Annotated in this window: 26 protein-coding genes, 2 tRNA genes and 1 pseudogene; 17 read left to right on the top strand and 12 right to left on the bottom strand. The window is 50.1% G+C overall.

Annotation, left to right across the window (positions count from 1 at the left end; genetic code table 11):
- Positions 1-714 precede the first annotated feature (714 nt).
- The 4 genes and pseudogenes from AC2215_RS14250 (at position 715) to AC2215_RS14235 (ending at position 7,380) form a co-directional block, all read left to right on the top strand.
- Entirely contained in the window at positions 715-3,762 is a 3,048-nt protein-coding gene (locus AC2215_RS14250) for an ExeM/NucH family extracellular endonuclease (protein WP_486810675.1), read from the top strand.
- A gap of 1,840 nt (positions 3,763-5,602) precedes the next feature.
- Positions 5,603-5,749: pseudogene (locus AC2215_RS14245) on the top strand (hypothetical protein); the annotation flags it as partial.
- An 81-nt stretch (positions 5,750-5,830) separates the two neighbouring features.
- A complete protein-coding gene (locus AC2215_RS14240) occupies positions 5,831-6,031 on the top strand; it encodes a hypothetical protein (protein ID WP_486810674.1) in 201 nt (66 codons plus the stop codon).
- A 1,031-nt stretch (positions 6,032-7,062) separates the two neighbouring features.
- The gene (locus tag AC2215_RS14235; protein ID WP_486810673.1) at positions 7,063-7,380 is read left to right on the top strand and encodes a hypothetical protein; all 318 of its coding nucleotides are present in this window, start codon (positions 7,063-7,065) and stop codon (positions 7,378-7,380) included.
- A 174-nt stretch (positions 7,381-7,554) separates the two neighbouring features.
- On the opposite strand, the gene AC2215_RS14230 is transcribed toward AC2215_RS14235, so the two are convergent.
- Positions 7,555-8,301, bottom strand: a complete 747-nt coding sequence (locus AC2215_RS14230) for a ComF family protein (protein ID WP_486810672.1) — start codon at positions 8,299-8,301, stop codon at positions 7,555-7,557.
- A 591-nt stretch (positions 8,302-8,892) separates the two neighbouring features.
- On the opposite strand from AC2215_RS14230, the gene AC2215_RS14225 reads away from it, so the two are divergent.
- Positions 8,893-11,262, top strand: coding sequence for a putative PEP-binding protein (locus AC2215_RS14225; protein WP_486810671.1), 2,370 nt, complete (start codon positions 8,893-8,895; stop codon positions 11,260-11,262).
- On the opposite strand, the gene AC2215_RS14220 is transcribed toward AC2215_RS14225, so the two are convergent.
- Positions 11,226-11,675: a (2Fe-2S) ferredoxin domain-containing protein gene (locus AC2215_RS14220; RefSeq protein ID WP_486810676.1), complete on the bottom strand. Its 450-nt coding sequence runs from the start codon at positions 11,673-11,675 to the stop codon at positions 11,226-11,228. The two genes, AC2215_RS14225 and AC2215_RS14220, sit on opposite strands and share 37 nt — an antisense overlap.
- Before the next feature lie 654 nt (positions 11,676-12,329).
- On the opposite strand from AC2215_RS14220, the gene groES reads away from it, so the two are divergent.
- Positions 12,330-12,641, top strand: a complete 312-nt coding sequence (groES, locus tag AC2215_RS14215; protein ID WP_486810670.1) for a co-chaperone GroES — start codon at positions 12,330-12,332, stop codon at positions 12,639-12,641.
- Between the two features lie 124 nt (positions 12,642-12,765).
- On the top strand, positions 12,766-14,400 hold the full coding sequence (gene groL, locus AC2215_RS14210; protein ID WP_486810669.1) for a chaperonin GroEL: 1,635 nt from the start codon (positions 12,766-12,768) through the stop codon (positions 14,398-14,400).
- Between the two features lie 266 nt (positions 14,401-14,666).
- On the opposite strand, the gene AC2215_RS14205 is transcribed toward groL, so the two are convergent.
- A complete protein-coding gene (locus tag AC2215_RS14205) occupies positions 14,667-20,084 on the bottom strand; it encodes a trifunctional serine/threonine-protein kinase/ATP-binding protein/sensor histidine kinase (protein WP_486810668.1) in 5,418 nt (1,805 codons plus the stop codon).
- Positions 20,085-20,228: 144 nt separating this feature from the next.
- Here AC2215_RS14205 and AC2215_RS14200 point away from each other — a divergent pair, with 144 nt between their 5' ends.
- The 3 genes from AC2215_RS14200 (at position 20,229) to AC2215_RS14190 (ending at position 23,727) form a co-directional block, all read left to right on the top strand.
- Positions 20,229-20,432, top strand: a complete 204-nt coding sequence (locus AC2215_RS14200; RefSeq protein ID WP_486810667.1) for a hypothetical protein — start codon at positions 20,229-20,231, stop codon at positions 20,430-20,432.
- A 129-nt stretch (positions 20,433-20,561) separates the two neighbouring features.
- Positions 20,562-23,078, top strand: a complete 2,517-nt coding sequence (locus tag AC2215_RS14195; RefSeq protein ID WP_486810666.1) for a PAS domain-containing protein — start codon at positions 20,562-20,564, stop codon at positions 23,076-23,078.
- On the top strand, positions 23,056-23,727 hold the full coding sequence (locus tag AC2215_RS14190; protein ID WP_486810665.1) for an ATP-binding response regulator: 672 nt from the start codon (positions 23,056-23,058) through the stop codon (positions 23,725-23,727). Before AC2215_RS14195 ends, AC2215_RS14190 begins: the two co-directional genes overlap by 23 nt.
- Before the next feature lie 123 nt (positions 23,728-23,850).
- Here AC2215_RS14190 and menD read toward each other — a convergent pair whose 3' ends face one another.
- The gene (gene menD / locus AC2215_RS14185) at positions 23,851-25,596 is read right to left on the bottom strand and encodes a 2-succinyl-5-enolpyruvyl-6-hydroxy-3-cyclohexene-1-carboxylic-acid synthase (RefSeq protein ID WP_486810664.1); all 1,746 of its coding nucleotides are present in this window, start codon (positions 25,594-25,596) and stop codon (positions 23,851-23,853) included.
- Positions 25,597-25,650: 54 nt separating this feature from the next.
- Between menD and rsmG the strand changes: the two genes are divergently transcribed.
- Positions 25,651-26,325 (top strand): 16S rRNA (guanine(527)-N(7))-methyltransferase RsmG, encoded by a 675-nt coding sequence (rsmG, locus tag AC2215_RS14180; RefSeq protein ID WP_486810663.1) that lies wholly within the window; start codon positions 25,651-25,653, stop codon positions 26,323-26,325.
- A gap of 715 nt (positions 26,326-27,040) precedes the next feature.
- Here rsmG and AC2215_RS14175 read toward each other — a convergent pair.
- On the bottom strand, positions 27,041-27,190 hold the full coding sequence (locus AC2215_RS14175; protein ID WP_486810662.1) for a hypothetical protein: 150 nt from the start codon (positions 27,188-27,190) through the stop codon (positions 27,041-27,043).
- Positions 27,191-27,743: 553 nt separating this feature from the next.
- Positions 27,744-28,532 carry an HAD hydrolase family protein gene (locus AC2215_RS14170; protein WP_486810661.1) on the bottom strand — a complete coding sequence of 263 codons (789 nt, stop codon included), beginning with the start codon at positions 28,530-28,532 and terminating at the stop codon, positions 27,744-27,746.
- Positions 28,533-29,131: 599 nt separating this feature from the next.
- Here AC2215_RS14170 and AC2215_RS14165 point away from each other — a divergent pair.
- From AC2215_RS14165 to AC2215_RS14150, 4 genes are all read left to right on the top strand, one after another.
- A complete protein-coding gene (locus AC2215_RS14165) occupies positions 29,132-30,019 on the top strand; it encodes a hypothetical protein (protein ID WP_486810660.1) in 888 nt (295 codons plus the stop codon).
- A gap of 292 nt (positions 30,020-30,311) precedes the next feature.
- Positions 30,312-30,396 (top strand) — tRNA-Tyr (locus AC2215_RS14160).
- A gap of 28 nt (positions 30,397-30,424) precedes the next feature.
- Positions 30,425-30,496: transfer RNA gene (locus AC2215_RS14155), tRNA-Thr, on the top strand.
- 508 nt (positions 30,497-31,004) lie between these two features.
- Positions 31,005-32,582, top strand: a complete 1,578-nt coding sequence (locus AC2215_RS14150; protein WP_486810659.1) for a B12-binding domain-containing radical SAM protein — start codon at positions 31,005-31,007, stop codon at positions 32,580-32,582.
- A gap of 124 nt (positions 32,583-32,706) precedes the next feature.
- Here the strand turns inward: AC2215_RS14150 and AC2215_RS14145 are convergent, their stop codons facing one another.
- From AC2215_RS14145 to argF, 3 genes are all read right to left on the bottom strand, one after another.
- The gene (locus AC2215_RS14145; RefSeq protein ID WP_486810658.1) at positions 32,707-33,123 is read right to left on the bottom strand and encodes a hypothetical protein; all 417 of its coding nucleotides are present in this window, start codon (positions 33,121-33,123) and stop codon (positions 32,707-32,709) included.
- Between the two features lie 106 nt (positions 33,124-33,229).
- A complete protein-coding gene (locus AC2215_RS14140; RefSeq protein ID WP_486810657.1) occupies positions 33,230-35,371 on the bottom strand; it encodes a choice-of-anchor Q domain-containing protein in 2,142 nt (713 codons plus the stop codon).
- 279 nt (positions 35,372-35,650) lie between these two features.
- Positions 35,651-36,571: an ornithine carbamoyltransferase gene (gene argF, locus AC2215_RS14135; protein WP_486810656.1), complete on the bottom strand. Its 921-nt coding sequence runs from the start codon at positions 36,569-36,571 to the stop codon at positions 35,651-35,653.
- A gap of 304 nt (positions 36,572-36,875) precedes the next feature.
- Between argF and AC2215_RS14130 the strand changes: the two genes are divergently transcribed.
- Positions 36,876-42,245 (top strand): trifunctional serine/threonine-protein kinase/ATP-binding protein/sensor histidine kinase, encoded by a 5,370-nt coding sequence (locus tag AC2215_RS14130; protein WP_486810655.1) that lies wholly within the window; start codon positions 36,876-36,878, stop codon positions 42,243-42,245.
- A 211-nt stretch (positions 42,246-42,456) separates the two neighbouring features.
- Here AC2215_RS14130 and AC2215_RS14125 read toward each other — a convergent pair whose 3' ends face one another.
- The gene (locus AC2215_RS14125; RefSeq protein WP_486810654.1) at positions 42,457-43,257 is read right to left on the bottom strand and encodes an RNA-guided endonuclease InsQ/TnpB family protein; all 801 of its coding nucleotides are present in this window, start codon (positions 43,255-43,257) and stop codon (positions 42,457-42,459) included.
- A gap of 316 nt (positions 43,258-43,573) precedes the next feature.
- Here AC2215_RS14125 and clpB point away from each other — a divergent pair, with 316 nt between their 5' ends.
- Entirely contained in the window at positions 43,574-46,738 is a 3,165-nt protein-coding gene (gene clpB, locus AC2215_RS14120; protein ID WP_486810653.1) for an ATP-dependent chaperone ClpB, read from the top strand.
- Between the two features lie 73 nt (positions 46,739-46,811).
- Here the strand turns inward: clpB and AC2215_RS14115 are convergent, their stop codons facing one another.
- Entirely contained in the window at positions 46,812-46,961 is a 150-nt protein-coding gene (locus AC2215_RS14115; RefSeq protein WP_486810652.1) for a hypothetical protein, read from the bottom strand.
- A gap of 60 nt (positions 46,962-47,021) precedes the next feature.
- Positions 47,022-49,595: CHAT domain-containing protein (locus tag AC2215_RS14110; RefSeq protein WP_486810651.1), on the bottom strand; the 2,574-nt coding region annotated here is incomplete at its 5' end.

The raw sequence follows: 49,595 nt of genomic DNA, 5'->3' as shown, positions 1-49,595 counted from the left end.
ATTTTTTGATTTAATTTTATTTTTAAATTATTGAATATAAATCCTCAAATTAAAATCTGTATCGATCTAATAATAAAATACAAATTGGATAAAAAAAAACGAATTAAAAATTTCGCTGTTTTCTAAAGTAAAAAATTAATATAAACATAATCTAGACTTAACCAAAACACTGTTTTTTTTATGAAAAATATTCAAAGGGAAGTCTTAAAAAACTCGATTATCTCTAAGAGAGTAGTTAAGACCTTGACTTGCCAGCTTTTCCCTCGACACCCATTCATGTTTAATTTTGACTGAAGCCCCGACACCGACGATCGAGTTAGAAAAGAGATAAGCATTCAGGTATCAGCCGTTAGTCATCAGAGAAGAACTCTGATGCAGCTTATAACTGTAACCTGGATAATTCACCAAACGCTAAACCCCCAATCTCTCTCGAACCTCAAAAACAGACTGTTGTTCGGGTAACTTGCCAGCTTGCTTTTTGGGCAAGGCTTTGAGGGATTGTCGTCGAACCTCATGAATAATGCAGGTTAACCTGTTCCAATCTAAAACTCCAGAAGTTTTTGCTTTACCGAAGAGTCTACAGCCGTTGGCGCGCGCGACTCCTTTGGAGTATCGCCGAGCGCTGACCGCACGCATGCTTACAAAAAGAGATAAAAACCCACTCGCAAAATTCACCTTAGATCTCGATCGCCAAAGTCGCAACTAGGAGAAAAAATGATGAATCCGATCGCATCTCAAAATTTCAACAGTCTAGCAGATGGTAATGCCTTGACCTCCGATCGGCTTGCCAGTGGCGCACCATTAACCAACCTCGGTTCTTTGAATACGGACAGTAGCAACGGACTGACCTTTTCTACCTTTTGGTTCGATACCCGTGGAGAAGGAGCAGGTCCGACGACATCTGGTGAAAGTAGCGATTCGATCGGGGTGAATTCCTTTTCTGGAGGCAATGCCCCTGATGTTGCCGCCGATGGCACATCCGTATCTTCGGGAGTCGAACACAACTTTGAATTCAACGACGGCGATGGTCGATTGGATTTAGTCTTTGAACCGGTGGATGTCACTGGCGAAATCGATCGCATTCTCAGCTTCGACTATTGGATTGCCGATACGAGTTATGAAAGCGATGATGCATTTTTCTTCACTCTCAGCGATGGTACCAATTCCCAAACCTTCCTCAATTTCGGCGAAACGGAACTCGAAACCAAGGCCTCTGCCGACGACGGAAGTGCGAATTGGAATAGCGTCACCGTCGATTTAGACGACCTCATCGATAACCAAGGTTTCGGCGAAACCCTTACCCTCACCGTTAGCGTCGATACGAATGCCACCGCCGAGAATATTTTCGTCGATAATATCCTGTTTGCGGGCGATGCCGATGGCGGCGGCGATGACGGTGGTGGCGGCGAGATCGCCAAAATTCACGAGATTCAAGGAACCACCGATACTTCCAATACGGGAACCTATACCATCGAAGCCATTGTCACGGAAGTATTTCCGGGACTGAGTGGGTTCTACGTTCAAGAAGAAGATGCCGATACTGACGCGAACCCCCTCACCTCTGAGGGGTTGTTCGTTTTCTCCTCCGAGAGTGTCAATGTCGGCGACAAAGTAGAGATTGCCGGGAACGTCGTCGAACAGTTCGGGCAAACCCAGATGAATCCCACCTCCGTTACCGTGGTGGGAACCGATGCCCTACCGACGGCAACCACGGTTAGCTTCCCCATTGCCGATGTGGCAGATTTGGAACAGTACGAGGGGATGTTGGTGGATGTGCAAGCGGCATCTGGCGACTTAACGGTGACGGAACATTTTAATTTCGATCGCTTCGGGGAAATTCTCCTCTCCTCTGGCGGACGCTTGGAACAGTTCACCCAAAATAATACCCCCAGCGTCTCCGGCTTTGCGGCACATTTAGAAGATATTGCAGGGCGCAGCATCCTCATCGACGACGGACGCAACGGGCAAAACAACTTCCCCATCCCCAACGCCCGAGGCGGCAACAACCTCACCCCCACCAATACCCTGCGCGGCGGCGATACCGTTTCTTCGGTTACGGGTATTCTCGGCTTCGGCTTCGGGAACTATCGCGTCCAACCCACCGAACCCATCAATTACCAAGCCACCAATCCCCGTCCCACAGATGCCCCCGATGTGGGCGGCAACGTTAAAATTGCCAGTTTCAACCTCCTCAACTACTTCAACGGCGACGGCATGGGTAGCGGCTTCCCCACGGCGCGGGGGGCGGAAACATTTAGCGATTTCCAGCGGCAAACCGAGAAATTGGTGACGGCGTTGGATAAACTCGATGCGGATATTATTGCAGTTCAGGAAGTCGAAAACGACTACGGCGATGGTGAAAATAGCGCCATCCAAGACTTGCTGGATGCGCTGAACGCCGAAACCAGTCGCAACTATACCTATGTCGATCCCGGTGTTGCCCAGTTGGGTTCAGATGCGATCGCCGTGGGGATTATCTACGATGCCGATGTGGTGCAGGAGTCGGGAACGGCGGCATTTTTAAATACTCCCGACACGTTCGACGGCATCAACACCAACCGCACTCCTCTCGCCCAAAGCTTTGAAGTCATCGACGGGGCGAATGGCGACTTCGGAGAAGAGTTTACCGTGGCAGTCAACCACTTCAAATCCAAAGGCGGTACGGGAACCGGGGCAAATGCCGATGCGGGCGACGGTCAGGGAAATTGGAACCAGCGTCGGGTAGATGGGGCGAATGCCGTTACCGCCTGGCTGGCCGCAGACCCCACCGGCAGCAGCGATGATGATGTTTTAATTGTGGGAGATTTGAATGCCTACACCCAAGAAGATCCGATCGCCGCGATCGAAAATGCTGGATATACCAACATTGTCACTGGGGACTACTCCTTCGTGTTTAGCGGTCAGTGGGGTTCCCTCGACCACGCTTTAGCCAACGGCAGCCTCGCATCCCAAGTCACGGGTGGCGCGAAATGGCATATCAACGCCGACGAACCCGATGCCCTCAACTACAGCACCGAATTTAACGACCCCAGCCTCTTCAACCCCAACGACGAGTTCCGCAACTCCGACCACGATCCGTTGGTGTTGGGGTTGGATTTATCTTCTGGTGTCAGTTGCGATCCGACCTCTGGTAACGACGATTTGACCGGATGTGCGACTCCCGGTGACGACCTGGTACGCGCCCTCGCTGGAGATGATACGGTTCGCGGGGGGGAAGGAAACGACACCCTACGGGGAAATCGCGGAAACGACAGCCTCGACGGGGGTGCGGGAGATGACACCCTGGGCGGTGGTGTGGGTGATGACACGGTAACGGGGGGTTCGGGCATCGATCGCGTCTTGGGTTGGCGTGGAAACGACTCGCTGATGGGTGGTTCCGATAGCGACACGGTACGCGGTGGCGACGGCGACGATACCCTCATCGGCGTTGATGATACCCTGGGAACTCCCGGTATTGGAGAACGGGATATCCTCATTGGAGATGCGGGCGCGGATTTATTCGTCCTTGGCGATGAAGATGGTGCGTTCTACGACGATGGGGCGACAGTGGTTTCGGAAGGTTGGGTCGGTCGTGCTGTCGTGCGCGATTTTGATGTTACCACCGATACGATTCAACTATTTGCTGGAGGTAGCTACGAGTTGCGCGAACGGAACGGCAACACCCAAATTTGGGAAGTCAGCGATCCGGTTCGGGAACTGATTGCGATCGTCCGAGATGCGATCGATCTGGATTTGAACGGGTCTCCGTTTACGTTTGTATAACCACACGAGTACAGTGCAGTAGAAATAACTGACCGGTCTTCAATCCCTAAAAGCCATGCGTACTAAAAATTTTGAATTTAGATCGCGGTTTTCGCAAATATAGACCCTAGTGCTGCTATGCAGAATTAAAAATGCATACTATATATAGCTTTCAGCAGTTTAGAGCTAGGTAATTATTTCTGCCGTGCTGCACTAGTGCAAGGAAGCTTCAATACCTGCCCTCGGTAGACACGACCGAGGGCTTCCTAAAATTGCGTTCTAACAATATTGAATATAACGATATAGCGTTTCTCGAATGGATGAGGTCCGGAAGATCCCCCGCGCATCCACGGCAGTCGTTCTACTTGGGGAAACCCCTCTGGCGACGCTGCCTCCCTTTCATAAGGGGGAGTTGAGATTCACGATCGAGCCTCACTGATTTGAGAACCGCTATATTTACGATCGGCGAATTCATGTGAATTTCGATCGCATTTTTTTGAATTCTATTAAATCTTAAAATGTGAAGATTTTGTAGAAATAAAATATATTTTTGTTTCCGAGATTGTAAGTTAACCTAGATAATTCACAAAGCGCTAAAATTCCAATCGAGATCGAACCCAAAAATCACCCCGTTTGGGTACTATCAAATTTTTGTCTCAAAATCTATACTTTCAATCAACCAACGATTGCATTTTTCGCTTGAACTGTCGTTATCCTGATATGAGTGACAGTCCAATATCTTAGGCAAATGGCTTCCACTAATAGCGTTTAAGGCTAAGATAGCTGAGATTAAGAGAAGATTCAAAAATATGATGGCTAAATTAAAAATGAAACGAGTCTGGAAAGACTTTATAACTTATTTGCCTCCTATTTATGGGAAGCTTTTGCTGATTAACTTTCCCAATGTTCTCGTTATTCTTCTCTATCTTTTAGTCAAAATAATTCTCCTATTACTATGGCCTCGCCTGATTGTATTAACTCCGATTTTTAATTTTGTTTTTAGTTTTCTCTACTATTGGCTTCTGCTTCCATATTTACAAGGAGTGTTAGTTTTATACATATATAATTATTTGCAGCGAGGCAATCGATCGAGTTTAAATATTTTTAAACTTGCCCTTGACAAGAGATGGGAATTAAGATCGCTGAATATGTTTTGCAATTTTCAATCATTTTTTTATTTTATGCTGTTCCCAATTAGCTTGGGATTGGCTTTTTTTACGATATATATGATTGCTAAATTTTTAGGAATTTATATTTTTTGGAGTGGATATTTTATGCGAAATTTAATGTTTTTTTTAATTCCAGCCTGTGGCTATATAATAATTTACTATTATATGGTCTTTGTTTTTACATCTATTTTAGTTTTAACAGAAAACAAAAGTGTAAAAGACAGCTTTAAAATGTCAGACAGATTAACAAAAAATAATAAAAACAGAATTGTTTTAGGTTCTTTTATTATAGTAATTTTATCTTTATTTTTAACGCTAATTGCATCAATGATTTCTGGATGGGCTAGATTAATTGTCGTTTATTTATCTTATCCTTTATTCTGGGTCTATTCGACGATCGTCTACAAGCATTTAAAATTGCAAACGACCAAGCGATCGTCTAAAACAATAATCTAAGCTATTTTGCTGATGGAGAGCGAGTTTCATCTCTGACCACTTCTAGAAGTTACGCCCAAGGCGGTCAAATCGTTCTCGCGTTACCTGCCGAGGTCATTTCCGGTAGCGGCGAGATTGTTGGTGGCGATACTAGCGAAATTGTTCAAGGTCGTTCTGTTAACGATACCGTAAATGGTGGTAATAGTGACGCTCGCCTTGATGGTGGCTTCAGCAAAGATTAAGTTTATGGCAGCACCGGTAACGACCTGGCTAAGGGTGGTCGCAATGACGACTACCTCAATGGTGGTGACGGTGACGACTGCCTATTCGGACAAGGGGGAAATGATATCTTAACCGCTGGCAAAGGAGACGATAAACTCTGGGGTGAAGCGGGCTACGACTGACTCAATGGCCGTGCTGGTAATGATGTTATCTGAGGTTGGACTAGTGACGATACACTCCTTGGTGGCAAAGGAGCTGACACATTGGTTCTCGAAAACTTGCGCGGAACCAATACGATCGCTGACTTTACTGTCGGTGAAGATGCGATCGACCTGCGGGGTCTAGTGCTTGCAGACTTGTCGATCGAATCCGACGGAATCAATACCTCGATCGCCTTTGGGGATTCTACCCTACCCGTTCTCGAAGGTGTCACCGAACCTCTGACGAAAGCATCTTTCGTATAATCGAGGATTACCTGAGTTCACGAGTCAATCTGCATTCATGAATTCAATCCCCTCAAATTAACATCACTCGAACACCTCAGTTTCTTCGGGAAATCGGGGTGTTCGCGCGATCGACCGATTGTTAAGTGGTTTCGAGACGGCTCGGGTAAATTAACAGGAATGCTCGCAAATGTTTGCTTTTAAGAGACCCCAGACAAAACTTTTTCGATCGCATTTTTGAGGCAATGCTATTCGTAATTAACTCAAAATCATTAGACTGTCTTATTTTTGTCAATGAGTAAAATTACTGATTTTTTTTGCCTGTGACATACTGGGTCGCTAACGGGCGATCGCGTGTTTTCCTCAAATGGCTTCTGGTTTTCAGGGTGAATTTAGACAAAATTCGATCGCCTAACTGAATAAAATTCTCTCGACTCAACCGATTACAATGCTGTCGACCGAGGGTAAGGTTGCGATCTTGATAAAAAATAAATTCAATGTATTCTACAAAACAAACTGGTTAAACAGATAGGTTTATACTACCTACCCAACAGGACTAAACTCAATCAAACTCAGAGATAAAAATCTAGATTTTTTCTCGATATTAAACTGAGTTTGAGACGTTTGCATAACATCAATTTGAGATCGTGCCGAAGTTGTTGCGAGTTCAGAAATAAACTCGATCCAGAGAATCAAGACTCTCTGAAAAAATACGGAAGTATTCTTCTTTAACTCACCCAGTCAAACTCCTATCGGTCAATACAGATCGGTTTTCACGGGTTTTGAATCACAGTCAAGATGGGGGCAAACATCCCCATACTCCGTAAAAACACACAAATTAAGATCGCGAAAGCAACTTCGTCGCGAGAATTTTTCCAAAAAATCAGCCATTGTGCGGATGACAAGTGGATGGTGCCGAGTTCTAAATTAAGAAGAATCAACGAGCGTCAAACTTTAAAGGTTATCTAGCTTAAAAATTTTGCTGTCTCGATATGCAACTGGGTGATTAAGCAGTAGAGTTTGACGTAATTTTGGGTACGTAGAGGTTTGCTATGAATCATTCAACCCTGGGAAAATCACCTCGCGCTCGGGTTATTTCTCAGTCGCTTAATTATCATCTCAATGTTCGCGGGATATCAGCTCAGGTTGTGATTTGGGAACATTGCTGTTATGTGATTTTGATTGCTCAACAGGTTTCTAACCCGATCGACGCTGTCAGTTGGGTACGACAGAAGTTACCGGAGTTTCAACTCTCATCGGTCAATCGCTGCAAAATCTACGGTCGTCGGCTCGGTCGCAAGCTCCCACTTTGGTGCCATGAATTTACGACAGATATGAATGTTAGTGAAGATGAGTGCGTTGCCTGCTAGACATCTGGAGTTACCAGAGAAAAGGGGTTTGGGATTGGGGAAAGATGTTACGAATCGAGAAGTTGGGTCTCAAAACCGATCGGTGTTTTGGATTTCTACTAGAGGTCTGCTAGATGGAGACCTTCTCTGGCGTTCGGTTCCGTTCGTGAAATTCGCCACAGCCATATCGCTCCACTAATCTCGATCCACCCTGGAATTGCGACCCTTTGAGGTGGCGATCGCGACCAGTCCAACAACGCGAATCCCCCGACTCTCAAGTACCGTAACCGCAGATCGTGCGGTTGCTCCGGTGGTATAAATATCGTCGAGTAATAATACTGCTTTGGGGAGACAGCGTTTGGGGAGACGGTGAAACGGCGCCCCCAATGCAAAAGCATCGCTGACTTCACGCACTCGAGCATCTGGAGATAAACCGAACAGCGCTTCCGTTTGCCGCACCCGTTCCAAACCCCGACTCTGCAGCGGTAACCCCGTCACCTGACAAAAAGAGCGGGCAATCAGTTCGGCTTGATCGAAACCGCGCTGTCGGCGTTTGTGAGGATGCATGGGAATCGGCACCACGGCCAGTTTTGTCGAACGGGCGATCGCCGCTTCGTTCCATGCTTGCCCCAGCCACTGCCCCAATGGTTGCGACAACTGGGGGTTATTTTCGTATTTGAGGGCGGCAATCGCTCTTTTGAGAGACTCCCCGTAGTGTCCCCAAACAAAAACAGGCATCTTCCCCCGCCAGTGTTGGCGAGGATTTGCGAATCGACAGCGCTGGAGTTGTCGCTGACAGTAGGCACAAGTCACGGCCTCAGCGGCGCGATCGCACAAGGGACAATTGGGTTTGAGAAATAAATTCAGAATGTGGCGATACACCATACAGCGATAGTCAGTGGAGTTGCGGATATCACGATCGAGGGCAGCACGGGAAAACACACTCCCCTTTCCCCTTTATGGCACGACAAAATCGCTCTGTGGTACTTTCGCGCTCGATCGAAGCATCAGAGTTCTGACAAACAGTACACAAGCCTAACCTGGCTCGTTCACCAAACGCGCTCGCTCCCAATCTCGAGCTAACCTCAAAACACAGTCTGTTTTTTGGGTAAATTGCTCGCTTGCTTGGTACGGGCAAGGCTTTGAGGGATTTTCATCGAACTTGATGAATCATGCAGCCTAAGCGGTGACGAAAGGTCTACAGCGCACCATTCGGGAGATTGCTTTATCGAAAATTCACACACAGCGGCAATTAAGGCAAATTACGTAAAAGTTGTGTAAACTCCGTGGAATTCCCTCGATCGCCTCAGTGAAATCCCATACAATGCAGACAAGCGCAATCGAGGAGACCACTCCAAAAAAGCGCGATAAAAGCAAAACTTTCAACTTGCTATAAATTCTAATATTGAATTGATTATCTTGGGGTTAGCTCACCTTTCTCAATCATTGGGAAAGGTGATTTTTGTATCCAAAACCTTGCTCTCGACCCCATAATATCGATAATAGAGTTTACAGCCAACGTGCCAAGACGCAGTGGATAACCTACTCTGGCTCGGTCAGATTCACCCCTCAGATCGCTCTGAGGTTGGGGATAAAGCATTTTACTTGAATGAGGTGGCTCGCAGGGGATATCCGACTGCACCGGGATTTATTGTCTCGGCTGAGACATTATCAACATGGTTGCAGGGTGGTGATTGGCAAGAACCGTTACTCGTCGATTTGCTTGATACGTCCCGATACCTGAACATCGACGATGCCGATGAACTCCAAGCGATCGCCCAAAAAATTCGCCATGAAATTTTCATGGCCAAACTCCCTTCGCCATGGACGAGGGCCCTACAATCTGCCGTAGAATCTTGGGATGCCACGACCCTGATTTTTCGACCCTCCCTCTCGATTTCGACGGATTCTGCCCGTGCGGGATATTCCCGACGAAATCACCCCAACCTATCCCAATTGCTCGAATCCCATCTGAGTGGGAATCAACCCGACGAGCTAACCCAAGCCCTCAAACAGACCTGGGCAGAATTATTTCGAGCCCGCAGTCTATTTTGCCTTCAGCGTTACGGTATTTCCCTTAAACAGGTGTGCCTCGCAGTTTTAGTGCAACCCATTGAGGGGGCGATCGCCTCGGGGTATCTGCACGCTGGTCCGATCGATTTTGAGATTCGAGCGACTGTCGGTGCGAGTATGGCGATCGCCTGCGGTGATGTCATTCCAGATTTCTATCGAGTCGATCGAACCACTCGACAAGTGCAACACCGACAACTCGGGCGTAAGGTTTGTACCTACCAAGCCACTGAAATCGGTTGGAAAACCGCTCTTCTCGACCAAGAGCGGCAACAGCAGTATGCCCTACCCGAATCAGATCTCGACACCCTGATCGAACTCGCCCAAAAATTGGCAGGGGATTTGGCTCCCAATTTTCAGCTGAAATGGACGCTCCTTCCTCTCGAAGAAACGGAGTGCGAATCGGCATCGGAACGCTCGTCATCACTGTTACTGACTCAGGTTTCTCCTCGAGAACCCCCTCCTGGGGGTCTTGACCCAAATCTCGAGGGTTTGCAGCTATCCCCATCAACCGCAGAGCGCACTTCGATTCAAGGCATTGCCGTCTCTGGCGGTGTCGTCATCGCTCGTGCTGTCGCGGTCGATCGTGCGGAGGGCTTTCCGGAAAATATTCCCCCCGGTCAAATTTTAGTCGCGTCTGCTATTTCCGCCGATTGGTTGCCCCAAATCCAACAAGCAGCGGGTTTCGTGACGGAACGGGGAGGCACTACCAGCCACGGCGCAATTCTAGCCCGAGAATTGGGGATTCCGGCCGTGGTGGGAGTTGCTAATGCCATCGAACTCTTGCCCACGGGGGAATGGATTCAAATTGATGGCGATCGCGGAGAGGTTCGTCGGATGCCCGAAGCCGCAAATCTCGAGGATCCCCAGAGGGAAGATCGAACGCCCCCAATCCCCTCCAGACCGAAAATTCCCTCGGAAGATATCCCCATTGCCACTCAACTGTGGGTGAATCTCTCCCAGCCGAGCCTCATTGATGAGGTTGCCAAGTTCCCGGTGGATGGCGTGGGTTTGATTCGAGGGGAACGGATCGCGATCGAGGGGCTGGAAAATCCCAACGAACAAAATATCGAGCGGTGGCAGGATAAAACGCAGCAAACTGAAATCGTCGAGCGACTCGTCGAATGCCTCAGCGACTTTGCTCGCAGCTTTGCCCCGCGCCCGATCTACTATCGCGCGTTCAATGTTTGCGACAATCGCCAAACCAATCCAGTCCTGGGCATTCAGGGCACGTTTCGCATCCAGCTCGAGCCGAGTCTTTTCGATTTAGAACTGAGCGCGCTCGCCCGAGTCCGCAAAGCCGGTTACACCAATCTCCACGTCATGCTGCCCTTTGTCCGCACCGTGGAAGAGTTTCAGTTTTGTCGCCAGCGCGCCGAACGGTCTGGACTCTTGCAAGATACGTCTTTCGAGCTTTGGATCATGGCAGAAGTGCCCTCCGTGGTGTTCTTGCTGCCGGATTTCGTCCGTGCCGGAGTGGGAGGAATTGCCATCGGCAGTAACGATCTCACTCAGCTCATCCTGGGGGCCGATCGCGACAGTTCCCAAATGACCCAAGTCTTTGAAGCCCGTCACCCGGCGGTTCTGGCAGCCATACGGCAACTGATCGAAACCGCCAGGGCCTTGAACATTCCCTGTTCCATTTGCGGTGACGCGCCGGTGCAATATCCCGAATCGATCGATTCCCTGGTCGAGTGGGGGATTACGGCAATTTCCGTGCCTCCGAAGGCCGTGGAGTCCACCTACTCGGCGATCGCCCGCGCCGAACGCCGTTTACTGCTCGAAGCCGCGCGTCGTCAGCTTGCCGATGAAGAGCGATCGGGTAAGGGGTGAGTCGCAAAGGCATATTCTTCTACGATGCGATCGCCGAGCAGGTGTTCTTGGACGATCCGCTCGATGACCGTTGGAGTCACACTGTGATACCACACCCCATCGGGATAGACGACCAAAATCGGACCCTGGAAACAAACCCGCAAACAGTCAGCTTTGGTGCGGAACACGCAGGGCGTTTCATCTTCTGTCGGGCGATCGAGTCCCAATTCTTTCAAGCGCTTTTTCAGGTAATCCCACGCTTCCAAACTGACTTCGGGCGAACAGCATTTGGGCTTTGTTGGGTCGGTACACAATAGGAGATGTCGATCGAGGCAGTTAATCCCCAGTTGTTGGACGCAAGATGCGAGGGGTTTCTCGATTTGAGTTCGATCGACCTCTGGATTCTCTGCCGTTTCTGAAAGCTGAGGTGACATCGCAGGTTCCTCAGCTTCTACTTCAACCCCAGGCTGGGGGGCACAATTTTTACTCATCTTCGGGATCGCAAAATTTCACCATACCCCAAATTTAGCTCCTACCCCTTGGATTTCTGGAAGAGAGTGATGGGGAGGAGAGGACGCGGTGACGCGGAGAGAGGGTAACCGGGACAATTCATCTCCCTTGTCTGGTGAAAAGGGCGTTAGCGAAGCCATGCCGAAGGCTATAGCATTTGGATTTATTAGATGTCGTTTCATTCATACTCGATCGCCCAAATGCTTTGCCCCTACAACCCCTGTCCCCTTGTCCCCTTGCCTCCAACAGCTCCCCCAAGCCCCTAAATCCGTAACGGTTCGGAAACCCGTACAGGGGAGCGAGTTGCCTTTGTCAAAGGGACTCCGCTAAATTAGCACTCAGGAGTTGAGAGTGCTAATTCGATGGATTTGCGCGAGTATCCAAAGCAGGTGTCGATCGAGTTTGGACTTGCATATCGAACCGAGCCGCAGATAGCGAGCGAGACGCGATCGAAGTTTGTGCTGGTGCGGTTTGATGTCGATTCGCGATGCCGAGCGACAAACAAAACCATCGACGTTTTCACTCACTTAACTCTTTAGTCGAGTATCAGTTTACCCTGTAGTCTGGAGTATTTATATATGGCAGCCGTATCTCTGAGTGTTTCCACTGTTCAGCCCTTGGCCGATCGCGTATTTGTCAAAGTGAGTGCCTCGGAGGAGAAAACAGCCGGTGGGATTCTTCTCCCCGATGCCGCCAAGGAGAAGCCCCAAGTGGGAGAAATCGTTCAAGTCGGTCCTGGCAAGCGCAGCGATGACGGCTCTCGTCAGGAACTCGATGTCAAAGTTGGCGATAAAGTTCTCTATTCCAAGTACGCCGGTACGGACATCAAACTCGGCAGCGAGGAATACGTTCTGCTTTCGGAAAAAGACATCCTCGCCATTGTTAGCTAACGAGTGATGATTGCCCGTTTGCGGCAGGCGATCGACCGTCAGACTTACATGAACGGTGGCGCGATCGTCAATTCACCTCATCTTTGATTACCCAACCCTCCAAATCCACAAACACGTAAAGACTATGGCAAAGCGTATTATCTACAACGAGAATGCTCGTCGCGCCCTGGAAAAGGGAATGGATATTCTGGCGGAATCCGTTGCCGTCACCCTCGGCCCCAAAGGTCGGAACGTGGTGCTCGAGAAGAAGTTCGGCGCCCCTCAGATCGTCAATGACGGGATTACCATCGCCAAGGAAATCGAACTCGAAGATCGCGTGGAAGACACCGGCGTCTCTTTGATTCGCCAAGCCGCTTCTAAAACCAACGACACTGCCGGAGACGGAACCACCACCGCCACCGTTTTAGCCCACGCCATGGTCAAAGAAGGTCTGCGCAACGTCGCGGCTGGTGCGAATGCCATCTCCCTCAAGCGCGGTATCGACAAAGCCACGGGATTCTTGGTCGACAAAATTGCCGAACACGCCCGTCAGGTCGAAGATTCCAAAGCGATCGCCCAAGTGGGTGCGATTTCCGCCGGAAACGACGATGAAGTCGGTCAAATGATTGCCGATGCCATGGATAAAGTGGGCAAAGAGGGCGTGATTTCCCTCGAAGAAGGCAAATCCATGACCACCGAACTGGAAATCACCGAAGGGATGCGCTTCGATAAGGGCTACATCTCTCCCTACTTCGCCACCGATACCGAGCGGATGGAAGCGGTTCTCGAAGAGCCTTACATCCTGATTACCGATAAGAAAATCAGCTTGGTGCAGGACTTAGTTCCCGTTCTCGAACAAGTCGCCCGTTCCGGCAAGCCCCTGTTGATTATCTCTGAAGATATCGAGAAAGAAGCCCTGGCAACCCTGGTGGTGAACCGCCTGCGGGGCGTGCTCAACGTGGCCGCTGTCAAAGCCCCTGGATTTGGCGATCGCCGCAAAGCCATGCTCGAAGATATCGCCGTCCTCACCGGCGGTCAGCTGATTACCGAAGATGCCGGTCTGAAGCTGGATACGGCCAAGCTGGAAATGATGGGTTCCGCTCGTCGCATCACCATCACCAAAGACAACACCACCATCGTTGCTGAAGGTAACGAAGCGGGCGTGAAGGCTCGTTGCGAGCAAATCCGCCGTCAAATGGACGAAAGCGATTCTTCCTACGACAAAGAGAAGCTGCAAGAGCGTTTGGCGAAACTCGCCGGTGGTGTGGCTGTGGTCAAAGTCGGTGCGGCCACCGAAACGGAAATGAAGGACCGCAAGCTGCGCCTCGAAGATGCCATCAACGCCACCAAAGCCGCAGTGGAAGAAGGTATCGTTCCCGGTGGCGGTACGACCTTGGCGCACTTGTCCCCCGGACTCGAAGAGTGGGCCAACGGCAACCTCACCGGTGAAGAACTGACCGGTGCGTTGATTGTCGCTCGCGCCCTGTCTGCTCCCCTGAAGCGCATCGCCGAGAACGCCGGACAGAACGGTGCGGTGATTGCCGAACGGGTGAAGGAGAAAGAGTTCAACGTTGGCTACAACGCTGCTACCAACGAGTTCGTCGATCTGTTCGATGCCGGTATCGTCGATCCGGCGAAGGTGACTCGTTCCGGACTGCAAAATGCCGCTTCGATCGCCGGAATGGTGCTCACCACCGAGTGCATCGTCGTCGATAAGCCCGAACCGAAGGATGGCGCTCCTGCTGCTGGCGGCGGCATGGGCGGTGACTTCGACTACTAAGTTTAAGTTGCGCGACGCTTAGTTGCGCTGAGAAGTTGAGAGGGAGATAGTGCGTTGCGCTGTCTCCCTTTTTTTTTACCCTTTTCGTCCAAAAGTCTAATTATCCGAACTGGATATCGTCATAATTCAGCACAAACGCTTACTCTGTGCTCCAATTCTCTTCCCCTGCAACGCCAGCTCGCTTCACCGTGAATTATGTTTCACAAGAGACACTTGTATAGCCGTCCTCTAAAAACGGGGTTTCAGACCCAAGGATCTTTGATGAATTACGGTAAATCGATCGCAAACTCGGTTCCCCGTCCGGGTTGGGAAGAACAAGATATCGTACCGCCATGCTTTTCTTCGACAATCTGACGGGCGATCGCCATTCCTAACCCCGTGCCTTTCCCCACCCCTTTGGTGGTAAATCCCTGCTCGAAAATCCGCGGCTTGATTTCAGAGGGTATCCCCACCCCATTATCGGAAATCCGGATGGTGACTCCCTCGTCTTGGATGTGGGTTTGAATGGTAATCCGGTTGGGATTGGCTGCAATTTCCTCAAAACGTCGTCCTGCGTTCCCTTCATCTAAAGCATCGATGGCGTTGGCAATCAGATTCATAAACACCTGATTGAGCTGTCCGGGAAAGCATCGTACTTCTGGGATGTTGCCGTATTCTTTGACAATTTCGATCGCCGGACGCTGTTCGTTAGCTTTGAGACGATGCTTGAGAATTAAGATGGTACTGTCGAGACCATCGTGGAGGTTGAAAGGGACTTTGTGTTCTTTGTCCGTTCTCGAAAACGTTCGCAAACTGGTACTAATATGGGCGATGCGATCGACCCCCAGTTTCATCGAATCAATCAATTTGGGTAAATCCGAGCGCAGAAAGTCTAAGTCGATGGCTTCAATTTCGTCTTCGATGGCTTCACTGGGATGGGGATTTTCCTCTTGATATAAGTCAATTAATCTCAACAAGTCTTGTACGTAATCTCGAGCGGGTTGGAGGTTACCGCCAATAAAGCCGACGGGATTGTTAATTTCGTGAGCCACACCCGCCACGAGATTTCCTAATGCCGACATCTTTTCGCTTTGCACCATTTGCAGTTGTGCTTGTTTCAAGTCTTCAAACGATTTGTGCAACATTTTGTTGGCGGCTTGGGTATTTTCGTAGAGTCGGGCATTTTCAATGGAAATAGCTGCCTGGGAACAGAGTAAATTGAGCACTTCCACTCGTTCTGGAGTAAAGGCTTTCGTGCTGAGGTTATTCTCTAAGTAGAGGATGCCAATGAGCCGACTTTGGTTAAGAATTGGGGTACAGAATAAGCTTTTGGGTTGCTGTTGTATCAGGTAAGTATCTGATGCAAAGCGAGTATCTTTTTCGACTTGGTTGAGCAGAATCGTCTGTTGAGTGCGCCCGACGGCACGAACGATGCTTGCTGGAAGAGTCTGTGCGTTGTCGAGGGGGGTGGCGCATAACTCGCAGGTTTCCTCAATGCACTGAGCGACCACTTCCCAGGTTTCGGTATTGTTCAAGACGAATGCGCCTTTATCGGCTCCGGCATTTTCAATGACAATGTGCATCAGTTGGGAGAGCAAGGCTTCGAGTTCGATTTCCCCGGAGAGGGCTTGAGAGGCTTTGATAGCTGCGGAGATATCGAGAATGGAAGTAGCAGTCTTGCTAGAAGTGGAAGTGCGAAGTGTCTGATGGGAGGAGAGAGTGGTGGTGGCGTCGAGGGTTAGGGAGGAGTGAGGTTGTTGAAGGATGGGGGTCAGCAGTTGGGGATAAGTCTGTTCGAGCTGGTCGGTTTTGGCTTTAGCTCCCCACCGGGCATAACAGTAGTAGGCTTCTACCATGTAGGTGGCGGCGATGTTCTCTTTGCCCCAATCGAGGTAGAGTTTGGCGGCGAGTTCGTTGGCGAGGGCTTCTTCTTGGAGGTATTCGTTGGCTTTGGCTTCGGCTATGGCACGATCGTATAACTCTATTGCCTCTAATTTTTGGTCTAGGATTCGAGATTTTTCTGCCTCCACGAGAAGATATTTGTGCAAGAAATTTTCTGGACAGCTTTCAGTCCAGGCTTTCAACTGTTCTTGGTTGGTATGAATTTGCTCCCATGCCTCGCTCTGCTCTTCTGAAGATAAATCTGACTGAATATTGAGCAAGATAAGAGACATATAGTAGAAGTAGCTACTATAGGTTGTAGAACCGATCGTTCCATTCAAAACCGCTTGGGCTTTTTGTGTGTAATCAAGACCCTCATTAAATCGCCCCATCAAACAAGCTAAGTGCATTCGCAAAATGTAGTATGCACTTACTGTCAGTAATGAGTTTGCAACTTCTCCATGATGAATAATTTCTTCAGGATTTAAGATCGAGTTGTTTTGGTTTTCAGCTTGCTGACTGAGTGATAACTGGCTAATAAAGATATGTGAAGCTGCCAGAGAAATTCGGAGCGAGTCATGTTTGATTTTTTCTGAAATGAGCCAATACTTATTGATATCCTCACCAATATCGAGCAAGTGTTCCCCTTGAAATAACCGATTGAGGATGCTAGCTAAGAGATTATATGCTGCGAATTGAATCTCCCCAGAATCCATTCCAGCGATAAAGCTACGGTAATTTACATTTGCTGCACCATTGATATGTCTCCCCCAGATGTGAATCCAATAACCCAGTAACAAACCCGCTTGACATTCTTGGGATTTACTATTGAGTTTTTGAGCTAGCTGGAGAGCCATGTCGGCAAACTCATAGCCTCGATCGTATCTTTGCTCCATGAGTCCAAGAAGGACACCATAATTGGCATAAGACTTCACCGATTCTGGAATATTACCATGCTCGATCGAAAGGTACACTGCCCTCAGTGAAACCACGCTATAAAGATTGATATCTCCGATAATATAAGTTGGTGGATCGAGTGAAATTGCGAGCTTTATCTCTGCTTTGACTTCTGGAGGAACTGTAGTATCGAGATCCAATAGCTCGTAGATATTACGCTCCCCTAGTAGCCTTTTTATCGCCGCATTCTCTGATTGAATTAATCGTTCCAAGTTGTCTCGATCGATTTTATTCCCCAACTCTTTGAGACCGATAAGTCCAATCTTAATCGCCTCTGCATATAGTCCTTGAATGCTATACGAGGAGATTTGTAGAACATAAAATTCAGCCCGATCGACTGGTGAAGTAAGATGCGGCAATATCCCCTGAATTGTTGATTTGAGTTGGTCGTGCTTGACACTACTCAACTGCGCCGAACCGAGCGCTTTATACAGCTCTAGCATCAGGTCGTAGCGATCGCACCATGCCTGTGCTCCTAGCAACTCAATACCAATCTCTACATATTCAATGGCTGCCTCATAAGCCGTTGAAGCGAGTGCTTTTTGTCCGGCCGTTAAATCTAGATTTGCCAGTTGTTCGAGTTCTGCCGGTTGGTTAATGAGCTTGCGCGCCACATTCAAATGACTGACAATATCAAAAATATATTGCTCCTGTTCCTCCTGGGAAAAATCTTCGAGCAAGAGTCGCCCCACCCGATAGTGAGTAAGAGGCTTTTGCTCCTCTGGAATTAAAGCATAAGCAGCTTGTTGAACGCGATCGTGAAGAAAGCGATAGCCAATTTTAATATTTTCAACGTCCGTAACTTCAACAGCATCGCCTTGGAAGAACTTATAGGTTTCGTTTTCGGGAATGACTAATCCTTCTTGGAGTGCTCGCCACAAATCTGTTGCCACATCTTCTTGATGCTGTTCGCAAACAATGGCTAGCATCGCTAAATCAAACTGATTGCCAATGCAAGCCGCCAACTTTAGAGCCTTTTGAGTTCCTTGCGGCAACTTCCGCAACCGCCCCACCATAAACTCCACCACATCATCGGCCAGAGCCAACTGTCGCACCTGTGTCAAATTACACTGCCAATAACCCCCATCCAAGTCGAATGTGATGTAACCCTCCTCATGCAGTCCTCGCAAAAACTGGGTTGTAAAAAAGGGATTGCCTTGGGTCTTCCGATCGACTAATTGCGATATGGGTCGAGCCACTTCCGGTTCGCACAATAGCGTATCGGCAACTAAATGATTAATATCCGACGCACTTAAGGGTTGCAACGTTAGGGTATTGAGATTTGCACCTTGTTCTCTTGGTGCGCGTTCCCTAGGCGAGGTTTCCTCGCCGGGGTCGCACCGCTTTTGCATCTCGTCGAGGCTCAGCATTAAAGGATGAGCGGGGAAAACTTCGTTATCGCGATAGGCTCCGAGCAACAGTAAATAGTCCCGATCGCTATCCCCCATCAACACCTTCATTAAATTCAATGAAGCCGAATCCGCCCACTGCAAGTCATCGAGGAACATCACTAATGGGTGTTCTGGGGTGGTGAAAATGGCAATGAATTTCTGAAACAGGAGATTGAACCGATTCTGGGCAGCCGTACCCGAAAGCTCTGTTGCAGGAGGCTGTGAGCCGATTACACGCTCGAGTTCCGGAATGACATCGATGAGGACTTGACCGTTGAGGCCCACGGCTTCGAGAATCTTCGCCTTCCAATTTGTTAATTCTTCATCGGATTCACTCAGGAGTTGCCCCATCAAGTCGCGGAAGGCACTCACGAAGGCACTAAAGGGAATATTGCGATTGAACTGGTCGTATTTCCCTTTGATGAAATAACCCCGTTGGCGGACGATGGGTTTGTGGACTTCATTGACGACGGCAGTTTTGCCAATGCCAGAGAATCCCGCCACCAGCATCATCTCCGATCCTCCTTGAGCCACCCTCTCGAAGGCATCGAGCAAGGTTTGGACTTCTCCTTCGCGTCCGTAGAGCTTTTCGGGGATGGTGAAGCGATCGCAAATATCCCGCTCTCCCAACTCAAACGGCTCGATATTCCCTGTTTCTTTCCACTGATACAGGCACTTTTCTAAATCGTATTTCAACCCCAACGCACTCTGATACCGGTCTTCGGCATTCTTGGCCATCAGTTTGAGAACAATGTCTTCAAGGGGGCGGGGTGTGAGGTGTGAGGTGTGGGGGAACGTTGGCAATTTAGCGATGTGACAGTGGACTAACTCCATGGGGTCATCACTTTGGAATGGTAATTTTCCCGCGAGCAACTCGTAGAACGTCACACCCAAAGAATAGAAGTCCGTTCGATAATCGATACCTCGATTCATGCGTCCGGTTTGTTCCGGGGAGATGTAGGCAAGGGTTCCCTCTAAGACATTGGGATTGCTAATTTGGAGGGTTTCTTTGGGCAGCAGAGAAGAGATGGAAAAGTCAATGAGTTTGACTTGTTTGGTTTCCGGATGAATGAGGATATTGGCTGGTTTGATGTCTTTGTGAATGACCCGATTTTGATAGAGTCCGTGGAGAATGTCGACCAGTTGAATGGCGATCGTGAGGAAGTCTACTATCGAGAACTGTTCTTTTCGCCACTCTCCTAGAGAAATATAACCGTCCGAAGGCATCACCAAGGCATAACCGTTGCCATGGGTGTCCAGAGATAAAGGTTTGACGATTCCGGGTAAATCGAGGTTTTTGGTAATGGTATATTGGTTGCGGAATTGAACCAGTTCGTTGAAGGTTGGATATTCGCTTCGCAGGAATTTGATGATGACGGCTTGGCTATCGTTGGTGCGAGTGCCGCGATACACCAATGTGCGAGTGCCTTCGTAGAGAGTGTCGCTGAGGTGATAGCCGGGAAGATTCGTCATCATCGTGTTGGAATAGACTGCTTTCTTCTAATATGGCTTTGGCGATCGCACCAACTCATGACTTGTATCACATTTAACTTGTCACCCATGGATATGACTGCGGTTCTCTAAAATAAAGAGGTCAACTCGACAAATAGGGAATTTTGCATGGTTTCATCAGAACTCATCGCAATCTTGCGAGAGCTAAGTCGTGCAGACAAGTTCTATGTCATGCAAGTTTTAAGATCGGAACTCGCCCAACAAGAAATGGAGACGATCGTACCCGATCGCTCTTATCCCGTTTGGTCGCCGTATAATGCAGTTGATGCAGCCGATACGATGCTAAAAATACTACGATCTGCTAAAACTTAAAACCATATGTAATGACACCCAACACTGTGTTGGTGCAGATGGCACAGAGACGATCGATGAGATATTTGGGATACTTGTGTCCTCAGAATTTCCCCCTCATTGTTTCTCATCCTTCCACAAAACTCCCCGATGAAACCAGACTCCTCTCTCCATGGCGCGATCGACCTCTACCCCCTTACCGTCTTCCCCGAAACACCCGTATCTGAAGTCATCGCCCGCTTCCTCGAATCCGATGCTCGTTGCGTCTTGGTTGTTGAAACCCCCGATTCTCCCAAACTCCTGGGTGAGTTGAGCGATCGCGATCTCTTAGGTTTGCTTGCATCGGGAAAAAACTGCGATCGCCTCGAAATTCAGGCAGTGATGAAAGAACCAACGGCGGTACTCGAAGCCTCAACCGCCCAAAATTTATCGGTTCTGCTCGATCGATTCCGCCAAACCGAATTGTGCCATCTTCCCATCGTCAATGCAGACGGTTTCCTCGTCGGAGTGGTGACACAAAACAGCCTACTCCAAGCCATCGATCCGAAAACCCTCAAAAAAATCGATCGACTCCAAGAAACCAACGCCCGCCTCCAAGGGCAACTCAAATCCCGCGTTCGGGCAGAACAAGCCCTGGAGATGCGAGAAAATCGACTGCAATGGCAGCAAATCGTTCTGGTGGAACTCTCGAAATGCTCGGAATTTCATACGGGGAATCTTAAGGCGGCCCTGGAAAAACTCACCCAAACGGCATCCCATACCTTAGATGTGGAACGAGTCAGCATTTGGTTCTACAACGACGATCGCACGTATCTCGAATGTGCCGATCTCTACGAACTCGATCGACGGCAGCATTCAGCGGGAATGGTGCTGGAGGTGGCATCTCACCCGAAGTATTTCCACACCTTAGAACTGGGCAAATCGATCGTCTCCAAGGAATCCAATCACCCCAGATTGCAAGCCGTCGCCGCCGATTCCCGATTGGACGTGCCGATTCGGGCAGCGGGTCAAACCATCGGCGTTCTCGGACTCGATCGCCGAGGCAAAAATCGACCCTGGATGCTTGAAGAGCAAAACTTTGCCAATTATCTCGCCTATATGGCCTCTCTGGCACGGGAAGCCCGCGATCGCATCTTGGCAGAAACGGCCCTGCAACAGAGTGAGGAACGCTATGCTCTCGCCACCGCCCAGAGTCAGGTCGGTGTTTGGGATTGGTATCTGGGGGGCGATCGCATTTATCTGACCCCGAACCTGAAAGCAATGTTGGGCTATAGTAATGGGGAAATTCCCCACTCGTTTAAATCCTGGCTGGCGGGGGTTCACCCGGCCGATCGCAAATCGACGATTGCCGCGGTTCGCGCCTACTTCAAAGGCGATCGTTCTCTATGCGAAATGTCCCATCGGATGTTGCACCGAGATGGTCGCATTTGTTGGATTCTCTGGCGAGGGATGGCTTTTCGCGATCTCGACGGCAAACTGGCGCGGGTGGCGGGGACGGCAACGGATATCACCCAACTCAAGGAAGCTGAAGAAGCATTACGATCGACCCAGCAGCGTCTGGGATACCTACTCACCTCCAGTCCGGCAGTCATTTACAGCCGCCGTCCCGATCGCGATTATTCTACAACCTTTATTAGCGACAATATCGAGGAAATTTTGGGCTATTCGGTAGCTCAATGGCTGGCCGAACCGACATTTTGGCGCGATCGACTCCACCCATCGGATGCCCCCGCCGTTCTCGCGAGTTTAGCGGATTTGGGCGAAAGAGAGTACCACGTCAACGAATACCGTTTCCGCCACCGAGATGGGGAGTATCGATGGTTGCGCGACGAAGTGCGAGTGGTACGCGACGGGGTCGGGAATTCCGTAGAATGGATCGGTTCTTCGATCGATATTAGCGATCGCAAACAAGCCGAAGAGGAAGTCCGCGTCGCCTTGGAAAAAGAACGGGAACTCAACGACCTCAAATCCCGTTTCGTGACGATGACATCCCACGAATTCCGCACCCCTCTGGCAATTATCAAGTCTTCGGGACAATTGCTCGAGCGCTACGAATGGGAGAGAGCGCAACAACTCGAACAACTCGGGCAAATTCTCTCGGCCGCCCAACACATGACTCACTTACTCGATGATGTCCTGACTCTGGGACGCGCCGAAGCGGGTAAAGTGAATTTCGACCCTCAACCTTTAGAATTGACGCCCTTTTGCGAGCGCCTGGTCTCGGAAATTCGTGCCGGTCTCGGTGGCGATCGTACCATCGAACTAAGCATCGAAGCTGCCGATCGCACGATCCTCCCGGTGGTGGATGAAAAACTTTTACGACAAATTCTTGACAATTTGCTCGCGAATGCAATTAAGTATTCTCTTCCTGGCAGTCCGATTCGAGCCGCCCTGCGGTATCATCGAGATCGAGTTATCATCCAAATTCAAGATCGAGGAATCGGCATTCCACCTGAAGACTTACCTCATTTATTCGAGTCTTTCCACCGAGCGAAAAATGTCGGCACAATTCCGGGTACGGGATTGGGTTTAGCAATTGTCAAAAGGTGTGTTGAATTACATGGGGGTGCGATCGAAGTTACCAGTAAAGTCAGTGTAGGAACGACTTTTAGCGTAACATTACCGTTCAATAGCGCACGCAAACATGAAGAAAATATTAGTGATTGAAGACGAACAGCTATTACTCAAAAATATTTTGAGTATTCTCAAAGCAGAAGGGTTTGAAGCCATCGGTGCATCGAACGGTTCCATCGGCGTTCAAATGGCTGGCGACGAGCATCCCGATCTGATTCTTTGCGATGTGATGATGCCGGACTTAGACGGGTATGGCGTTCTCAAACAACTGCAAGAAGACCCGGAAACTAACTTAATTCCGTTCCTTTTTCTGACGGCAAAATCCGATCGGGCGGATATTCGTCAAGGAATCGAACTCGGTGCGGATGACTACCTCACGAAGCCTTTTGATATCGATGAACTGCTCCGGGCGATCGAAGCTCGTTTCAAAAAGCAAGAAGTATTTTACGGACGGATGAAGTCTCTATCGGAAGAACTCAACAAACTTCAACAGTTCGTGAGTGCAAAAGATGAGATGTTATCGAATTTAACCCAAGAACTGCGCCAACCGGTTTCTAACATTAACATGGCGCTCAAAATGCTCGAAAACGAACAACCCCCAGAGGCAAAAGAGCGCTATCTCAAAATCTTGAATGAGGAATTTGCCCGAGAAATTTCTTTGCTCAATCAAGTTTCGGAAGCACAAAAGTTGTTAACCCCCGAAAATGTTAGTCTTTTACGGCAGTTTGGAATGCTCAAGTAAGCTCGAAATCGGTGCAATATTTAATTAAAAATCTGGGTGAGGTGAGCATCGGGGGCATCGGGAGCTTCGGGGAAGTGGGGAGAGAATTGAGAGCATTTTAATGGAGTAATCATGGCTTTCACCTCAATCAAATTGAGCGGTTTCTAGCTCGCGGAAAAATTGTTTTCGCCATTGGGTATTCAGTTTGCGATCGGTTTTCAGTTCCAAAACTCGAATTCCTTCCTGGGGAAGAACTGTTAATCGATCGACGAACTGCTGCCAATCTCGAATCCGTTCGTACTCAACCCCATATGTCTTGCACAATGGCTCGAAATCGATCGGTTGTGGTGTCGCGAAAAACGTTTCAAAGGGCGGGTCAAATTGAGAAACAGGAAGCATTTCAAAAATTCCCCCCCCATTATTATTGATTAAAACAATCGTTAAATGACCGACAAAAAACTGACGCAGTAAAAAGCCATTGGTATCGTGAAGTAATGCCAAATCCCCCGTTAGCATGACGCTCGAGCGATGGCGGTGGGCAATTCCCAAGGCTGTGGAAAGGGTTCCGTCAATGCCATTCGCCCCTCGATTGAAAAAGGGTTGAATGCCCGAATTTCCCGGTTGCCAGAAAAATTCCACATCCCGAACGGGCATACTATTGGCGATGAAGAACGGCGTTTGAGGCGGTAGTACCCGAGACAGTAACCAGGCCGCTTTCGGTTCGACGATCGCATCGAGTTCCTCCATTGCCCGATCGATTTTTTCTCGGACTTGGTTTTCGGCTTCCCACCAGCGTTGGCAATACTGACCATTTCGGGAAATTTCGAGATGGTCGGGTACTCGCAGAGATTCGATCGCCCATCGTAAATGAGTGGTGTTGCCGTGGAGGGGATCGAAATTCTCCGCCGCCGGATCGAGAATCCAATGCCGGGGTTGATGAGTTGCCAGCCAGTTGCGCAGTTCCTTACTCGTGGGTAGTTCGCCAATTTGAACGACGACATCGGGACTTAAATCTCCGGCGAGTTGAGGGTGGCGGAGAATCCCATCGTAGGTGGAGATGAGATAGGGATTGAGGGAATGGTAATTGCGTACCGGAGATAACCCTTCCGCTAGAACCGGCCAGCCGAGGGTTTTGGCAAAATGGGCGATCGCCTTGCAATAGCGTTCTGGCTGCTGGGGTTGGGCAAGTCCGGCGATGATGATGCCCCGATCGCACTTTTCCCAAATTTGCCAAACCTCTGAAGCCCCATCCCCACCGATAACGGGCGACGATGCAGCAGATACAGCGGCAAAAAAGTCTGATGGAAACCCTCGGGCGAGTTCTGCGGCAGCAGCCTCCGGCAAAGGGGGTAGCGGATCGCGAAAGGGACAGTTGAGATGAACGACACCGGAGTGGGGGAAACGGGTGCGTTCCCAGGCGTGGGTGAGGGTTTGCCGCAGGTACGCCAGCATCGATAGTTCCAGAGACGGAATTGCGAGTTCGGCTTGCCAGTTGGGATAGTTGCCGTAGAGTTTGAGTTGATCGATAGCCTGTCCGGCGTGACAGCCTCTCAACTCTGGCGGGCGATCTGCGGTGAGGACGAGCAATGGTACTCGGCTTTCTCGGGCTTCGATAACGGCCGGATAATAATTCGCCCCGGCGGTTCCAGAAGTACAGACTAACACTGTTGGCAGTCCGGATTTTCGGGCGAGTCCGAGGGCAAAAAACGCGGCCGAACGCTCGTCGAGAACGGGAATGGCTTCGATACTGGGATGGGAGGCGAAGGCGATGGTGAGGGGGGTGGAACGGGAACCGGGGGAGAGGATGGCGATGGAGAGTCCGAGTCGGGCGAGGGTTTCGACGAGAACGGATGCCCACACCGTATTCGTATTGCGGAAGTCGATCGGCATTGGAGGGGTAAAATTAAGCGTTGGTACGCCCCGGTTTGAAGGCCGGAGAACTCGATGACGGATACCCAGCTACCCGAGATGATGTCGGTTTGGAACCAGACACTGGGATGGCAACCCAACTCAACGCAACAGCAACAGTTCGGCAACCTGTACGAGCTGATTTTACAGGGAAACCAGCAGCTCAATCTAACCCGCATTACCGAACCGATGGAATTTTGGGAAAAGCACCTTTGGGATTCCTTGCGAGGTTTGGGTGCCCTGCCCGAGTCTGTGCCTTCTCAACTGCGGGCGATCGATATCGGGACGGGGGCGGGATTTCCGGGTTTGCCCGTGGCGATCGTCCACCCGCAATGGCAGGTAACGCTGCTCGATTCTAAGGGTAAGAAGATCGCGTTTCTCGATACGTTGCGATCGACTCTCAATCTCTCCAACATCATTGCCCTCGCGGGAAGGGCGGAGAAAATTGCCAAACAGTCCCGGCACCGGCAAGCTTACGATTTAGCTTTGATTCGAGCGGTGGGTTCTGCATCGCTTTGCGCCCGGTACGCACTCCCACTGCTCAAATCTGAGGGAATCGCCATCCTGTATCGCGGTCGCTGGACTACCGAAGAAAAAGTATCGCTACAAAAAACAATAGACTCGATCGGAGGAACCCTCGAGTCTGTGGATGCATTCGAGACACCTATCTCTCGAGCCATCCGTCATTGTATTTATATCCGGAAAAGCTAACCCCTATTCTGACTAAATTGAAGATGTTTTTCGGGCGATCGCCACCGCATTTTGCATTTCTCGCCACGCTCTGACAATTTCAGCATGGAATAGTTTTTTCATTTCAGGTTCCGACAGGGGTGGCAGACTTGGGATCTTACTTGAGGGCGCAGACAAATGCATGATGTTTATCAGTAATTTCACATAAACTTCTTGTACGAGAGATCGATGCTTTTCTCAGCGATCGAGATCGCACAATTCTTGTGACTTAGATCGCTCAATGACCTGTAACGCTCAATTAGCTGGAAATATTGCTCATCGCAACCGAAAAAACTGAGAAAAAAGATTTCGGCCGTCTATTCTCACCCTCCATCTAAATTGGGCTAGAACTGACTGTGATGCTGATATACATTCTATGGGGTTAATTCGAGATTAAGGCTCGATCTGTAAAATGACTCAAAAAAATGTTACCAATCTTTAATAAAGTCATTAAAACAATTTTTCTCCTTCCATCGCACTACTTTCTCGGGTTTCGGGAAAGGAGGTTTAGAGGGCAAGAATCTGCGCCCTTGGTCAGTATTCGACGGACGATTGCCAATTATTACTCAATTGTTATGCCAATGTAAAATTCGAGCGCAAAGTGACTGAATAATTTGCTGCGAACTCTCCATAAAAATAATATCCCCACCGCATGGATGGGGATATTCAGAATCTTCTAGGTTAAGGTTGAGGTTGCTCAATCTACCCATGCAGAACCGTGATAGGGTTCCCCTTCAAAAGGTTGTACGCCAATCTCGGGGTATTGGTCATCGGTTGGGCTAAAAATACGACCCGCTGCTTCAAATAGGGATTGCATGGCATTCCTTATCATAAGCTCGATTTTCATAAGACTTAGACCTCTTACTTACGTATAAGTGACCGAATTTATATTTTCATTATAGAAAAAGCTTAAAACAATCGTTTATTTTGCAAAGAATGTTGACAGGGATTATCGAATGTTTACCTTTAGGTAAAGCTGAGTAACACTCGAAATGCAACTCGATCGCAAGATGGTAATTGGTAACAGCAGCTCGATAAAATTAACGTCAGTTCTGGATGGTTGTATCCGCTTCGGGCGCGCAATGGGGAACGGGGAATGGGAATGGAAGTGCCTTCCTAATCCGAAGAGGAGATTAACTCCAGAAAAATACGGACTCACGATTTCCACTTTTTTTCCGTTGTCTGTAGAAATTTCCAGGAGAGAGGAATCCTCGTCCGAATGAGAGGTGTCTTTCTTCTCGGCTGAAATTTCAGACTTCAGTCATCGATGGCTGGCGTTTAAGCAAAACTCAATGTAGCAGGCTCAAACCTTTACAGAACAAGCATTTTGGGTTTCCCCGACCGACATCGCCTCGAAACGCTAAAATCCCTTCAGGATAAAGCTTTGAGGATTCAATCGGTTAAATGGGTCTCAACTCCAAATCGGTTAAGTACCGCACCAACTCGCCAAATCCTTCCCCTTCAAGACTCTGGGTCATGTAAGCGGGAGGATGGGGGAGTATATCGAGATAATCGACAATATTAGCCACTCCCACGGAATGGGGGAAATAACCCGGATCGAATAGGGTGCGATCGTTGGGACTATCCCCCACTGTTAAAACCCGATCGCGATCGAACTGGGGAAAGTAATCCTGCAAAACTTGCAAAACCGCCGTCGCTTTTTCCTGGGCGATCGGTTTGATATGGCACTGCACGGTACTGTAGACAAAGTCCCAACCTTGCTCCTGGCATGCTGCCTCCATCCGTTGTAAATCCTGCAGACTCAACCCGGCGACATCAAACGTCCAATCCGTCAGTCGAAAAGGATTGTCCGCCGATTCTCGCAAGTGGGGAAAGTCCCGTTGCAGCAACTCGAAAACCCGCGCCAACTTTTGTCGGTGGGCGATGGGATCGGTAATGGGAGTCAGGGGAAGGGGATGTTCTCGATCTTTGAGGTAGAGTAACCCGCCATTTTCGGCGATCGCTCCCCACACCGGTAGGTACTGTGCCAAACCGCTCACCCAACCGGCAGATCTTCCCGTGACGATGACAACCGGAATCTGCAAGCGTGCCAACTCTTCCAAACCGGCGAGCAAACTGGAGGTAAACCGACCCTGTTGGGTTAACGTACCGTCCATATCCGTCGCCACCAAGCTGATTTTGGGGACCAATTGGGCGGCAATTTCTCGACAGAGCAATTTCGGAGACATATCGCGGTATTGAACGTCAGTTTGGGATCGAACCTTTTCCGGTCAGAATGGAATGTGGGCGGTATCGGGTTAAGTACTGGTATCAATTGAGCTTTGAGGGAGAGCGCGGAATTCTCTTTGGGTGGGGACATTTCCAACGATACGATTGTTAGAAATGCGAGCAAGATGTTTGTGCGTTCCGCACGCGCCCATGCGCACGATTGTCCTAACGCAACTGAATACAGCGATTGCTTTCTCTCTTCTCCCCCTCCCCCAACAACGCCAGCAACGCCTGCTCGAATCCAGCGAAACCTAAAGAACATACACTTGTCGGCTGCCTCCCATGTTCCCAAAACTATCCCGGCTGATTTTCACCCCTGTCTGTTGGAATGCAAGTGGAGGGCGATATACTAGTGACTAGCTCGTTCGAGCACCTAGAGGGTAGGGGAATAACGACCGATCTAACTCCATAAACTTCGAAGATCTCGGTGACTCAACACCTTAAATAGACCGGCCAGACCGGTTAACGAACATTCGATCGCATTTACCGATCTCGGTGGTGGGCGGACGGTGCATTCTATTCATAAGATAGAAATATCCAATCGTGTCAGTAACGTCTTATGTCAGATCCCATTGTTCTCGTCGAGCCGACTTTAGCACAAACCCCGTTTCCATCTCAAGGACAAACAGTCCCCAATAGCTCCCTGATGATGGGGGTTCTTGGGTTTGTTTCCGTTGGGGCGATCGTGGCAACAATTTTATCGCGAGTTCAGATGAGCAAGCTCAATAAAAAGCTCAGAACCGAAGAATTTAAAAATCGCGAACTCCAAAAGAAATATAAGCACGCCATCGCTACCATCGGCAAGATGGAAAAGAATCCCGACCTGATTCACTCGCGGGAGTTTAATCTGGATTACTTGCGGATGCGAATGGAAGAAGAAACCTTCCATTTTGCCGTGGTCAATCAGATTAAAGTGAAGGTCAAAAATAAAATCAGCGTCGCCCTGCGTCCCAATGCAGATAATCGGGGGGCGGGACGGTTGGTGGATGAGACGTTTGATGTGGAACACGAAACCGGTGTGGGTTCTCAAACCAAAAAGAGAGTTCTGTTCCGGATTCAAATCAAGATGACGAAGTTGCCGACGCAACCCACCTCCGCCACGATCGGTCAAATTATCGACTGTATCGAAACCTATCTGAGTCCTGCCGGAGATCGCGATACTTGGCAGCCGGCGATCCAGGGTCGCGTGGCGTACATCCATTGGGACCAAAATGCCAAGCCCACTCCTTTGTTGGTGCTCGAACAAACGAATGAAGGGGTCAATGTCACCTTCCGTACTAAGCGCAGCGCTCATGGTGCCTACGCCATGGAGGAAGAGAAAGCTAAAGCCATTCCCTCTGCTGCTGCCAAACAAGCCGGTACTCGCACGACCCGACGAGCGGGAGCAAAACGCCCGGTTGCCAAGGCGTCCAGACCGACCCGAACCGCAAATACCCGAATTCGATAGGCTAAAAGCGTGTCCGTAGTTTCGATCGACCAGCCGACACAAACTCTTTCCACATCAGGGTGAGATTTGGGGGGTAACATCTGGGTTTGATGTTGGACGCTCGTATATTTGGATCGAAAGATTCTCGATCGACTTGAACGCCCTGTTGCCCGATCTGCTGAAATTGTGACGTTTGCCTGCGGTGTTACCGTTCTTTTGGAGTCCCACTCGAGAACTGGAGAAAAAAAAATTTGAAAAAAATTGTATTTTGTTGGTAACGATGCTAAGATTAATAACTGTGGTCAAAATTCATGGGTCGGTGCCCGAGTGGTTAATGGGGGTGGACTGTAAATCCACTGGCTATGCCTACGCTGGTTCGAATCCAGCCCGGCCCACCACAAATCAAGACCGAGTCATTCGGTTGTTGCCCTTGTAGCTCAGTGGTAGAGCGCACCCTTGGTAAGGGTGAGGTCACGAGTTCAATCCTCGTCAAGGGCTTTTTAAAAGTAGTGTAGCACTTTAGCTTCGTCATATTTCAAAAGAGTCTGTCTCCAATTGGGAATCGGAAACGATCTTTTATAACTCAACTCGCCCAGCTTGCACGATCGCCTCGGGGTTGAGAGTCATGTTAGTTCGAAGGGCTTACCATCTCTCATTAACGTCAGTTTTGCTGAAGCAGCCTCGCCGAGATACCGATTCTCGATGAGGTTCGGGCGGTCGGCAAGCTTCACGAAAGCGAGGGTACAACACTCGAGTCATGGGTGAAAGATTAGAATCGTCGATGATTTGTCAAGCCCTACACGCCACTAAGCCCTCTGGAGGGTCACCGCGTCACCGTCCCACCCTCACCGGAAACAGTCTGAGCCAAATCTGAGCCACAACGGACGTTAATTGGGGCTTGTTGAATCAGTCATTCGCACTATGATAGATACATTTGTTTGTTCTCGATCGTCCCGATAAGCCGATCGCCTCAAATGCGAGTTTTTGAAAGAGTCTTTGAAATATCATGCGCGTTTTATTAAACTACCCGGTGTTTCCGCCAACGTTTTGGTCCTATGAAAAAATTCTCGAGTTAGTCGATCGCAAAGTTTTGCTGCCTCCCCTGGGATTGGTAACGGTGGCGGCGATTCTACCCCAGGAATGGGAGTTTAAACTCGTCGATCGGAATATTCGCGCGGTGACGGAAGAAGAATGGGAGTGGGCGGATCTGGTACTGATATCGGCGATGATCGTTCAAAAAAGCGATTTTATCGACCAAATTCGGGAAGCCAAACGACGGGGAAAACCGGTAGCTGTGGGTGGTCCCTACCCCACATCCGTACCTTCGGAAGCCCAAGAAGCCGGGGCGGATTTCTTAATACTCGATGAAGGAGAAATTACCCTGCCGATGTTTGTGGAAGCCTTGGAGCGCGGGAAAACCAGCGGTACGTTCCGCAGCAGCGAAAAACCCGATGTCACCACAACTCCCATCCCCCGCTACGATTTGCTGGAGTTTGATGCATACGATTCGATGTCGGTGCAGTTTTCTCGAGGTTGTCCGTTTCAGTGCGAGTTCTGCGATATTATCGTCCTCTACGGTCGCAAACCCCGCACCAAAACCCCCGCCCAATTGTTGCAAGAGTTAGACTATCTCTACGAGTTGGGGTGGCGGCGCGGTATTTTCATGGTTGACGATAATTTTATCGGCAACAAACGCAATGTCAAACTACTGCTCAAAGACCTCAAAGTTTGGCAAGAAGAACATCAGTATCCATTTGCATTTAATACCGAAGCCTCTGTGGATTTAGCCGCAGATCCCGAATTAATGGAAATGATGGTTGAATGTAACTTTAATGGGGTTTTCTTGGGCATTGAAACCCCCGACGAAGAGAGTTTGAAGCTCACGAAAAAGTTTCAAAATACCCGATCGTCTCTCTCGGATACTGTCGATAAAATTATTCGGGCGGGATTGCGACCGATGGCCGGATTTATTATCGGTTTTGATGGGGAGAAATCCGGTGCGGCCTCGCGAATTATTCGGTTTGTGGAAGAAGCGGCGATTCCCACAGCCTTATTTGGTATGTTACAAGCTCTACCCAATACGGCTCTTTGGGAACGTTTAGAAAAGGAAGAGCGTTTGGTTCAGAGCGATCGCCAAGATATCAATCAAAGCACGTTGATGAATTTTATTCCCACTCGTCCGATCGAGGAACTCGCGCGGGAATTTATCGATGCCTTCTGGGGACTTTACGATGCAGAAGCCTTTTTAGATCGGACCTATCGCTGTTTTCTCAAAATGGGAACGCCTAAGTTTAAAGCCCCCTCTAAACTGCCGAGTTGGATCGATGTTCGTGCGTTGGCGATCGTCGTTTGGCGGCAAGGTTTTAAACGCAGCACTCGCTGGAAATTCTGGCATCACCTGTTCGGCATTCTCAAGCACAATCCCCAGGTTTGGGACTACTACTTAACCGTGTGCGCCCACAACGAGCATTTCTTGGAATACCGCCAAATCGTGCGGGATGAAATCGAGCGGCAGTTGGCGGAGTTTCAAGCCCAAAACTCGATCCGAAATCAGCAAAAGGAAGTCGAAGCGATCGCGCCTTAAAGGGAAGCCAGGGCTTTGGGGGCAAGGGAAGATTCACAGTGGGAGCATCTTGCTCCCGTTTTCCCCGTTTCTCCCTCAGCTCCCCTTTCTCTCTCTTCCCCCGTTTCTCGAGTCACTGCGAGACCTATTTCTCACCCTCGCCATCTTCCGATGTCAGCAGGGGAATTTCACTGATAGTCAACTCTTCAATCAGTTCGCGGGTTAAGCCTTTTTCTTCAAGCTGGGTGATGAGCTTGTTGAGTTGCCACCACACCAATCCGCTGCTGAGGAGAGCTGTTGGCAAGGCAATTAGATAGGAAATGGCTGGGGGGATACCGAAGATGGATAGACCCGCACCCAGGAAAAGGCACGCACCCGCAGTGGCACCAATAAAGGGAAGTTTAAGTTGAGACCCTTTGAGGGAGACGAGTAGGCGACTGGAGCGACTTTTCGACCATTCGGAGAGCGATCGCACCAAGGTATAGTAAATAGCCGTTCCGGAGGTAATGCCGATAAAAATGCCGGCCAAGACAAGGAAATAGGGCGGTTGAGAATAGTACATAATTATTGTGTTTCTGTTGCGTTATTGTTAAGTTTAGCGATCGGCGCTCTTGCGATATAATACCAGTTTTCATCGCCTTCCCCGCGCCATCGCCTCGAGTTCCACCTCACGCGAAATCCGCCGCACTGATGGCAATCGCATCAATTTGAGAGAGGATGACGAGGGTTTCTCCAGTACTGGTGAGAGAGATGGAAGTGTCGCCGCCAGTTTGAGCGATCGTTAATTCCTCAAAAGTTAACTCTTCTGTAAGGAGGAGTAAATCTTCACCGTCCTCGAAGTCGGCGATCGTATCAGTTCCGCGAGCGGGTGCGAGTACGAAGCGATCGCTGCCGTTCCCCCCACGTAAACTGTCCCTGCCAAAATCTCCGCTGAGACGATCGTCTCCGTCTCCTCCGGTGAGGGTATCATCGTTTTTCCCCCCGAACAAACTATCGCTACCGAGGTCTCCAAACAGTTCGTCGTTTTCGGTATTTCCAAACAAGATATCGTTATTTTGACCGCCGAAGATTGTATCGCTGCCAATTTCTCCGAGCAGTACGTCATCTTGTTGGTTCCCATAAATTAGATCGTTGTCTCGTCCGCCAAATAAAAGATCGTTATCGGCATTTCCCACTAACGTATCGTTACCAGAATTGCCGAAAATTGTATCGTTTCCACTCGCTCCAAACACGAGATCGTTTCCCGCTAACGCTGCAGCGAGATCGTCGCTATTTTCTAAAGTAACGGTATCGTCATTCGGGGTAAAAAGTGTCTCTTCGGGTAAAATTCCGCCTACTTCAAACGCACCGATATCGATTTGTCCGTCCGTCCGCAACGCGCCGCGTCCGTCGGTGGTTACGTTGGCAAGATTCCGTCCAGCATTAATCGCCGCACTTCCTGAAAGTAAGGCATGGGTGAGAATGCTGCCCCCATTATCTTGGAGGGGACTTAAATTGGGATCGGCGATCGTGACGCTAGCGGTAATTCGGCGTTCTTCCACCCCACTATTGGTAATACCGGGAAACTGAAGATTATTACCGCCATCTTCAAGTTGAAGATTGGTTTGTTGGTCGGTATTATTAGAATCTCTAGCAGTATTATTAGCAACAATAGTATTGGTTAATGTAACGGGATTCGTCCGACTAAAAATTGCGCCACCGTTACCGCCAGCTCTGTTATTTACGAGGGTTGTATTGGTAATATTGGTGGGACTTGAAACTCGCAGCGCACCCCCAACACCCCCGCCATTACCATCATCGGCAATATTCCCAGAAAAGGTGCTATTGGTAACCGTAACATCAGCGGTTTCAAAGGCAAAAAATCCACCACCGCGATTCAACACGCGATTGTTAGCAATAGTCGAATTTTCGACAAATAATTCACCGTCCGTATGCCAAATTCCACCCCCTTGAGATTCTCCAGCCACATCGAGAATCACTTCGTTATTAATAAACGTGCTGCCCTCAATCCGAGCCACATCGGGATCGTAGAGAAAGAAGAAAACTCCCCCACCCCGTCCGGCACTGCGATTCCTCTCAAATAAAGTATCTCGGACTAAAATCAGTCCGCCGGAAGTGGTATCGTTACGATCGCTTGCCCCATCGACAAAAATCGCCCCACCAAAGCCGTTAGGATTGGTAGTAGATGCACCGGGGGTGGCATCATTACCGATGAAGCGGGAGTTTTCAACGGTTAAACCACTCAGAAGGTTGTAAACTGCACCGCCGTTAATGCCTTGATTGTTCGTAAAGTTACTATTTTGAATGGTAGTGGTATTGAAGGCAAAAATACTAATTGCCCCACCGCTAAAACCATCGGTGGAGGTCGATCGATTGCCGTCAAATTGGCTGTTGGTTATCGCGATATTACTGCGAGAATTAACAGCAACTGCCCCACCTTGTCCGCCAGTATTGTTGAGAAATTGACTGTTTTCGATCGTCAGATCGTTCTGTCCTCGTGCGAAAATTGCCCCACCGCGATCGGTAGAAAATCCATCGATGAGGGTGAGGTTTTGCAGGGTAAACTCCACCCCCGAGGCAATATTAAAAATGCGACTGGCATTATTCCCGCTGAGGGTTAGCCCCACAGCATTTGCCCCATTGATAGTGAGAGGTTTATCGACGGTTAATTCCGTGCCATCGAGGCTAATCCTTTGGTTCGCTAGACTCCCATCAAAGGCAATGGTATCCCCCGGTTGGGATAGGGCGATCGCCTCGCGCAGGGAACCGGAACCGCGATCGGCAGTGGACGTAACAGTCAGAGTTGGCATATGGCTGATGGAAAATGATGGGCCCAGATGTCACTCAAGCCCAACGGGGCGCTCAGTCAGCAGTCGTATCGTTTAAGCCCGAATGAAGCGGAACGCACGCCTCTTAATTGATGAAGACAAAATTCCGACTCAATTCATTTGTTAAATCCTCTGATTTTCAACAGAGGTCAAACTGATGACTGATTGACTTTCAACTTATGACTTGCGAACTCAAACCCGATCGCCCCATACCACCGATTTACCACGATTCAGAATGGGTTGGGAAGGGGGTTAACAGACCTAAACGGCCCCCAGAAGACTGGCCAGAAGTGCTTTTTGAGCGTGCATCCGATTTTCCGCTTGGTCCCAAACCCGTGACTGAGAACCTTCGATCGCCCCGTCGGTAATTTCTTCCCCCCGATGGGCCGGCAGACAGTGCATGACGATCGCCTTCGGATCGGCTTTTGCCAGTAGTTCCTCGTTGAGTTGATAGGGTTGAAACTTGGGAATGCGGCTGTCGGCATCATCTTCTTGCCCCATACTCGCCCAGACATCGGTATAGAGGACGTGAGTTCCCGTTGCCGCACTGACGGGATCGTTGGTGACCGCGACTTCCGTGCGTCCCCCAGCCAGGGCAGTCGCTTGGTCGACGATCGCCGCATCTGGCTCGAATCCTGGCGGAACCGCCACCCGCACGTTCACCCCCATCATGGCACAACCGAGGAGTAGGGAGTGCGCTACGTTATTGCCATCACCGACATAGGTGAGGGTAGCATCGGTCATGTCGGGGAAGTTTTCCTCAAGGGTGAGCAAATCCGCCAGGGCTTGACAGGGGTGGGCCAAATCCGTGAGGGCGTTGATAACGGGGATGCTAGCACGCTTGGCGAAGGTTTTTAAATCTTCTTGCTTGAAGGTGCGAACGGCGATCGCATCGAGATAGCGATCTAATACCCGTGCCGTATCGGCCAAGGGTTCTCCCCGGCTGACTTGGGTAACGCTGGGATTGAGATCGATGACTTGACCCCCCATTTGGTACATGGCAACGGAAAAGCTGACTCGGGTGCGGGTGGAAGCCTTGTAGAAGAGGAGGCCCAAGACTTTAGAACACCGAGGTTCGATCTCCGAAGCTTTTACCTGAGCGGCTAAGTGTATCAGGTCTCGTAACTCCTCAACGCTCAGGTCTGCTAAACTCAATAAGTCCCTTCCTTTGAGTGTATTCATATTATTTCTAGTGTGGATGACATCAATTGGGGGTGCGTTTATTTTTGGCTCGCTTGTTCCGTAACACCCCAAGCGCTGAGATTGGTAAACTATACCACAAGATTCCCATCTAACTGAGTTGAACTTATACTTCAAGATAGAAGCGGGAATGTTGCTCGAGTTGTCCCGTGTCTAGCATTGCTCAACTCCAATTCTCTACTTTTTGATTTTTGACTGAATTCCCCTCATTGAACTAGTCCGTTGAGTCGGCTTGCCGGGCCGAAAACTCTAACGCGGTTTTACCCTCAGATTGCCTCTGGTCTCTATGATTTCTTTCCTGCACTATCAGATCGTTGAAGCCATTTATCAAAGTAAAACAACAGCAGTCTATCGAGGTTATCGCCAACCCGATCGACTTCCCGTTGCGATTAAAACATCTATTTCCGATTATCCACCGATTGCTGATGTGGCGAAGCTTAAATACGAATATGAAGTCGTATCTTCCCTCAAAAGTGACGGGGTGATTCAACTTTACAGCCTGGAAACCGATCGCAATCGCGTGGCTTTAATTGAAGAAGATTTTGGCGGTCGATCGCTCGATTCTTCAATCGTCCTCGAGTCTTTAGAACTGCTCGATTGTTTGAAAATTATTGGGCAGGTGGCGAAAACGTTGCATGATGTTCATCAACATAACATTATTCATAAAGATATTAAACCGCAAAATATTTTGTTCAATCGAGACAGTGGGGTTGTCAAACTCGTAGACTTTGGGATCGCCTCCCGATTATCGCGAGAAACGGCAGTATTGACCGATCCCCATATGTTTGAAGGGTCTCTTGCCTATATGTCTCCCGAACAAACCGGACGCATGAATCGTGCCATCGACTACCGCACGGACTTTTATTCCTTAGGGGTTACATTCTACCAGCTTTTGACAGCCAAACTGCCATTCGATTCCACCGATCCAATGGAATTAATCCACTCTCATCTTGCCAAAGTTCCCGCTCTTCCCCATCAAATTTGTCCCCACATTCCGCCACCGATTTCTAAAATTGTGATGAAATTGCTCTCGAAAACGGCCGAAGAGCGATATCAAAGTGCGTTAGGACTGAGTGCGGATTTACAAATTTGTATCGAGAAGTTGGAAAGGGAAGGACGGATTGCACCTTTTTCGATCGGTCAGCAAGATCGTTCGAATACATTGCAAATACCCCAAAAACTTTACGGTCGCGATGAAGAAGTCTCTCGAGCACTTGAAACCTTTCATCGAGTGAGCTTGGGAGCGACTGAATTTATGGTAATTTCTGGATATTCTGGAGTGGGAAAATCTGCTTTAGTGCGCGAACTTCACAAACCGATCGTCCAGCAAAATGGGTATTTTACCTTGGGAAAATTTGAGCAATTTAAACGAAATGTTCCCTATTGCGCTCTCGTTCGGTGTTTGTCGGAATTGATTCGACAAATTCTAACCAAAAGTACGCCCCAAATTCAAGTGTGGAAAAATAAAATCCTCAATGCTGTGGGCGAGAACGGACGAGTGTTAAGCGATCTGGTTCCAGAAATCGAATTGATTATCGGAACGCCACCGGCATTAACGGCTTTAAGTGGTTCGGAATTGCAAAATCGCTTTAATACTGTGTTGAAAAATTTTTTTCAACTTTTTGCCGATCGTCAACATCCTCTCGTGATTTTTTTAGATGATTTGCAATGGGTCGATTCATCATCGCTAAAATTTATCGAATATTTGGCTAAATCTACCTCTATCTCATACTTAATGATAGTGTTCACCTATCGTGCAAATGAAGTTGGGGAGGCTCACTCTTTTATATTCACTTTGGATAAATTTGAAAGAAGTGAAATCCCCATTCATAGAATTCATTTAGAAAACCTCAAAATTACTCAAATCAAAAATATTCTAGCCGATACATTTAAGGTGCCTATCGATCGAGTTCGCTCTTTGGCTAGTCTTATCTTTGAAAAAACTCAGGGAAATCCTTTCTTTATTAATCAATTTTTAGATGCACTATACCGAGAACATATTTTATATTTCGAGACGCGATCGGGTGAATGGACGTGGGACATTCAGAAGATTCAACAAATAAAAATATCAGATAATGTCGTTGACTTAAATATTAAAAAACTAAAAAGTCTTTCAATTGAAACTCAAAATATTTTGATGTTAGCATCATGTATTGGCAATCGATTCGATCTCAAAATGCTTTCGATTGTCAATCAGCGAACGATGAGTGAAACGGCCATGCAGTTATGGGAAGCATTACAAGAGGGGATAATTATCCCTTTAAACAACAACTATAAAATGTTAATGTTTCCGAATGCCCAGGAAGAGCGTTTAGAACCCAATTTATTTCCCGTTTCCTATAAATTTTTACACGATCGAGTTCAACAAGCTGCGTACTCTTTAATTTCAACGGAAATCCAGACCGATATTCGTCTCAAAATCGGTCAGCTACTGCTGGGGCAAACCCCCGCGGAAGAGTTAGAGGAGAAAATTTTTGAAATTGTCAATCAACTGAATGTTGCCATTGACTTGCATCGAACACCTGTCGAAAAAATTACACTAGCCCAGTTGAATGAAATGGCAGCCCAAAAAGCCATAGCGGCGGCCGCCTACGAACCCGCTTTAAACTACTTAAATCTTGGAATTTCCGTTCTATCAGAAGAGAGTTGGAAGACCCATTACGAATTAACCGTCCAACTTTATCTCAACGCCATTGAAGTCAATTTTGTGATGGGGAACTTTGACGAAGCCAACCGCCGAGCGGACATCGCATTAAAGCAAGTCAAAACGACCTTCGATCGCGCTCGAATTTACAAACTCAAGGTCACTTTTTACGGTCTGCGCCAGCAAATGTACCCAGCCATCGATCTGGGATGGCAAGCCATCGGGATGCTTGGATTTGAGATCTCTCCCCCATCATCGATCGAAACCTCCGATTGGCCTTCACCCCAAGATCTCAAAGACTTACCCCCCTTAACAGATGAGGGCGGGGTACTGGCGATGGAATTACTCACCGAAGCCAGCTTGTGGGCTTACTGGGTCGACGTTCGCACCCTCGAACAAATTGTCACCGCCCAACTCGAGCTCGGTCGCACCCACGGCTACTCCCCCCATTGCGCCATGGCTTATATCTGCTGCGGCGCGATCGCCTGCGGTCTGCACGACGATTTGCCAACAGCCACTCGCTGCGCCCAACTCGCACTGACCCTCGTCGAAGGCGATCGCTTCCTTCAATGTTCGATCGATACCATTTTCGCAGCCAATATCGCCCCCTGGCGAGAGCCAATTCGAGAAAGCCTCCCGGTTCTGCTCGATGCCATTCAAGTGGGACGGGAAACGGGGCATCTGGCCGGGGTGGGTCTTGGGGCCGTGGAATACTGCCACTATCTCTTTTGGGCGGGGGACTCCTTGCTCGAGATCGAGTCCGAGCAAGCCAAAATTCTCAGTTTGTTGCGAGAACTCCAACTCGAAAGTGCCCTGACCGTTGCCGGGATTTGGGGGCAACTGGTCTTAAATCTAGCTCGCGAGGAGTCTTGCGAGATCGTCGATCCCTTGTGTTTGGTGGGGGTTGAATACGACGAAACCGCAATGCTGCCAGATTTATATCGGGCAAAAAACCGGGCGGCTCTGTGCTGCCTCTACATTGCGAAAACTATTTTGGGCGCGATTTTCAACCACCCGTCTCAGGCCTTAGAAAACGCCCAGCGCGCCGCCGAACAAACCGACGCGATGGTGGGATCGATCGCGATCGCCACTCGCAACTTTTACGAGTCTCTGGCCTTGCTCGGATGTAGCGCCCTCGACGATCGCAGCCAGCTACGAATGCAATATCTGGCGCGGGTAGAAACCAACCAAAAACGGATGAAAGTCTGGGCGAACTCGGCTCCGGCCAACTACCAACATTGTTACGAACTCGTCGAAGCCGAGTTCGCCCGAGTGCTGGGGCAACCCCTTCAGGCGATGGAGTACTACGATCGCGCCATCGAGTCCGCCGCACAAGCCCGGTACTTGCGAGAACAGGCTCTCGCCAACGAGTTAGCCGCTCGTTTTTACTTTTCCTTGGGGCGAAATCAAGTGGGTAACCTGTATCTCAAAGAAGCCGCTCGCAGTTATGGCCTGTGGGGCGCAAACCGCAAAGTGGCAGCCTTAGAAGCCCAATATCCCCAACTCGCTCGAGTCCGAGCCGATCGAACCCGCAGCGATGGCTTCGGCAACGACTCTCCCCCCGTTCACAGTACCTTTCGCGGTCACCAAACCAATACCCTCGATTTCGCCACGGTGATGAAATCCTCCCAGGCCCTATCCGGTGAAATTCTCCTAGAAGGGTTACTCGATACCTTGATGAAAATCGTCCTCGAAAATGCCGGCGCTCAAATGGGATTTCTGATTTTCGTCAAAGGCGATCGCCTCACCATCGAAGTGGCAGGTTCCGTGGAACTCGATCGGGTGGCCGTGCGCTACTCCCTCCCCGTCGAACAAAGCCAGCAGTTACCGGTTTCGATCGTCCACTACGTCGCCCGAACCCAAAAATCTGTTCTCCTCAACGATGCAACCGCCGACTCCAACTTCGTCACCGATCCCTACATTCAAGAGTACGAACCGAAATCGGTGCTGTGCGCCCCCATTCACAGTCAGGGCAAACTTATCGGTTTGGTGTATCTAGAAAATAACTTAGTCTCCGGCGCATTTACCCCCGATCGCCTCACCGTCTTGACCCTCCTGTGCGCTCAAGCAGCCATCTCCCTGGAAAACGCCACCCTCTACCAAAACTTGCAGGAATCCGAAACCCGAGAACGGGAAAAAAATACCAAACTGCAGGATTCTCTAGAAGAACTCCAACAAGCCCAATTGCAACTGGTGCAAAGCGAGAAAATGTCTGCCCTCGGTCAGCTCGTTTCCGGCGTCGCCCACGAAATCAACAATCCCGTCAGTTTCATCGCCGGTAATATTACCCTGGCTCAAAACTACCTCGAAGATTTGAGCGAGCACCTCGACCTCTATCGCCAAGCCTTCCCCGAACCGGGTGCGGAAATTGAAGACAATGCCGAAGATATCGATCTCGACTACCTGCTCGAAGATGCCCCGAAGTTAATCGAGTCGATGAAAGTGGGAACCGATCGCATTCGCCAAATCAGCCAGTCGTTACGCACCTTCTCGCGATCGGATACCGATGCTAAAGTGGCCGTCGATATCCACGACGGCATCAAAAGTACCCTGTTGATTTTGAAACACCGCCTGAAAGCCAACGACAAACGTCCGGCGATCGAAATCATGGAAGAATACGGGGATTTACCGGCCATCGAGTGCTACGCCGGTCAACTCAACCAAGTTTTCATGAATCTGATCGCCAATGCCATCGATGCCCTCGAAGATGCCAACGAAGGACTCAGCTACCGGGAAGTCGCCGCCGATCCGAATCGGATTACCATCATCACTGCCATCAACGAAAATTCAAAGCGGGCGATCGTCCGGATTCGGGATAATGGGGCGGGAATGACACCAGAAGTACGGCTCAAAGTGTTCGAGCGTTTGTTTACCACCAAGCCCGTGGGACAAGGAACCGGATTGGGGCTATCCATCAGCCATCAGATCGTCACCCAAAAGCACGGCGGCCACCTCAGTTGCGAGTCCACCCCTGGGGTGGGGACGGAATTTACGATCGAGATTCCGATGTGAGCCAGTTGCTCTTTATCTTTCCCGGAATCGGGAATCGCTCGGACACCGGGCAGTTGGGTCTTTGGCATACATTCTTGACACTCCCCGCTCGCGCATAGACGGGGATTCTCCGGACTTTAAGCCCGAATATCCTCGTTTACAACTAGTGCTACGAGGTTCCTGCCCCGATTCCGTTCGCCAGCAAAACTGGCGGAATCGTTTCTGACAAGCGTTACTTTCCGAGAGTCCCCCGGTAGTATCTTCGATTGATTTCGCCCGAAGACAAACCCCGCACGTTCAAGTCTTCCACCACAACCGCATCAACTTTTCGATGGGCTTGGTTGGCAACCTTCCACAGGTAGGAATCGCGTTTCTGGGTGGCTTTACGATGTAGCTTCGAGACTTCCACCGCAGCCTTTGCCCGGTTACGAGAACCCTTGGCTTTCCGACTCACTCGTCTGTGACGAATTCGCAACCGTCTGCGGGTCGCTTTATTTGTGGCGAACCTGGGGTTCTCAGCAAAGCTACCGTCACTGAACGAAGCGAGTTGGTTGATGCCGAGGTCTACACCCTTCGCACCTTTGACATCAGCCATTGGAAGCTGAGGTACATCGTCGGGAACCGTCACCAAAACGGACATGTACCACCCGTCTACCTTTTTGGTGATGGTGACGCTACCCCGCTTCAATCCTTCCATAGAGCGGGAATCGTGGAACCGCATCCAACCGATGAAGGGTAGGTAGACTTTGCTGATGCGGTGTTTGCGATCGCGGCGGTCAAACTCCGTTGGTTTGTACGCGAAGCTTGTAAACTGGTGCGCTCTTTTGAACGTGGGATACCCACCCAGCCCCTTATAGAAACGGCTAAGGGCTGCATCTAGGCGAGCGAGGTTACGCTGTAGAACGTCAGAGTGTACCCGCTTTGCGTAGCTATTACATTTCCTAAACTGGGTTAAAGCTTTACTCTGAATACCACCCGGAGAATCCCAAGAAGTCTTAGACGGCTTGACCACTTCGCCCGTTTTCCGATCCACCTTGGCTCTGGTGGTCTTGGTTAAGGGAATATCAAATGGTTGTACGCCATGCTTACGAACGGGACAAGTCAGAGTACAACACAGCGCACCAAACACCTCGCGAGAATCGAGATCCCAGTGAGCGCCATCGGTGTAAGGTTAGCGTCGGGAGTATGTCACGAGGAAGTCAAGGAAGTCGTCACCCATGCCCCCTCGTAGCGATGATGAACTTTGAGTTGGGTCCGGTGAGTGGATTCATGGCACAGGTCTATTATAGTTATATGTAACCTTTTTTTAAGAACGACTCAAAAGCCTCTATTACCGCGAAGGAGCGACCGTGCAGCCAACCGACCATACTCAATTCACCGATAAAGCCTGGGATGCGATCGTCAATTCGCAAGATATCGCCAAGCGCTACAAAAACCAGTATTTAGAGGTGGAACACGTGGCGATCGCCCTGCTCGAACATGCGGATGAGTCCCATCAAATTCTCCAGGCGGTAGGGGTAGATGTGGAATCGTTACTCCCCCAACTCGACTCCTTTGCCAAGCGCCACCCGAAATTGATGCGCATCGAGCAACTCTATCTGGGGCGCAACTTGGATATCATGCTCGATAAAGCTGAGGAAGCGCGACAAAACTTCCAGGCCCAACAAATCGATGTCGGTCATCTGCTGCTGGGATTTGCCGAGGACGATCGCATCGGACGGCGGGTGCTGAAAAATTTGGGGGTCGACCAATCCAAACTCGCCGCAGCCATCGAACGGGTGCGCGCCGCCACTCAGGCGAAAAAAGCCAAGAAAGCCAAAAAAGCCAAAGCTGAAGAAGAGGAAAATCCCCTCGAACGCTACGGACGGGATTTGACAGAAGAGGCGCGGGCGGGAAAACTCGATCCAGTCATCGGGCGAGATGAGGAAATTCGCCAAACCATCGGCATTCTCTCCCGTCGCCGTAAAAATAACCCGGTTCTCATCGGCGAACCGGGGGTAGGAAAAACCGCCGTTGCCGAAGCCCTCGCCCAGCGGATCGTCAACGGCGACGTGCCCGAATCCCTGAAAAATCGCAAACTCATTTCTTTGGATATGGGGAGTTTGATTGCCGGGGCGAAGTTTCGGGGGGAATTTGAGGAACGGCTGCGATCGGTTCTGCGAGCGGTGACCAGTTCCGGGGGACAAATTATCCTGTTTATCGACGAACTCCACACCGTCATCGGCACCGGTTCGGGGGGGTCTCAGGGCACCATGGATGCGGGGAACCTGCTCAAACCCATGCTCGGTCGGGGGGAATTGCGCTGCATCGGGGCAACGACCATCGAAGAGTTCCGCAAGCATATCGAAAAAGATAAGGGGTTAGAGCGGCGGTTTCAACAGGTCTACGTCGGTCAACCCAGCGTCGAGGATACGATTTCGATTTTGCGCGGGCTGAAGGAACGCTACGAAGTCCACCACGGGGTCACGATTATCGATTCGGCCCTGGTGGCGGCGGCGACGCTGTCCAATCGCTACATTACCGATCGCTTTTTGCCCGATAAGGCGATCGATTTGGTGGATGAGGCGGCCGCAACCCTGAAAATGGAGATTACCTCCAAACCGGCGGAACTCGAAGATATCGATCGTCGGGTGATGCAGTTGGAGATGGAAAAACTCTCCCTGGAGGCAGAGGAAGAGCGCTCGGGGGCGGGGGTCAATACTGCATCCCAAGACCGTTTGGGTCGCATCAACTCGGAAATCGAGCAACTCAAAGACAAGCAACAGCAACTCACCTCTCGGTGGCAAACGGAAAAGCAACTCCTCGATGCGATCGCCCACCTGAAGGAAGAAGAAGAACAACTGCGGCTGAAAATCGAACAGGCGGAACGCAAATCGGAGTTGGAGTTGGCGGCGCGGCTGAAATACGGGGAACTGGCCGTCGTCCAGCACGATCGCGAAGCCCGAGAAGCGGAACTGCTCAAATGGCAATCCTCGGGGATGTCCATGCTGCGCGAAGAAGTAACCGACGCGGATATTGCCGAAATCGTCGCCAAGTGGACGGGGATTCCCGTGAATCGCCTCCTGGAGTCGGAACGGCAAAAACTGCTCCAACTCGAAGCCCAACTTCACCAACGAGTGATCGGTCAATCGGTTCCGGTTGCTGCGGTTGCGGCTGCCATTCGTCGCGCCCGCGCCGGGATGAAAGACCCCGGAAAACCCATCGGTTCCTTCCTATTTATGGGGCCAACGGGGGTGGGGAAAACTGAACTCGCCCGGGCCCTCGCCGCCTCCCTCTTCGACGATCGCGATGCCTTGGTGCGTATCGATATGTCGGAATATATGGAGAAGCACTCTGTCTCTCGATTGGTGGGGGCACCTCCGGGATACGTGGGATTCGAGGAAGGGGGGCAACTCTCGGAAGCGATTCGCCGCCAGCCCTATTCGATTCTCCTGTTTGACGAGGTGGAAAAGGCTCACCCGGATGTGTTTAATATTCTCCTGCAAGTCCTCGACGACGGACGCATCACTGACTCTCAGGGTCGAACCGTGGATTTTTGCAACACCGTCATCGTGATGACGAGCAATATCGGTTCCCAGCATATTCTGGAGGTTTCGGGGAAAGAAGAGGATTACGAAGAGATGCGATCGAGGGTGTTCGAGGCGCTGCGATCGCACTTCCGTCCGGAATTTCTCAATCGAATCGACGACTTGATTCTCTTCCATCCCCTGAGTAAGAACGAATTGCGCGATATCGTCGCCATTCAAATCAAACGCATCGAACGGCTGCTGGGAGAACAGAAAATTACCATCGAACTCACCGAGGCAGCCACCACCTATATTGCCGATGTGGGTTACGATCCGGTCTACGGTGCCCGTCCCCTGAAACGGGCGATTCAGCGGGAATTAGAAAATCCCCTCGCCACGAAACTGTTGGAATTAACCTTTGGAGAAGGGGATACGATCGCCGTCGATTGCGTTGATGGCGTTCTTACCTTCGAGAAGAAAAACCCCTCGATGCGAGAACCCCAACCGGAACCCGAATCGGAACCCGAATCGGAACCCGAATCGGAACCGGCAGTGGCTGTGGAAGTCGAAGTCGTCGGGTCAACCAATGGTGCGATCTCCCCTGAAGTGTTGGATGATGACATGTGGGTTCGATCGGACCCGATCGAAGTCTTCGATGAGTTCCAACCTCTAGACCCCCCTGCAAATGACCGCGAGTCTGAGGTGGGGCGCGAAAATTCCGCCGGGTTCGGCGACTCTGAGGAGATTGGGGAAATCGAACCGGATACAGGATATATAGATGAATCGATGGTTTCTAACGGGTCTGGGAACTCTGAAGAGATTGAGGAGAGCGAACCCGAGACGGGGTTTGCCAACGAGTCGATTGTTCCTGAGTGGCGCGGGGACGCCCAAGAGACTCGCGACATCGAATCGGATATGGACTTCCCAGAGGAATCGATCGCCCCTGAGTGGCCGAGAAAATCGAAAGACACCGATGAGATGGAACCCGAGACGGGATTTTTAATCTAATTTCACTGCCAAAACCGATCGCGGGCGCTCTATCGTCGGGAGTGGCGTAGCCGCAACCAATGACGACGAGCATCTAGTCGTTCACACTACCAAACGTCAGTTTTGCTACCGCGACGTCGACGGGATGCCGACTCTGGGTGAGATTCAGGCGGTTGGCAAGCCTCTTGATGAGCGAAGCGATCGCACTGGCTACATCTGGTTGCTGGGGAGCAAAGTACTTCATCCCGATTCCCCATTCCCCATTCCCCGCCCTCACCGGAAACAGTCTTATCCAAAACTGACGTTACCAAGGGCTGCCAATGGTGGTAAATGCCGACCAATAGTAGGGATGGGAGAGATCGCGATTGCCGATGGTGGCGAGTTCTGGGGGCAGGGTAATATTGCCGCGCACCCCAGAACGGCGCAATTCTCCCGATTCTAAGCTGATATGTCCGCGAATCATGGCAAGTTGCGCTTGCCGCAGGGCCTCGGCTTTAATATTGGTTTCCCCCAGATAGCTGTAGAATTCCGTCATCAGGGCGAGGGTTCCTTCATCGCTGACGTACCACAAACTCGCCAATGCCGATTTCACCCCAGCGGCGATTGCCAATCCGGCAAATCCCAACTCCGCTTCGGTACTGCCCACGGCGGTGCGGCAGGCACTGAGGACTAACAGTTCCACCGGGGGGTTGTTCCAGCCTAAATCCCGCAGTTCGTCCAAACCGAGTTTTTCATCCCACAGTTGAATGTAGGAGTTACTCGGATCGCCGGGTTGGAACTCGCCATGGGTGGCGAGATGGACGATGGGGTAGGGGAAACGCTGACGTTGAGAAATCAGGTTTTCTCGAGTAAAGTCTTCGTTGATAAACGCCGACCCCTGCCAAACGTGCTCGGTAATGCTGTAGAGTTCCACCGGAACCGCCGGCAGGGGTTGGAAGTCTGTAAATTCGCTTGCCCCCATCCCTAAAGCGTGGGTATCGTGGAGCGAGCGATAACGCGGATCGACTAAACTCATACTGGGAATTAAGCTGAGGCTGTAGTTTTCGATCAGAAATCGATCGCCGTCGTGGAGGGCGGCAACCGGTAGGGTACGCAATCCCTCATCCATGGAAAACAGTAGCGTATCGATACTCGCCTCTTCGAGGGTGTCTTGGAGGGGGGCAATCAGCCAAGTATGGAGTTTTTGAGCGCTGGCGAGGTAGCGCGTGGAATTGCGAAAGCGAGGGTTCGTGAGGGTACGGCGCAATTCCCGTCCGGCGGCGAGAACTTCCTCGCGGGAGACTTCGGGCACGACTTTTCGAATGGGAACGCCATCGGCGGTAAAAACCACTAACTCCACTTGGTTGGGGAGGAGAGTGACGTAAACCACTGCAGAATGATTTCCCGTTTGTTCGGTAATGGCTGCGAGGGCTTCTCGGGGACTTGCAGCAAGGGTCGAGGTCAGTTCGTCAGAAACGAGGGAACGATATGCGCTGCTGCGGTTGCTATCGATCCGGGCAATGGCTTGAGCATCGATCGAGGAACTCTCATAGTAACCGCCATCAAATCTACCGGCAAAATCCTCGCCATCGAACTCGCGATTGCGATCGCCCCCACCCTCTCCATCGCCTTCGTCATTCTGGGATTCATCGCCATTTAAATCGCCGCTGGATTGGGAAGATTCGTCGCCATTGCTGTCCCTTCGACTGATACGTTCGTTGCTATTGAAATCGCTACCAGATTGGGAAGATTCGCCGCCATCGCCGTTCCCCTGACCGATGCCATCGTCGCTACTGAACTCGCCACCGGCATCTCCCGTATCGAACTTCGAGTCACCATCAAACTCGCCCGGGTCGTTCAAAACGTTATCGTCTGCCAGTGTCGGGGCTTGGGCATCGGAGGAAGCGTTGTCGGAATTTTCAAATTCGGTATTTTCGGTCATGGAGAAGTCGTTCTCCAAAGACTCGGTTGTGGTTCCAGTGGTCTGCAAGTTGTCATAAAATACCCGAACGCCATCGGAGGCTGGCGAGACGACGAACAAATCGATGCGCAGGGGTTCGTTTTGAGTTCCGATCGCCCCAGAGGTTTGGAAAAAAGCAGCACTGGCCGAAATAACGGCATTCGCGTCCGATCGCAAGATATTACCGCCATTGGCAAAAATATCTACATCCCCTCGGGTTTGCAAGTTACCCACCACGACGTTACCCACCGCACCCGCCGAACCGATTTCGAGGGTAATGTTTCCATCCCCAGCATTCAGAATCGTACCGGGGGCTTGGTCGATATTCGCCGCACCGGGGTTGCGCAGTCCGGCGGCGGCATCGACATTATTGGCACGCAAGATAATATCGCCGTTACCGCTAGACGTATCGATATCGGCATCGATATTAATGCTGCGTCCCGCCCGTAGTTCGATCGATCCGGGGATAACGATCCCTGGTCCCCCGTCGCGATCTTCTGGGGTGTTCGTCGTACTAATCGTAATATCGTCGTTGGCACTTAGGATAACATTGCCGTTTAAGTTTTGGAAATCGTCCGGTGTTGCGGTAGGTTGCTCTCCACCATCGATCGTGTCGCCACCCATATCTATGGCATCCCCACCGCCAAGGCTGTCTCCCATATCCATGTCTCCACCGCCAAGGCTGTCTCCCATATCTATGGCATCCCCACCGCCAAGGCTGTCTCCCATATCCATGTCTCCACCACCGAGGCTATCGCCCATATCCATCGACCCGCCATCTATGGTGTCGCTACCCATATCCATGTCTCCACCACCGAGGCTGTCGCCCATATCCATGTCTCCACCGCCGAGGCTATCGCCCATATCCATCGACCCGCCATCTATGGTGTCGCTACTCATATCCATGTCTCCACCACCGAGGCTGTCTCCCATATCCAT

It is taken from the genome of Zarconia sp. (assembly GCF_057467645.1).
This window is presented reverse-complemented; position numbering and strand designations above follow the sequence as displayed.

Bases quoted from the DNA above. Each gene is read 5' to 3' on its own strand.
- AC2215_RS14195 (WP_486810666.1), top strand. From the start codon at position 20,562: ATGAAACCAGACTCCTCTCTCCATGGCGCGATCGACCTCTACCCCCTT.
- AC2215_RS14140 (WP_486810657.1), bottom strand. From the start codon at position 35,371: ATGCCAACTCTGACTGTTACGTCCACTGCCGATCGCGGTTCCGGTTCC.
- AC2215_RS14205 (WP_486810668.1), bottom strand. From the start codon at position 20,084: ATGATGACGAATCTTCCCGGCTATCACCTCAGCGACACTCTCTACGAA.
- AC2215_RS14130 (WP_486810655.1), top strand. From the start codon at position 36,876: ATGATTTCTTTCCTGCACTATCAGATCGTTGAAGCCATTTATCAAAGT.
- AC2215_RS14150 (WP_486810659.1), top strand. From the start codon at position 31,005: ATGCGCGTTTTATTAAACTACCCGGTGTTTCCGCCAACGTTTTGGTCC.
- argF (WP_486810656.1), bottom strand. From the start codon at position 36,571: ATGAATACACTCAAAGGAAGGGACTTATTGAGTTTAGCAGACCTGAGC.
- AC2215_RS14220 (WP_486810676.1), bottom strand. From the start codon at position 11,675: ATGTCACCTCAGCTTTCAGAAACGGCAGAGAATCCAGAGGTCGATCGA.
- AC2215_RS14250 (WP_486810675.1), top strand. From the start codon at position 715: ATGATGAATCCGATCGCATCTCAAAATTTCAACAGTCTAGCAGATGGT.
- AC2215_RS14165 (WP_486810660.1), top strand. From the start codon at position 29,132: ATGTCAGATCCCATTGTTCTCGTCGAGCCGACTTTAGCACAAACCCCG.
- AC2215_RS14235 (WP_486810673.1), top strand. From the start codon at position 7,063: ATGAATCATTCAACCCTGGGAAAATCACCTCGCGCTCGGGTTATTTCT.
- AC2215_RS14145 (WP_486810658.1), bottom strand. From the start codon at position 33,123: ATGTACTATTCTCAACCGCCCTATTTCCTTGTCTTGGCCGGCATTTTT.
- AC2215_RS14200 (WP_486810667.1), top strand. From the start codon at position 20,229: ATGGTTTCATCAGAACTCATCGCAATCTTGCGAGAGCTAAGTCGTGCA.
- AC2215_RS14170 (WP_486810661.1), bottom strand. From the start codon at position 28,532: ATGTCTCCGAAATTGCTCTGTCGAGAAATTGCCGCCCAATTGGTCCCC.
- groES (WP_486810670.1), top strand. From the start codon at position 12,330: ATGGCAGCCGTATCTCTGAGTGTTTCCACTGTTCAGCCCTTGGCCGAT.
- AC2215_RS14190 (WP_486810665.1), top strand. From the start codon at position 23,056: ATGAAGAAAATATTAGTGATTGAAGACGAACAGCTATTACTCAAAAAT.
- AC2215_RS14115 (WP_486810652.1), bottom strand. From the start codon at position 46,961: ATGAAGTACTTTGCTCCCCAGCAACCAGATGTAGCCAGTGCGATCGCT.
- groL (WP_486810669.1), top strand. From the start codon at position 12,766: ATGGCAAAGCGTATTATCTACAACGAGAATGCTCGTCGCGCCCTGGAA.
- AC2215_RS14175 (WP_486810662.1), bottom strand. From the start codon at position 27,190: ATGAAAATCGAGCTTATGATAAGGAATGCCATGCAATCCCTATTTGAA.
- menD (WP_486810664.1), bottom strand. From the start codon at position 25,596: ATGCCGATCGACTTCCGCAATACGAATACGGTGTGGGCATCCGTTCTC.
- rsmG (WP_486810663.1), top strand. From the start codon at position 25,651: ATGACGGATACCCAGCTACCCGAGATGATGTCGGTTTGGAACCAGACA.